Here is a 55,696-nt window from a genome sequence, read left to right on the forward strand (position 1 = left end):
TCAAGGCCTTCTCGAACCTCGTGGGCGATGTTCGTCCTGATGCTCGCGCAGGTCCAGTGAACAGATATTTAATATTCACTTATGATCTAAATAAATCGATATTTATTCTTTTTAATCCATAAGGAACACAGGCACAGTTGAGCTCAACAAGCACTCACCAGGAGCAGCACCATGAGCCTCAGACTGGGCGATATCGCCCCCGACTTCGAACAGGATTCCAGCGCCGGCACCCTCCGTTTCCACGAATGGCTGGGCGATAGTTGGGGCGTGCTGTTTTCCCATCCGGCGGATTTCACGCCGGTGTGCACCACCGAACTGGGCTTCACTGCAAAGCTCAAGGATGAGTTTTCCAATCGCGGTGTCAAAGCCATCGCCCTGTCCGTGGACCCGGTGGACTCGCACCACAGGTGGATCGAGGACATCAATGAAACCCAGAACGCGGTCGTCAATTTCCCGATCCTGGCCGACGCGGACCGCAAGGTCTCTGACCTTTACGACCTGATCCACCCGAACGCCAATGACACCCTGACCGTGCGCTCGCTGTTCGTGATCGACCCGAACAAAAAGGTCAGGCTGACCATCACCTACCCGGCGAGTACCGGGCGCAATTTCCACGAGATCCTGAGGGTGATTGACTCGCTGCAACTCACCGACAACTACAAGGTGGCCACCCCGGCCAACTGGCAGGACGGTGATGAAGTGGTGATCGTGCCGTCGCTCAAGGACGAAGACGAAATCAAGAAGCGCTTTCCCAAGGGTTATCGTGCGGTGAAACCGTACCTGCGCCTGACGCCACAGCCCAACAGGTAAGTCATCAGCATTTTTGGCGCGGCTGGTATCGCCATCGCAGAATCCATAAAGCAGGGGATTTCAGGCCGTTTCGACGGCCTTTTTTTTCGTCCGCAGGAAGCGTTTTTCTATATCTCCAAAGTGAATAACCAAATGAATAAATATGATTTATGGATATAACAATCACCTGTTAAGGTCACCTCCATCACAGCGAGATCGCAAACCGCGAATCGCCAACACCGTTCAAGGAATCGCCTGAATGTTGGTCGTCTCACTCGGTGGCAGTCCCAGCCAACGCTCCCGTTCCGGGGTGCTGCTGGAGCGCTCCCAACGCTGGTTGCAGCAGCAAGGTGTGGAAGTGGTGAGTTACCAGGTGCGGGACTTCCCGGCCGAAGACTTGCTGCATGCACGCTTCGACAGCCCGAAGGTGATCGACCTGCTGCAACAGATTGAAAATGCCGACGGCCTGCTGATCGCCACCCCGGTCTACAAGGCGTCGTTTTCCGGCGCGCTGAAAACCGTGCTGGACTTGCTGCCCGAGCGGGCGTTGGACCACAAAGTGGTTTTGCCTATGGCTACCGGCGGCAGTATCGCCCACATGCTGGCGGTGGATTACGCGCTCAAGCCTGTGCTGTCGGCGTTGAAAGCCCAGGAAATGCTCCATGGAATTTTCGCGGTAGACAGCCAGATCGCTTACGGCGAAGGCAGCGCCCAGGCGCAGTTGGCACCAGAGCTGGAACAACGACTGAATGAATCGCTGGAGCTGTTTTTCAGCGCCATGGCCCGACGGCCGAAGCCGCTCGATCCGAACCTGTTGAATGAACGTTTGTTGAGTGCTCGCTGGAGCATTTAAGTCAGCACTCAAGCCACCCCTGAATTTGCTTCACTCCACCTTACTCAGCCGCCAACGGCCAAGCAGGTGCAGCCAAAACCCAACCGCAAAAAAGGAGAGCGCCATGCGCACTGTCATTTTGCGTCGTGGTCTGGTCGCTCTGTTTGCAGCGGCTGTCACCTTCGGCGCCATTACTCAAGCTCAGGCCGAGACGCTTCGGATCGGTTATCAAAAGTACGGCACCCTGGTGCTGCTCAAAGCCAAAGGCACCCTCGAAAAACGCCTCGCCGCCCAAGGTGTGGACGTGCAATGGACTGAGTTTCCCGGCGGCCCGCAGCTGCTTGAAGGCTTGAACGTCGGCTCCATCGACTTCGGCGTTACCGGCGAAACCCCGCCAGTATTTGCTCAAGCCGCTGGTGCCGATTTGCTCTATGTCGCCTACGAACCGCCAGCGCCACACAGTGAAGCGATCCTGGTGCCGAAGGACTCGCCGATCAAATCGGTGCAGGACCTCAAGGGCAAGAAAGTCGTCCTGAACAAAGGCTCCAACGTCCACTACTTGTTGGTCCGCGCACTGGAAGACGCCGGCCTCAAATACACCGACATCCAGACCGTATTCCTGCCGCCGGCCGATGCCCGCGCTGCGTTCGAACGTGGCAGTGTCGATGCGTGGGTGATCTGGGACCCGTACCAGGCTGCCGCCGAACAGCAACTGCAAGCGCGCACCCTGCGCGATGGCCAGGGCATCGTCGACAACCATCAGTTCTACCTCGCGACCAAGCCGTATGCGCAGAAAAATCCTGAGGTGATCAAGACCCTCGTGGAAGAAGTGCGCGCCGTCGGCGAGTGGTCCAAAGCCAATCCCGAAGACGTGACCAAACAGGTTTCGCCACTGCTCGGCCTGCCAGCGGACATCACCCTGACGTCGGTGAAACGCCAGGGCTACGGCGCGCTGTTCCTCACGCCTGAAGTGGTCGCCGCTCAACAGAAAATCGCCGACAGCTTCTACCAGCTCAAGCTGATCCCGAAACAGCTGAGCATCAAAGCTGTGATCTGGACGCCACCGGCAGCCATTGCCAAAGCGCAGTAATTCGATTCCCCAAGGAGACCACTCCATGAGCCTCAATATCTTCTGGTTCCTGCCTACCCACGGCGACGGCCATTACCTTGGCACCGCCGAAGGCGCTCGCGCCGTCGACCACGGTTACCTGCAACAAATCGCCCAGGCGGCGGATCGCCTGGGCTTTGGCGGGGTGTTGATTCCCACCGGTCGTTCCTGCGAAGACTCGTGGCTGGTGGCGGCGTCGCTGATTCCGGTGACCCAGCGTTTGAAATTCCTCGTCGCGTTGCGCCCCGGGATCATTTCCCCGACGGTGGCCGCGCGTCAGGCGGCAACGCTGGATCGCCTGTCCGGTGGTCGTGCGCTATTCAACCTGGTGACTGGCGGTGATCCGGAAGAATTGGCCGGTGATGGTTTGTTCCTCAGCCACGAAGAACGCTATCAGGCTTCGGTGGAATTCACCCGCATCTGGCGTCGCGTACTGGAAGGCGAAACCGTTGATTACGACGGTCAGCACATCAGCGTGAAAGGCGCCAAGTTGCTCTATCCACCGATCCAGCAACCGCGTCCGCCGCTGTACTTCGGTGGCTCGTCGGAAGCGGCGCAAGACCTCGCGGCCGAACAGGTGGAAATGGTCCTGACCTGGGGCGAGCCACCGGCCGCCGTTGCCGAGAAGATTGAGCAAGTGCGCGCCAAAGCGGCGAAGTTGGGTCGCACCGTGCGCTTCGGCATTCGCTTGCACGTGATCGTCCGCGAAACCAACGCCGAAGCCTGGCAAGCGGCGGATCGGCTGATCTCCCATCTCGACGATGAAACCATCGCCCGTGCCCAGGCTTCTCTGGCGCGGTTCGATTCGGTCGGTCAGCAACGCATGGCCGCGCTGCATGGCGGCAGCCGCGACAACCTGGAAGTCAGCCCCAACCTGTGGGCCGGTGTTGGCCTGGTGCGTGGCGGTGCCGGCACAGCATTGGTCGGCGATGGTCCGACCGTGGCTGCCCGTGTGAAGGAATACGCGGACCTGGGCATCGATACCTTCATCTTCTCCGGTTATCCACACCTGGAAGAGTCGTACCGGGTTGCGGAGTTGTTGTTCCCGCACCTCGACATCGAACGTCCGGAGCTGCCCCAGGGCGCCAATTACGTCAGCCCGTTCGGTGAGATGGTCGCCAACGATATTCTTCCCAAAGCCGCGTCCCAGAGCTGAGGCGCGCCATGAAGAGAATTATCCACAACCTCGCGCCGTGGGCGTTGCCGGTGTTGCTGCTGGCGGTGTGGCAGTTGTCGGTGTCGGCGGGCTGGTTGTCGACACGGATTCTGCCGGCGCCGATCGCGGTCATCGAGGCCGGCGTGAGCCTGGTGCGCAGCGGTGAAATCTGGACGCACCTGGCGATCAGCGGCTGGCGTGCTGCGCTGGGCTTCACCATCGGCGGCAGCATCGGCCTGGCCTTGGGTTTCATCACCGGCCTGTCGAAGTGGGGCGAACGCCTGCTCGACAGTTCGGTGCAGATGATCCGCAACGTGCCGCACCTGGCGCTGATTCCGTTGGTGATCCTGTGGTTCGGCATCGATGAGTCGGCGAAGATTTTCCTGGTGGCGTTGGGCACGTTGTTCCCGATCTACCTCAACACCTATCACGGCATCCGCAACGTCGACCCGGCGTTGGTGGAAATGTCGCGCAGTTATGGCTTGTCAGGTTTCAGCCTGTTCCGCCAGGTGATTCTGCCGGGGGCGCTGCCTTCGATTCTGGTGGGTGTGCGTTTCGCGTTGGGCTTCATGTGGCTGACGCTGATCGTGGCGGAAACCATTTCCGCCAGCTCTGGCATCGGCTACCTGGCCATGAATGCGCGGGAGTTTTTGCAGACGGACGTGGTGGTGCTGGCGATCCTGATGTACGCCGTGCTGGGCAAGCTTGCCGATTTGGCGGCCCGCGGACTTGAACGTGTCTGGTTGCGCTGGCATCCCGCCTACCAGGTTGCCAAAGGAGGTGCCGCATGACCGCTCAACAACCTCCACGCCTGCTGCGCGGGATTCCGCTGGTGGTGCGCAAGCTGCAGAAGACGTTTGGTTCACGGCAAGTGTTACGTGAGATCGACCTGCACATTCCGGCTGGTCAATTCGTCGCCGTGGTCGGTCGCAGTGGTTGTGGCAAAAGTACCTTGCTGCGGTTGCTCGCCGGCCTCGATAAACCCACCGGTGGTGAATTGCTCGCCGGCTCCGCGCCGCTGAGCGATGCCCGGGAAGACACCCGGTTGATGTTCCAGGAAGCGCGTTTGCTGCCATGGAAGAAGGTCATCGACAACGTCGGCCTCGGGCTCAAGGGTAACTGGCGGGCGCAAGCGCTTGAAGCGCTGGAGTCGGTCGGTCTGGCGGATCGCGCCAATGAGTGGCCGGCGGCCTTGTCCGGTGGGCAGAAGCAACGTGTGGCCCTGGCGCGCGCGCTGATCCACCAGCCGCGCTTGCTGTTACTGGACGAACCCCTGGGCGCGCTGGACGCCCTGACCCGAATTGAAATGCAGCAGCTGATCGAACGGCTCTGGCAGAAACACGGCTTCACCGTGTTGCTGGTAACCCACGACGTCAGCGAAGCGGTGGCGATTGCCGATCGGGTGATCCTGATCGAAGAGGGTGAAGTCGGCCTCGATCTGCTCGTTGAGCTGCCCCGCCCTCGGGTCCGCGGCTCCCATCGGCTGGCGGCGCTCGAAACCGAAGTGCTCAATCGCGTGCTGGCGCTGCCCGGCCAGCCGCCGGAACCGGAACCTGTTTCACCCTTGCCTACGCAATTGCGTTGGGCGCAATAAACGCCTTATCCACTGACAGGAATCAACATCATGACTATCAAAGCCATCAACGTTCGTAACCAGTTCAAAGGCTCGATCAAGGAAATCGTATTGGGCGACGTGCTGTCGGAAATCGACGTACAGACCGCTTCCGGCATCGTGACTTCGGTGATCACCACGCGTTCAGTGAAAGAGCTGGAACTGGTGGTCGGCAGCGAAGTGATCGCGTTTGTGAAATCCACCGAGGTGTCGATCGCCAAGTTGTAAGGGCGTGCACTGTGAGCAACCCCGGAGGACGTGAGCCCTTCGGGGGTTTTTATGCATGTCTTGAACTCAGCGGTGTAGCCATCGCGGGCAAGCCCGCTCCCACAACGATCTCCAGCGAACGCAGATTTTGTGAGCGACAAATAAATCTGTGGGAGCGGGCTTGCCCGCGATGAGGCCCGCATGAACGCCGTCGGGGGTCAGATTTAGTGAGCGCGCTTCGGCAGGTAGGGCGGCAGATAAAGCCCCAGATACGCATCAAACACCCTCATCCCTTCCTCAGCCATGCGCGGCGTGATCTGCCCATGTTGCTGCACCGAGCGCGCATAAACGCGGTCGCCGAGCTCCATCGCCAGTGCAAACACATCGACATCGGTCGGCAACTTCGGCAACTCGAAGTGATGATCGAACAGCTTGTGCATCAGGTCACCGAGTTCGATGTCGTGCTGGCGGTCGGCCTGGGTGACTTCGGTCAGACCGTGCTGGGCGAGTATCAGTTGGCGGGCAGCGGCATCTTCGCCGTAGATGTCGAGCATGCGCTGCTCCACGATTCGCGACAGGTCGCGCCAGCCACTAAGGGCGTGGTGGTCGATGGGTGCTTGCAGGCAGGCGCGGAACGCGGCGTGGACGTCGGCCGTCAAGGCTTCGAGCAGCGCCGGGACGCTGGCGAAGAAATGGTAGACGGAGGAGGGCGGGATCTCCGCGCGTTCGGCGACGCTGTAGATCGACAGGCTGGCCACCCCTTCGGCCGCCAGCAGCGTGCGGGCGGCATCGAGTATCGAATCGATCCGGGCCTGGCTGCGGGCGCGGGGTTTGCGAACGGTGGCGGTGCGCGTCATTGGAGTCTCCTGCGGGGCAGGGGGCATTGTACGAGCAGGGTTGTGTGTTGTCTTCTCGGCCGCCTTCGCGAGCAAGCCCGCTCCCACATTTGATTGGTGTCGAACACAAATTTTATGTTCACAGAAAATCCAGTGTGGGGGCGGGCTTGCTCGCGAAGCAGTCGCCTCGGTCCAACTGAATGAACCCATAAAAAAACGCCGCAAGCTGTGAAGGCCGCGGCGTTTGTTTTTACTGCAACCACTTAAACGGTATGCAGGTACCAGTTGTACTCAAGGTCGGAGATGGAGTGTTCAAACTCCTCCAGCTCGCTTTCCTTACAAGCCACGAAGATATCGATGTACTTCGGATCGATGTACTTGGCCATGACTTCGCTGTCGTCCAGCTCACGCAATGCATCGCGCAGGTTGTTCGGCAGGCTTTGCTCGTTCTGCTCGTAGGAGTTGCCTTCCACGGGAGCGCCCGGCTCGATCTTGTTGGTCAGGCCGTGGTGCACGCCCGCCAGGACCGAAGCCATCAACAGATACGGGTTGGCATCGGCGCCGGCCACACGGTGTTCGATGCGCACGGCATCGGCGGCACCGGTTGGAACGCGGATCGCTACGGTACGGTTGTCCAGACCCCAGCACGGCGAGTTCGGCACGTAGAACTGCGCGCCGAAACGACGGTAGGAGTTGACGTTCGGGCAGAGGAAAGCCATCTGCGCCGGTAGGGTCTCGAGCACACCGCCGATCGCGTGACGCAGTGCGGCGTTCTGCTCGGGATCCTCGCTGGCAAAAATGTTTTTGCCTTCTTTATCAAGAATCGAAATGTGCACGTGCAGACCATTACCCGCCTGGCCTGGGTAAGGCTTGGCCATGAAGGTGGTGTCCATCTCATGGTCGTAGGCGATGTTCTTGATCAGGCGCTTGAGCAGGACCGCGTAGTCGCAGGCCTTGATCGGGTCGGCCACGTGGTGCAGGTTCACTTCGAACTGCGCCGGGGCACTTTCCTTGACGATTGCATCGGCAGGAATGCCTTGCTCCTTCGCACCTTCCAGAATGTCCTGGAGGCAGTCGACGTATTCGTCGAGGTCGTCGATCAGGTAAACCTGGGTCGAATGCGGGCGTTTGCCGGACACCGGCGAGCGTGGCGGTTGCGGACGACCGTTCACGTTCTCCTGGTCGATCAGGTAGAACTCCAGTTCGAACGCGGCACAGATGGTCAGGCCCATCTCGTCGAACTTGCGAACCACATTGGCCAGCACTTCTCGCGGGTCGGCAAAGAACGGCTGGCCTTCGAGTTCGTGCATGGTCATCAGCAGTTGCGCAGTAGGGCGCTTCTGCCAGGGTTCATTGCACAGGGTGTCTGGGATTGGATAGCAGATTCGGTCAGCATCGCCGATGTCCAGGCCCAGGCCGGTGCTTTCCACCGTCGAGCCATTGATATCCAGAGCAAATAGAGAGGCCGGCAGGTTGATGCCTTTCTCGTAAACCTTGTGGAGACTGGTGCGTTCAATGCGCTTGCCGCGCACCACACCATTCATATCCGCAATCAGAAGGTCAACGTACAGAACCTCAGGATGTTCCTTAAGGAACGCGTTCGCTTCGTTAAGCTGAACGGCACGCGGGGGTACCGACATGATGCAACACCTTTGTTGTTAAAAATATCAATCATTGATCTCTTCGGGTTTCAGTCAACCCGAACGGCCTGCCGAAGTCAAGCGAGGCCTTTTTTGCCCTAAAAAAGCGCTCGTAGGGCTTTTTTGAGGCAGTTTGGGGCGTTTTTATGCCTTTGAGCGCTTTGGCGCCCGCGAGCTTGAGCGGGCCGTGTTGTATTTTTTACGGGGGTGTTGTGTAAAAAAATGAACAAGGCTAAGCTCGATTCAAACCCATAACAGCAATAATACCGGGGTGCTTCATGTCTCGCCTGCCGTTAATCGGCGTCGCCATCTGCTCAAGGCAGATCGGTCTGCATGCTTATCACATCAGTGGCGATCGTTACGTCCACGCCAAGGCAAGCGTTGCCACAGGCGTGCCGTCGACTCTTCCTTCCCCGGCGACCCGGCTGTCCCCGTCCGATATTCTGGACGGTCTGCACGACATTCTCTTTACTGGCTCTCTTTCCAATATAGAACCGTTTCGCCCTGGCAGCCCGACCAACGCGACGGCTTCTGCTCATGATTCTGCACGTTCCACTACGCTCTCGCTGACCCACGCCATTACCCGTGTGGGTACTTGTGCGCGGCTATTGCAGTGGCAATCTGTATCACGCGACGCCCATGCGTCAAACAACGCCTGACTTATTAGAGTCAGGAAACTCAGCCTAAGAGGCATTTATGAGTAACAACCTCGACCAGCTCACCGATTGGTTGAAAGACCACAAGATCACAGAAGTCGAATGCATGATCGCCGACTTGACCGGGATCACCCGGGGCAAGATTTCGCCGACCAACAAGTTCATTGCCGAAAAAGGCATGCGCCTGCCCGAGAGCGTTCTGTTGCAGACCGTGACCGGCGACTATGTCGAAGACGACATCTATTACGAACTGCTCGACCCGGCCGACATCGACATGATCTGCCGGCCCGACCAGAACGCGGTTTATCTGGTGCCCTGGTCCATTGAACCGACCGCCCAGGTGATCCACGACACCTACGACAAGCAGGGCAACCCGATCGAGCTGTCGCCACGAAACGTGCTCAAGAAGGTTCTGAAACTCTATGCCGACAAGGGCTGGCAGCCGATCGTGGCGCCGGAAATGGAGTTTTACCTGACCAAGCGCAGTGACGACCCGGACTACCCGTTGCAACCGCCGATTGGCCGTTCCGGGCGCCCGGAGATCGGTCGTCAGTCGTTCTCCATTGAAGCGGCGAACGAATTCGATCCGCTGTTCGAGGACGTCTACGACTGGTGCGAATTGCAGGAACTGGACCTCGACACGTTGATCCACGAGGACGGCACGGCGCAGATGGAAATCAACTTCCGTCACGGCGATGCCCTGTCCTTGGCCGACCAGATCCTGATCTTCAAACGTACCATGCGCGAAGCGGCGCTCAAGCACGACGTGGCGGCCACCTTCATGGCCAAGCCCATGACAGGCGAGCCGGGCAGTGCGATGCACTTGCACCAGAGCATCATCGACATCGAAACCGGCAAGAACGTCTTCTCCAATGAAGACGGGACCATGAGCCAACTGTTCCTGCACCACATCGGTGGCTTGCAGAAACTGATCCCCGAGCTATTGCCGCTGTTCGCGCCCAACGTCAACTCGTTCCGCCGCTTCCTGCCCGACACCTCGGCGCCGGTGAACGTGGAGTGGGGCGAAGAGAACCGTACCGTGGGCTTGCGGGTTCCGGATGCCGGGCCGCAAAACCGTCGGGTGGAAAACCGCCTGCCGGGCGCTGACGCCAACCCGTACCTGGCGATTGCCGCGAGCCTGCTCTGCGGTTACATCGGCATGGTCGAAGGCTTGAACCCGAGTGCGCCGGTGGTGGGTCGTGGCTATGAACGCCGCAACCTGCGCCTGCCACTGACCATCGAAGACGCGCTGGAACGTATGGAAAACAGCGCGACCATCGAGAAATACCTGGGCAAGAAATTCATCACTGGCTACGTCGCGGTCAAGCGGGCCGAGCATGAAAACTTCAAGCGCGTGATCAGTTCGTGGGAGCGGGAATTCCTGCTCTTCGCCGTCTGATGCGCCGGGCGCCGCTGCACTTGGCGGCGCCCTTCACCGAAATCTTAGGAGAATTCGCATGACCAGCAACAACCCGCAAACCCGTGAATGGCAAACCCTGAGCAACGATCACCACCTGGCCCCGTTCAGCGACTTCAAGCAGCTGAAAGAGAAAGGCCCGCGGATCATCACCAGCGCCAAGGGCGTTTACCTCTGGGACAGCGAAGGCAACAAGATCCTCGACGGCATGGCCGGCCTGTGGTGTGTTGCGATTGGCTACGGTCGCGATGAACTGGCCGATGCCGCCAGCAAACAGATGCGCGAACTGCCTTACTACAACCTGTTCTTCCAGACCGCTCACCCGCCGGTGCTGGAACTGGCCAAGGCCATCGCCGACATCGCGCCGGAAGGCATGAACCACGTGTTCTTCACCGGTTCCGGGTCCGAAGGCAACGACACCATGCTGCGGATGGTCCGCCACTATTGGGCGATCAAGGGCCAGCCGAAGAAGAAAGTCATCATCAGTCGCAAGAACGGCTATCACGGTTCCACCGTGGCCGGCGCGAGCCTGGGTGGCATGACCTACATGCACGAACAAGGCGACTTGCCGATCCCGGGCATCGTCCACATCGCCCAGCCGTACTGGTTCAGTGAAGGCGGCGACATGACACCGGAAGAGTTCGGTGTGTGGGCGGCCAATCAGCTGGAAGAAAAGATTCTGGAAATCGGCGTAGACAACGTCGGTGCCTTTATTGCCGAGCCGATCCAGGGCGCCGGCGGCGTGATCATTCCGCCAGAGACCTACTGGCCGCGCATCAAGGAAATCCTCGCCAAGTACGACATCCTGTTCGTGGCGGACGAAGTGATCTGTGGTTTCGGCCGTACCGGTGAGTGGTTCGGTTCCGATTTCTACGACCTCAAGCCCGACATGATGACCATCGCCAAAGGCCTGACTTCCGGCTACATCCCGATGGGTGGCCTGATCGTGCGTGACGAAGTCGTCGCCGTACTCAACGAAGGTGGTGATTTCAACCACGGTTTCACCTATTCCGGTCACCCGGTGGCCGCAGCGGTGGCACTGGAAAACATCCGCATCCTGCGCGAAGAAAAAATTATCGAGCGCGTTCATGCCGAAACGGCACCCTATTTGCAAAAGCGTCTACGGGAACTGAACGATCACCCGTTGGTGGGGGAAGTACGTGGGGTCGGTCTGTTGGGGGCTATTGAACTGGTTCAGGACAAGGCCACTCGCAAGCGTTACGAAGGCAAGGGCGTCGGCATGATCTGCCGCACGTTCTGCTTCGACAACGGCCTGATCATGCGCGCCGTGGGGGACACCATGATCATTGCTCCACCGCTGGTGATTACCAAGGCTGAAATCGATGAGCTGGTATCCAAGGCCCGCAAGTGCCTGGACCTGACCCTGAGTGCGTTGCAGGGCTAAGTGCTAGGCTCTGGGCGGGAGTCATGAAACTTTCGCTCAGAGCAGTTCTAAAGGGAGGCCTTTCCTTGAAAGACCGCCTCGGATCTTGCCAGACTAGCCGCGGTTCCAGTTGTCCGGGTTCGGCCGCTGAACAAAGTGGTTCAAAAAAGAAAAAATTTGGAGCATTACGCATGAAGGCATTAGGAAAAAAGCTTGCTGGCAAGACACTCCTCGCCATGTCCCTGATGGGCATAATGGCGGGTGCGGTTCAGGCGGACGACAAGGTGTTGCACGTCTATAACTGGTCCGACTACATCGCACCGGACACCATCAAGAAGTTCGAAACCGAGTCCGGCATCAAGGTTGTCTACGACGTATTCGACAGTAACGAAACCCTGGAAGCCAAGTTGCTGGCAGGCAAGTCCGGCTACGACATCGTCGTGCCGTCGAACAACTTCCTGGCCAAGCAGATCAAGGCTGGCGTTTACCAGAAGCTGGACAAGTCCAAGCTGCCTAACTGGAAAAACCTGAACACCGACCTGCTCAAAGCGGTATCGGTGAGCGACCCGGGCAACGAACATGCTTTCCCGTACATGTGGGGTTCGATTGGTATTGGCTTCAACGCCGAGAAGGTCAAGGCTGCACTGGGGGCCGATGCGCCAACCAATTCCTGGGACTTGCTGTTCAAACCTGAAAACGCCGCCAAGCTGAAGTCGTGCGGTATCAGTTTCCTCGATTCGCCAACCGAGATGATTCCGGTGGCGTTGCACTACCTGGGCTATCCAACCGACAGCCAGGACAAAAAACAACTGGCCGAAGCCGAAGCACTGTTCCTGAAGATTCGTCCTTCGGTGGGCTACTTCCACTCGTCCAAGTACATCTCCGACCTGGCCAACGGCAACATCTGCGTGGCCGTGGGTTACTCGGGTGACATCTACCAGGCCAAGTCTCGCGCGGCTGAAGCCGGTGACAAGGTGAAAGTCAGCTACAACATTCCGAAAGAAGGTGCCGGCAGCTTCTACGACATGGTCGCCATCCCTAAAGATGCCGAAAACGTCGAAGGCGCCTACAAGTTCATGACCTTCCTGCAGAAGCCGGAAATCATGGCTGAAATCACCAACGCCGTGCGCTTCCCGAACGGTAACGCAGCCGCCACCGCCTTGGTTGATAAAGAAATCACCAGCGATCCAGGCATCTACCCGCCGGCGGACGTGTTGGCCAAGCTGTACGCGATTGCCGACTTGCCGGCCGCGACCCAGCGGATCATGACGCGCAGCTGGACCAAGATTAAATCGGGTAAATAAGCCGATTTGAGGCAACAACCTGTTGCCATCGCCTGCGCGGTGACGGCAACAGGTGTAATTAAATGACAGAAAGTTTTGCTGGAACGGTTTTTCGAGGGTAAGTTGCGCGCCGGTTTTGTTGCTGGGCAGCCATGACTGTCATGTAACGCGGGGCAACTTGGGCCCAACTAATTTTAGAGGACCTCCACTTGCCTATTTTTTCTTTGTTGCGCAATGCCATGCTGGTCGGCGCCGGGCTGACACTCGCTGTCAGTGTCCAGGCCGCCGGCACTGTGCATATTTATAACTGGTCGGACTACATCGGTGCGACCACCCTGGCCGACTTCCAGAAAGAGACCGGCATCAAACCGGTTTACGACGTCTTTGACTCTAACGAGACCCTGGAAGGCAAGTTGCTGGCCGGGCGTACCGGTTATGACGTAGTCGTGCCGTCCAACCACTTCCTCGGCAAGCAGATCAAGGCCGGCGCTTTTCAGAAGCTCGACAAGAAGTTGCTGACCAACTACTCCACCCTCGATCCGGTTTTGCTCAAGCGTCTTGAGCAAAACGATCCGGGTAATCAATACGCCGTGCCGTACCTGTGGGGCACCAACGGCATCGGTTACAACGTCGACAAGATCAAGGAAGTGCTGGGTGTCGACAAGATCGATTCCTGGAGCGCGGTGTTCGAACCGGAGAACATCAAGAAGCTGCACGCTTGCGGTGTCGCATTCCTCGATTCCGCTGATGAAATGATGCCCACTGTCCTCAACTACATGGGCCTCAACGCCAACAGCACAGATCCCAAGGACTACGAAAAGGCCACCGCCAAGTTGCTCGCGGTGCGTCCGTACGTGACGTACTTCCATTCGTCCAAGTACATCGCGGACCTCGCCAATGGCGACATCTGCATCGCCATCGGTTTCTCCGGTGACATGTTCCAGGCCAAGGCCCGTGCGGAAGAAGCCGGCAAGGGCATGAACATCGCCTACTCGATTCCCAAAGAGGGCGGCGCGCTCTGGTTCGACATGCTGGCGATCCCCAAGGATGCGGCCAACGTCAAAGAGGCCCACGCTTTCATCAACTATTTGTTGAAACCCGAGGTGATCGCACAAGTCAGTGATTCTGTTGGCTATGCGAACCCCAACCCTGGCTCGGACAAATTGATGGAGCAGTCCATCCGCACCGACGAGTCGGTTTATCCACCGCAAGCCGTCCTCGACAAGACCTACGTGTCCGTCGAGTTACCACCAAACATTCAACGTTTGATGACCCGCAGCTGGACCAAGGTCAAGTCGGGTAAATAGCTTCAAGGCTCAAACTATCCAAGGTTGGCTCACCTTGAGCGAACTGCACTCTTTTTTTCTGGGAGTTTCGTAAATGGCAGTTGCCTCCGGCGCCTATAAGAAAGCCCTCGAGGGCGACCAGACACCTAAACAGGTGCTGGTCAAAATCGACCGGGTCACGAAGAAGTTCGACGAGACGATTGCCGTGGACGATGTGTCCCTGGAAATCAAGAAAGGCGAGATTTTCGCCTTGCTCGGCGGTTCGGGATCGGGCAAATCGACGTTGCTGCGCATGCTCGCAGGCTTCGAACGGCCCACGGAGGGGCGCATTTTCCTCGATGGCGTAGACATCACCGACATGCCGCCTTACGAGCGGCCGATCAACATGATGTTCCAGTCCTACGCCTTGTTCCCGCACATGACCGTGGCGCAGAACATCGCGTTCGGCCTCAAGCAGGACAAAATCCCCGCCGCTGAAGTCGATGCCCGTGTCGCGGACATGCTCAAGCTGGTTCAGATGACGCAGTACGCCAAGCGCAAGCCGCATCAGTTGTCCGGTGGCCAGCGTCAGCGTGTGGCCCTGGCGCGTTCGCTGGCGAAGCGGCCGAAGCTGTTGCTGCTCGACGAACCGATGGGTGCGCTGGACAAGAAGCTGCGTTCGCAGATGCAGCTGGAGCTGGTCGAGATCATCGAGCGCGTCGGCGTGACCTGCGTCATGGTGACCCACGATCAGGAAGAGGCCATGACCATGGCCGAGCGCATTGCGATCATGCACCTGGGCTGGATCGCCCAGATCGGCAGTCCGATCGACATCTACGAAACCCCGACCAGCCGCCTGGTCTGCGAGTTCATCGGCAACGTCAACATCTTTGACGGCGAAGTGATCGATGACGCCGAAGGCCACGCGATCATCACCTGCAAGGACCTCGACCGGAAGATCTACGTGGGCCACGGCATCAGCACCTCGGTGCAGGACAAATCCGTGACCTACGCGATCCGTCCGGAGAAACTGCTGGTGACTCCGACCATGCCGACCTGCGAATACAACTGGTCCAGCGGCAAGGTGCACGACATCGCCTACCTCGGCGGTCACTCGGTGTTCTACGTCGAACTGCCGAGCGGCAAGATCGTCCAGTCGTTCGTCGCCAACGCCGAGCGCCGTGGCCAGCGCCCAACCTGGGGTGACCAGGTTTACGTGTACTGGGAAGACGACAGCGGCGTGGTACTTCGCTCATGAACATGCGCAAATTCAAACGCCGCCTCAATCGAATAATTCCCGGTGGCCGCCAACTGGTCATCGGGGTTCCGTTCATCTGGCTGTTCCTGTTCTTCATGCTGCCGTTCTTCATCGTCCTGAAGATCAGCTTCGCCGAAGCCGACGTAGCCATTCCGCCGTACACCGAGATCTACAATTTCGTTGACCAGAAGCTGCAGGTGCTGCTCAACCTCGGCAACTACGCGATGCTGGCCGGCGACGAGTTGTACATCGCCGCTTACCTCGGTTCGTTGAAGATGGCGCTGATCAGCACCATCCTCTGTTTGCTGATCGGCTACCCGATGGCCTATGCCATCGCCAGTGCCCGTAAAGAGATGCAAACGGTGTTGGTGCTGCTGATCATGATGCCGACCTGGACCGCGATCCTGATCCGCGTGTATGCGTGGATGGGCATCCTCAGCAACAACGGCCTGCTCAACGGTTTCCTGATGACCATGGGCTGGATCGACGAACCGCTGCAGATCCTCAACACCAACCTCGCGGTGTACATAGGCGTGGTTTATTCGTACCTGCCGTTCATGATCCTGCCGCTCTACGCCAACCTGGTGAAGCACGACAGCAGCCTGCTGGAAGCCGCATCGGACCTGGGTTCGAGCACGTTCAACAGTTTCTGGAAGATCACCATTCCGCTGTCCAAGAACGGCATCGTCGCCGGTTGCATGCTGGTGTTCATTCCGGTCGTGGGTGAGTTCGTGATCCCGGAGCTGCTCGGCGGTCCGGAAACCCTGATGATCGGTAAAGTGCTCTGGCAAGAGTTCTTCAACAACCGTGACTGGCCGGTGGCCTCTGCGCTGGCGGTGGTCATGCTGCTGATCCTGATTGTGCCGATCATCCTGTTCAACCGCAGTCAGGCCAAGGAAATGGAGGGTAAAGAATGAAGCGCTTCCGTTTCTCAAGTTTCATGCTGGTTGCGGGCTTGCTGTTCATCTACGCGCCGATGCTGATCCTGGTGATCTACTCGTTCAACGCCTCCAAACTGGTGACGGTGTGGGGCGGCTGGTCGATCAAGTGGTACGTCGGGTTAATGGACAACACGCAACTGATGGGCTCGGTGGTGCGCTCGCTGGAAATCGCCTGCTACACGGCGGTGGCGGCGGTGGCGCTGGGTACGTTGGCGGCGTTCGTTTTGACGCGGATCACCCACTTCAAGGGTCGCACGTTGTTTGGTGGCCTGGTCACCGCGCCGCTCGTGATGCCTGAAGTGATCACCGGTCTGTCGCTGTTGCTGCTGTTCGTGGCGATGGCGCAGATGATCGGCTGGCCACAGGAACGCGGCATCGTCACCATCTGGATCGCTCACACCACGTTCTGTGCGGCGTATGTGGCGGTGGTGGTGTCGGCGCGCTTGCGTGAGCTGGACTTGTCCATCGAAGAGGCGGCCATGGACCTCGGTGCGCGGCCATGGAAGGTGTTCTTCCTGATCACCATCCCGATGATCGCGCCATCCCTGGGGGCTGGCGGCATGATGTCGTTCGCCCTGTCCCTGGATGACCTGGTGTTGGCGAGCTTTGTGTCGGGCCCGGGTTCCACGACCCTGCCGATGGAAGTGTTCTCGGCGGTGCGCCTTGGGGTTAAACCCGAGATCAACGCCGTGGCCAGCCTGATTTTGCTGGCGGTTTCGCTGATGACCTTCCTGGTCTGGTTCTTCAGCCGCCGTGCCGAAGAAGCGCGCAAGCGTGCGATTCAGCAGGCCATCGAAGAAAGCGCGGCCGACTCCTGGAAACAACCGGACGTGCGTCGCGCCCCGGCGCCGGAAGCGGCTTAAAGCGTTGGCCACAAATGCGTGGCCAACCTGGCACCCTGTGGGAGCGAGCTTGCTCGCGATAGCGGACTTACATTCAACATCAATGTTGACTGTGATGACGCCATCGCGAGCAAGCCCGCTCCCACAGGTTTTTTGGTGGTCAGGAAACCCAAGGGGATTTGCGGATGATCTCGACGAAGTTCATCGGCTTGAACCCCGGCTCGCTGTCCACCAGCACATCCGCGTTCACCGTGCCGAACGTGGTGTCCGGTTTGTGTTTGAAGCCATTGGCGAACGCACACAGGATGCATTCCTTGAACCCTTCGCCCCGTGGATGCGCATGCACCACCGCTTCGCGCTGCACCGTGGGAAACGCGGCGTAATCGATACCCAGCACGTCCATTTCCACACCGGCCGTGACCAATGCCACGTTAGGCCGCAGGTGTTGCGGTACACCCGGCGTGGTGTGCAAGGCAATCGACAGCCACACTTGCTCGATATCGCCATCCGACAACCCATACGGCTTGAGGAACGCTTTGGCGGCGTTGGCGCTATCGACTTCGAAGCGCTCGTTGTCCGTGCGATGACCTTCCACCAGGCCCAGGTCATGGAACATGGCGCCGACGTAGAGCATTTCCGGATCGTAGGCCAACTGCTTGCGCTCACCGCTCAAGGCGCCGAACAGAAACACCCGGCGCGAGTGGTGGTAAAGCAAATCGGACTCGGCGTCGCGAATGTATTCAGTGGTGGCCTTGGCCAACGCGCTGTCGGGGATTTTGATACCGGCAATGATGCTGCTCATGGTGCTTTCCTCGTGGGGAACGCCGTGGCGGCGCTGATGGAACAAGTCTGTTCCCGACTCCCGGAGCGGACAATCGATCCATGGCTGCGATCCCGGCCAATGAGCATGCAAATCGCGCCAACCTCGCTTGTTGCGCCCGGATTGGCTAGGGTTGCTCCCGGCGAATACGCTTTTGTGGCGAGGGAGCTTGCTCCCGCTGGGCTGCGAAGCGGCCCCAAAACCTCCAACTCAATTACACCAGGCAAACAGTGGTGACAGGAATGGGAGTGCTGCGCACTCCAGCGGGAGCAAGCTCCCTCGCCACAGGTCAGTGTGATCCGTAGAGGCAATCGAACCATGCAAAAAACCGTTGCCATCGTAGTGTTCGCCGGTGTCCAGTCGTTGGACGTCACCGGTCCCATGGATGTGTTTTCCGAAGCCAATCGTTTCCTCGAACCGCATGACCATTACCGCTTGGAGGTCATCGGCGTCGAGCGCGGGATGATGGCGTGCTCCAACGGTTTGTCGCTCAATGCCCATCGGCATTTCAGCGAAGCGCTGGAGGCTTATGACTTGCTGCTGGTGGCCGGCGGGCCGCAGTTGCCGTTCCTGGAGTTTGGCGCGGCCTTCGATGGCTGGTTGCGCGATGCCTGTGCTCGGGCGCAACGGTTTGGCTCGATTTGCAACGGCGCGTTCATGCTGGCCCGGGCCGGATTGCTCGAGGGACGGACCGTCACCACCCACTGGGACGATGCCGCGGCGTTGGCGAGGATGTGTCCCTCCACTCAGGTCGATGCTGATCGCCTGTACGTGCAGGACGGCGAACTCTTCACCTCGGCCGGCGTCACGGCGGGGATCGATTTGTCGTTGTACCTCTTGGCCCGGGACCACGGACCGGAAGTGGCGTTGAGCGTGGCCAAGCGGCTGGTGGTGTTCACCCAGCGTTCGGGCGGGCAATCGCAGTTCAGCCCGTTCCTCACACCCCACGCCGAACCGACGTCGGCGGTGGCGCTGGTGCAGCTTTACGTGCTGGCCAACCTGACCGGCGACCTGACCATTGCCGATCTGGCCAACGCCGCCAACATGAGCGCCCGCAACTTTTCCCGGGTGTTCGCCAAGGAAGCGAAAATCACCCCGGCGGAATTCGTCGAACGGGCGAGGGTGGACGCGGCGCGGGTGCTGCTTGAAAGCACCCATTCACCGCTCAAGACAGTGGCGTATCAATGCGGATTCCGCGATGCCCAGCACATGCGCACGGTGTTCAATCGCCGATTGGGAGTGACACCGCAGCAGTTCAGGCAGAACTTTGCGGCGATGGTTTGAGCCTGTATTTATGTTGTCCTTGAGGGCCTCTTCGCGGGCAAGCCCGCTCCCACAGTGATTGGTGTGGGGCCACAACTTTGTGATCAACACAAAATCTGTGGGAGCGGGCTTGCCCGCGATGGCGTCAGCCCTGACAACAAAAATCTACTGAGCAGCCCGCGCCGGCAAAAACTTCAACGTACTGCGCGTATTGGCCGTGACTTCTTCGTCATTGAAATGCGCCTCGTAGTAAATCCCTTCGACATACGCCTCAGCCTGGTCGTCGTAATGGCTGTCGAACGGCACGCCGCTCTGGCCGACCGGGTTGATGGTCAGGCTGTGCGCCGGGTCGGCAAAGTCCACCAGACGTCGGGTCGACGGGCCATAAGTTACCGGCCACGGTGCCGGGCCGATCTTGGACGAGAGGTTGTTTGGCACTTCATGGGTGCCGGGCGCCGCGAACGGGCCGACATTGAAGATCCGGTCCAGCGGCTTCTGCACGCCCAACGGATGACCATGGGTCAGGGTGTGCGCCTTGCCCCACTGCCAGTGCGCGAAGTCAGCGCCAAGGGCGGTCTTGAGATGGGCGATGCTTGCTTGCCAGGCCACCTTGACCGTGTCGGCGCGGGTTTCCTTGCCGAGGGTGTTGCGGTTGTCCCACCACGGCGAATCGGCCGTCTCGGCCAGGCGGGGTAGCGCAGCATCGATCACGCGAGTCGAGAGCAAGGTCTCGAAAAAATCATTGCCCAGCTCATCGTGCATCGTCGCGTCGGCCAGGTTGAACAGGAACTGGTTGAACAGCGTGGCGCTGGTGGAATCCAGCGGGTAATCGCCTTTCCATTGCGCCAGTTGCTCGACCAGTTTGAGTTCGGCGGGATCGCTCACCACTTCACGCAGTACCGGCAACAGCGGCGCCAACAGACGGGGTCCGTAGGCGGTGGTGGTGCCCAGTTGCAGCTTCTGGTTGGCCTCGTTGTCCCATTTCACGCTCTTGTCGCTGAGCTGACGATTGAGTTGCTGGCCGCGGTCGGCAAGGTTGTAGTACCCCGGAATCTCCATGCCGGTCGGCGACACGGGCTGAAAGTTCGCCGAGACGATGTAGCCGCGCGCCGGGTTCTCTTCCTGCGGGTTGGCGCTGAACGGGTAGAAGCCTTCCTTGTCCGCCTGATTGGTGCTGCCGTCGAGGATGAAACCGGGCTTTACCCCGGCCGCGCGTTTGGGCAGCAGCGCCGAGGCCCACCAGCCGATGTCACCCTTGGCGTTGGCGTAAACGATGTTCAGGCCTGGCGCCTGAACCTTGGCCGCTGCGGCGCGGGCCTTGGCCAGGGTGTCGGCGCGGTTGAGCTGGTAGAAACCTTCGAGGATCGGGTTCGGCGTTTCCAGGAAAGCCCACCACATGGCCACCGGCGTCTTGCCGGCGGCAGTGCCGAGTGCATCGTTGATGATCGGGCCGTGGGGCGACTGGCGCAGCGTCAGGGTGACCGGCGCCTGGCCCTTCACCGCGATCTGTTGCTCGGTGTTGACCATGTCGACCCATTTGCCGCGATACCAGACCTGGTTCGGATTGTCCGGATTGACCTTCTCGGCGATCAGGTCGAGGTCGTCGTTCTGGAACATCGTCAGGCTCCAGCCGAAATCCAGGTTGTGGCCGAGAAAGGCAAACGGCACCAACGCCTGATGATGGCCATAGAGCTCGAAGCCCGGCGCCGACAGTTGCGCCTCGTACCACACCGACGGCACCGAGAAGCGAATGTGCGGGTCACCGGCCAGCAGCGGCTTGGTACTTTTGCTGCGGCTACCGGAGATCACCCAGGCATTGCTGCCTTCGAATTGCGGCAGGCCGTTGTCGGCCAGGGCCTGTTCGCTCAGACGGGCGAGGGCGTTCAGGTCTTTCCAGTCTCCGGCGGCGAGGGCGGGGCCGGATACTGAGCGCGTCTTGGCCAATACACCTTTGGGCTGCCATTCGAGTTCGAAAACATTCAGGTACTCAGCACCCAATTGGTCGCGCACAAACGTCAGCAAAGGTTCGGTGCGAAACGCGGCGGCAAAGCTGTAAGCCATGTAACCGGCGACGCTGATGCTGTCTTCGGCGGTGAAAGGGCGCTTGTGGATGCCCAGCACGTCGAACTCCATGGGCGCCGCGTGGGTGTCCTGATATTGATTGATCCCATCCAGATAGGCTTCAAGCGCCTTCCACGCAGGTGACTGACGATCCAGCGCGGCCACGTAACTCTCGGCGCGTTCACGGATGCGCAGGCTGCGGAACAGTTTGTCGGTGTCGACCAGTTTCGGTCCGAGGATTTCAGCCAGCTCACCCCGGGCGAGGCGGCGCATGGCTTCCATCTGGAACAACCGGTCCTGGGCCTGCACATAGCCAAGGGTGCGGTAGAGGTCGGTCTCGTTTTCGGCGCGGATGTGCGGCACGCCGCGCTCGTCGTAGCGCACGGTCACCGAGCCCTGAAGATGCTGCAACTCCACCTGGCCCTGGCGCGTCGGCTGCTTGATGTACACGTACCCGCCGACCCCGATGACGAGCGTGACGATCAGCAATACCAGTACGGTCAGGACGCGTTTCATGGTGACTCCTTGTTCTTCGGGATTGCCGCCCGTGCGGGCTGCAAACATGTAGCACAGACCTCCTGTGCCGGGCATCGCGGTCCTGGAAAAGTCAGGATTGCCTTACTTCACTTCCTCCGGCCAAGGGCAGTAGCAACCGACCGCTAGCGTATGGGTGGCGCCCACCGTTCGACCTTCGCTGAGTGCTTGCAGGATGGGCTCGATGAAGCTGTTGTTCGAATTGCAGGTCAGGCCTTCGCTGTACGGGCCGAAATACGCCAGTTTGCCGCTGCGGTCCCAGATCGCCACCGCCGGGCTGGCGGGGATCTGTTCGGAACCCGGGAGAACGGTGATGGTTTTCAGGCGGCTCAAGGTGTTGGGCAACTGACCGTGGCTGCCGGGTTTTTGGACCGCGTAAAACTCCACGCCCTGCGGTACGTACTGCTCGACCAGTTCAGTCAGGTGTTGCTGGTTGCCGACATTGCACGGGCAGGCCGGGTCCCAGAAATGCACCAGGCGGATGGCGCCGGGGCCGGCGAGTTCGTCGGGCAGGCGCAGCGGATCGCCGGAAAATACCGCAGTGTGCGAACTGAAGGCGCGCAGGTAGCGCCCCTGAAACCAGTCATAGGCCGCCCACAAGACGCCGGCACACACGAGGGCGAGCAGGCTGGCAAGCAGTGTGGTGCGGTAGGCCGGACGCATGGGTTTCAATCCTCGAAGGACGGCTAGCTTGCCATGCTTGTCACGACAGATGAATATCGCAGGCCCATAAAGTCTGTTTAGCGCTCTGGAATAGCTCATGTCTGCCACTTTCGACCCCGATCATTTGCGCGCCAGCCTGCGGCCACTGGCCGAGTGGCAGCCGCTTTCGGTGGAGGCGCTGGCCTATCAGCGGTTCTACGGTCTGGATTTTCCAGGCCGAACGCAGCGCAGCGGGTTAGGGCGTTTTGAGGTCGATGGCTATGAAGTGGTCAGCCAGGTCTGGTGGCCTGAACGAGCGAAGGCGACGCTGTTTCTGTTCCACGGCTTCTACGACCACACCGGGCTCTACCGACATGTGATCGAGTGGGCGCTGGATCAGGGCTTCGCGGTGATTGCCTGCGACTTGCCGGGGCATGGTCTGTCCAGCGGCGAACGGGCGAGCATCAAGGATTTCGCCGAGTATCAGTACACGCTGCAAGGGTTGTTTGCCGAGGCGCAATCGCTGGATCTTCCACAGCCATGGCACTTGTGCGGGCAGAGTACCGGCGGGGCGATCGTGATCGATCATGTGCTCAACCAGGGCGCGAACAGTCCGGCCCAAGGTCAGGTGATTTTGCTGTCACCGCTGGTTCGGCCGCGCGCCTGGGGCTGGTCGCAGCTCAGTTATTACCTGCTCAAGCCTTTTGTGAAAGCCATCGCCCGGCGTTTCAGCGAGAACTCCAACGACCCTGATTTCTTGCCGTTCCTGCAAGCCGATCCGTTGCAACCGCTGCGACTGCCAACGGCCTGGGTCGGTGCGTTGGCGCGGTGGATCAAGCGAATCGAGGCGGCACCGAACAGTCCACGGCGACCGCTGATTGTGCAGGGGCAGGCGGACATGACGGTGGATTGGGAGCATAACCTTGAGGTGTTGAAGGCCAAGTTTGATCGGCCCCAGGTGCTGATGCTGCCGGAGGCTCGGCATCATCTGGCGAATGAAACTCTGGCGATGCGGGAGGAGTATTTCGGGTTTTTGACGAAGCGAATTAAAGGCAGGAATCTTTAGCGATCATTAAGGCCTCATCGCGAGCTTGCTCGCGAAGGCGGTGTATCGGGCGCTGAAGATTACTGGCTGAGGCTCGCCGGATCCTGCCCCACCGCCAGTCCCGCCCGAATCGCCGCCAACGCCGCCTGGTAATACGCCTTGCCCTCGGTGGACTCGGCAAACGTGGCGAACTCTTCCAGTTCTTCATCCGACAGATCGCGATACACATACAACAGTGTGTTGTTCAGATCGGTACCAATCTGATCCATCAAACGCTGGCGCTGTCCGTTCAGCATCCCTTGCGCCTGACCACCCCCGAGCAAACCGGGGATCATCGAACTCAGGCTGTCGGCGGCGACGCCGGCAATCGCCAGGCTGACCTCGGCGCCAGCTTCGCGAGCGGGCAGGGCCTGGGCCAGGTGGCCGATGATTAGCATGCGGCTGTCGCTGGCCTGAATCTTCGGCAGGCCCTTGGCATTTTTCGCCAACTGATCGCGACGGGTCGCCAGCAGTTCGGCAGCGACGATTTTTTTGCCCAGGGGCGATTGAAAGAATGTCAGTGCGGGTTTCGGATCGGCGAGGCTTTTGCGCAGTTGCGCTTCGGCGCGCTGGTCGACGGCCTGGGGGGCGAAACGTTGATTGCTGTTGTTGACCAAGGCTTGAAACACCGCCGGTGGCAGGCTGTTTTGGTAACGCTGCTGAGCGGCTGAGAGGGCGTCGTTAAAATGCGCGCGCTGATCTGGCCAACCGGCGACCTTGTACAACTGGTCGTGGCCGTCTGCCCAAGCGGGCAACACACAGAGCATCAGCAATGAAAAAAGCAAACGGCGCATAGGGACTCCTGTCAGCAGGCGACTATTCTCCGTGCGGCTTTCGTACTTGTCGAGAATTCGTATCAGTAATCCGACAAATCCTCCGCCGCGCGGCTCTGTCGGATTTGCAGGCACAGGAATACTATGCGCGCCATGCAAATATCCTCTGATCATCCGCTGCTGTTACGTATCGTCGACGACCTGGCCGAGCGCGGCTGGTCGCAGCAGAATATTTTCCTGCCTCTGGGTCTGACCCGGGAACTGGCGGCTGAGTGCCGTAAACGTGCAGCCGAGGGCGAACTGGCCCCGGCGGCCGTGGGGCGCGGGCCGACGTCGGAGATTCGCGAGGGGATCCGTGGCGACCACATCCAGTGGATCGAGCCCGGCCAGGCACTGGCGTGCGACAGTTACCTGAGCTTGATGGACAGCCTGCGCGAGGCGATGAATCGCGGGTTGTACCTGGGCCTGGAAGATTTCGAAAGCCATTTCGCCCTGTACCCGCCCGGTGCGTTTTACCTCAAGCATGTCGATCGTTTTCGGGATGACGACCGGCGCATGGTCTCGGCGGTGATCTACCTCAATGACGCCTGGCTGCCCGAGCACGGAGGCCAGTTGCGTATGTACCTGGAGGAAGGTGTCGAACACGATGTGGTGCCCACTGGCGGATGCCTGGTGGTGTTTCTGTCGGGAGAGGTGCCTCACGAAGTCCTGCCTGCGACCCGGGATCGCCTGTCATTGACGGGCTGGTTCCGGCGTCGTGGTAACGAGCCGTTCTGATCATGCAAAAGATTCTGGTAAGCCGCTGCCTGCTGGGCCACCGCGTGCGTTACGACGGCGGGGCGAGCGGGCCGTTCGATCAGCTGCAGCAGTGGCTAGATGAAGGTCGCGTGGTGCCGTTGTGCCCGGAGGTTGCCGGTGGTTTACCAACACCCAGGGCCGCAGCGGAAATTCCGGGCGGGCAGGGTGGCGAAGTGCTGGATGGCCACGCCTCTGTCATTACCACCGAGGGTGAGGACGTCAGCGCCGAGTTTCTTTCGGGGGCTTATCAGGCGTTGGAACTGGTGCAAAAGCATGGCATCAGGATTGCGGTGCTCAAGGCCAACAGCCCTTCGTGCGGGAATCTGTTGACGTATGACGGCAGCTTCAGCGGTGTGAAGGTCCGTGGTGAAGGAGTGACGGCGGCGTTGCTCAAGCGTAATGGCGTGCAGGTCTTCAGTGAGTTGGAACTGGCCGAAGCGGCGGCAGCCTTGGCCGCACAAGACTGAAGAGCAACTCAAAACACTGTGGGAGCGGGCTTGCCCGCGATGGCGGTGTGTCAGCCGACACCTTTGTCGAAGGTAACTCAGTCATCGCGGGCAAGCCCGCTCCCCCAGGTTTTTCTTTCACTTCAGGTCATCAGTGTCTTGCGGTTTGGGCGCCACACTCGTGTCTGCCTTGAGCCACTTCTGCTCCAGAGCCTCCAGTCGTCCATCCGCCTTGATCCGCTGCAACGCGTTCTCCAGGCTGGCGTGAAACGCCGGGTTACCTTTCTGAAACGGAATCGCCAGGTCCACAACCGGGGCGGTTTTCGGCTTTTCTTCCGTCAGCGACTGCACCAACAGGATCGAACGCGGCTCTTCTGTCTGCGCGATCAATTGCGCATTGGTGTGAAGGTACGGCTCGGTGAAGTCGAAACGATCCTTCAGTTCCGGGGTCATTGCTATGTGGTTGATGGCGACGTCGTACTTGCCGGTTTCAACACCGGGCAACAGATCGCTGGAGTCGGTCACGACAAAGTCGGCGCGCACGTCCAGTTCGTTGGCCAGCAGTTGACCCAATTCAACTTCGAAGCCGGTGAGTTTGCCGTCATCCTTGAAGTTGAACGGCGGCGTATTAGCCTCAAGAGCAATGCGCAATTCGCCACGGTCGTTTACATCGTCAATCAGTTCGGCATGAGCCAAAGGGCTCAGAAGGGGTAACAGACAGATCAGGCCAGGCAAAAAACGCATGGTCACTCCTTTGAATTCATTATCGCGATGCGCTGGTTCAGGCTCGCTTTGCTATGGTTGTCGAGGTCCTTCGACAACGAATGGCCGTGAAGTTGTCTCGGCCACGCGGAATTTACGGAAAAACTGGAGAAGAGAATGAAAACGTTTATGTCACGAGCAGCATTGGCTGGCCTATTGATGGGCGTTTCGGTGCTGGCCAGTGCTGCAACACCGGCCCCCAAGGGTGCCGAAGTGTCCATCGTTTCTCCTGAAGATGGTGGGACTGTCCCGCAAACGTTCAAGGTTAAATTCGCTGTCGAGAATGTTTCGCTGGCGCCAGCGGGCGATACCACCAAGAACACCGGCCACCACCATTTGCTGATTGATGCCAAGAATGTCGTGGCTGCAGGGGCGGTCATCCCGGCAGATGCCAATCACGTTCATTTCGGCAAGGCGCAGACAGAAACCGAGCTGACGCTTACACCTGGCAAGCACACCTTGCAGTTGGAGCTGGGCGACATGAACCATATGGCCTTCGACCCGCCAATCGTGTCGAAGGAGATCACCGTCAACGTGAAGTAACTGCTCGGAATAAAGAACCGCGAACATGAAAAAGGAGCCCCGAAGGGCTCCTTTTTTGTCACTCAAGTCACTCTCAGAACAACACGCGGCAACGAATGGTGCCGTTGATGTGCTGCAGCTTCTCTTGGGCCATTTCCGAGTACTCGGCGTCGACGTCGATCACCACGTAGCCGACTTTCTCGTTGGTCTGCAGGAACTGACCGGAGATGTTGATGCCGTTCTCGGCGAAGACCTTGTTGATCTCGCTCATCACGCCCGGAATGTTCTCGTGGATGTGCAGCAGGCGGTGCTTGCCAGGGTGAGCCGGCAGGGCCACTTCCGGGAAGTTTACGGACGATACCGAGGTACCGTTGTCGCTGTACTTGACCAGTTTCTCTGCCACTTCCAGACCGATGTTGGCTTGCGCTTCAGCGGTGGAACCGCCGATGTGCGGGGTCAGGATCACGTTGTCCAGGCCACGCAGCGGGCTTTCGAACTCTTCGTCGTTGGAACGTGGCTCCACCGGGAATACGTCGATGGCCGCGCCGATCAGGTGCTTGTCCTTGATCGCGTCCGCCAGGGCGTCCAGTTCGACCACGGTGCCGCGAGCGGCGTTGATCAGGATGCCGCCCTTCTTGATGGCGCGGATTTCCTTCTCGCCGATCATCCACTGGGTGGCTGCGGTTTCCGGCACGTGCAGGGTGACGATGTCGGACATGCCCAGCAGCTCGGTCAGGTTACCGACCTGAGTCGCGTTGCCCAATGGCAGCTTGGTCACGGTGTCGTAGAAGTACACCTGCATGCCCAGGCCTTCAGCCAGGACCGACAATTGAGTACCGATCGAGCCGTAACCGACGATGCCCAGCTTCTTGCCGCGGATCTCGAAGGAGTTGGCCGCGCTCTTGATCCAGCCGCCACGGTGGCAGGAAGCGTTTTTCTCAGGAATGCCGCGCAGCAACAGGATCGCTTCGGCCAGCACCAGCTCGGCAACGGAGCGAGTGTTGGAGTACGGGGCGTTGAACACCGCGATGCCGCGTTCGCGCGCCGCGTTCAGGTCGACCTGGTTGGTGCCGATGCAGAAACACCCTACAGCCACGAGCTTCTTCGCGTGATCGAAGATCTCTTCGGTCAGTTGAGTGCGGGAGCGAATGCCGATGAAGTGCGCATCAGCGATCTTTTCCTTCAGCTGGGCTTCCGGCAGAGAACCGGTGAGGTACTCGATGCTGGTGTAGCCCGCCGACTTGAGAACGTCGACAGCCGATTGGTGGACGCCTTCGAGAAGAAGGAACTTGATCTTGCTCTTATCGAGAGAAGTCTTGCTCATCTGCGTAAACCTGTATCCCGGAGAAAAATGGCAGGAAATAGCCAGCAGACGCTGACCCGGACGGCAAGAATGCCGTCACCGCAGAATAGCCGTTGGGCACTACCCTGCGGGGTCGGTATGCTAGCATACGCACCCCGCTAAACACTCATTCCTGCGACGTGAAGCGTTCTCAGGATGACCATGAATTGTTCGAGAGTTCTGTCGATGACCAATCCTGCCCTGATTGATGAGCTGAAGACCCTGGTTGAGCCTGGCAAGGTGCTGACCGACGCCGACTCCCTGAATGCTTACGGCAAGGATTGGACCAAGCATTTCGCCCCGGCCCCCACGGCCATCGTGTTCCCCAAGACCACCGAGCAGGTCCAGGCCATTGTCCGTTGGGCCAATGAGCACAAGGTGGCGTTGGTGCCATCCGGCGGTCGCACCGGTCTTTCCGCCGCTGCTGTGGCCGCCAATGGCGAAGTGGTTGTGTCGTTCGACTACATGAACCAGATTCTCGACGTGAACCTCACCGACCGCACAGCCGTGTGCCAGCCAGGCGTGGTCACCGAGCATTTGCAGAACGTTGCCGAAGAAAAAGGCCTGTATTACCCGGTCGACTTCGCCTCTGCAGGTTCGAGCCAGATTGGCGGCAACATCGGCACCAATGCCGGCGGGATCAAGGTGATTCGCTACGGCATGACCCGCAACTGGGTGGCCGGCATGAAAGTCGTCACCGGCAAGGGCGATCTGCTGGAGCTGAACCGCGACCTGATCAAGAACGCCACCGGCTACGACCTGCGTCAGCTGTTCATCGGCGCCGAAGGCACCCTCGGTTTTGTCGTCGAAGCGACCATGCGTCTGGATCGGGCGCCGAAAAACCTCACCGCGATGGTCCTCGGTACCGCCGATTTCGACTCGATCATGCCGGTGCTGCACGCGTTCCAGAGCAAACTCGACCTGACCGCTTTCGAATTCTTCTCCGACAAAGCTCTGGCCAAGGTCATGGCCCGCGGCGACGTGCCGGCGGCGTTTGAAACCGACTGCCCGTTCTACGCGCTGCTGGAATTCGAAGCGACCACCGAAGAAGTGGCCAACCACGCCCTGGAAACTTTCGAGCACTGCGTCGAGCAGGGCTGGGTGCTGGACGGCGTGATGAGCCAGAGCGAAACCCAGCTGCAGAACCTGTGGAAGCTGCGCGAATACATCTCCGAAACCATTTCCCACTGGACACCATACAAGAACGACATTTCGGTCACCGTATCGAAAGTCCCGGCCTTCCTGAAGGAAATCGACGCGATCGTCGGCGAACACTACCCGGATTTCGAAATCGTCTGGTTCGGTCACATCGGCGACGGCAACCTGCACTTGAACATCCTCAAGCCGGAAAACCTGAGCAAGGACGAGTTCTTCGCCAAGTGCGCGACCGTCAACAAGTGGGTGTTCGAAACCGTCGAGAAGTACAACGGCTCGATTTCCGCCGAACACGGCGTGGGCATGACCAAGCGTGATTACTTGACCTACAGCCGTTCCCCGGTTGAGATCGAGTACATGAAAGCGGTTAAAGCGGTGTTCGACCCGAACGGCATCATGAACCCGGGCAAAATTTTCGCTGTTTGACTTTTGAATTTAAGCGCTACGAAACAGGAGTCGGTAATGAGCTATCAGCACCAGTATGTCGACGGTACGCGTATTCACTTCCCGCTCGGGAAGGTGGTGTGCATCGGCCGCAACTATGCCGAACACGCCAAGGAACTGGACAACCCGGTGCCTACAGAACCGCTGTTGTTTATCAAACCGGGCAGTTGCGTGGTGCCGCTGGAAGGCAGTTTCAGCATTCCGACCGAGCGCGGTTCGGTGCACTACGAAGCAGAAATCGCCGTGTTGATCGGCAAACCGCTGTCGACCAAGCCGAGCCGTGAAGAAGTGCTGGATGCGATCTCCGGCTTCGCTCCGGCCCTGGACCTGACCCTGCGCGACAAGCAGGCCGAGCTGAAATCGAAGGGCTTGCCGTGGGAAATCGCCAAGTCCTTCGACGGTGCGGCAGTGATTGCTCCGTTCGTAGCCGGCAGCACGTTTGAAGACCTGACCGACATCGGCATCCGCCTGACCATCAATGGCGAAGTGCGCCAGGATGGCAACAGCAGCGCCATGCTCAACCCGATCGTGCCGATGATCCAGCACATAGCCGGCTGCTTCTCGCTGCAGGCCGGTGACGTGATCCTGACCGGCACGCCAGTGGGCGTTGGCCCGCTGAATGTCGGTGATGAACTGGTGATCGAACTGCCAGGCGCGAGCAGCTTCACCAGCAGCGTCCGCTAACACAACGCCAACCTTTGTAGGAGCCGGCTTGCTGGCGATGGCGGTGCAGCATTCAATACAGATGTTGAATGTGACACCGCAATCGCCAGCAAGCCGGCTCCTACAGGGAATTGTGTTTCTGCCTCATGCAAGGCTGCACTCACGCAGGGCAATCCCGCCATTTCCCGTTTTTTTCACATCCATTCTGGATAATTCCGCGGATTCCGGCGTCTGAGCCGGTCCCAACTGTGCTATTACCCGTAGCCTGAATTTCTGGAACGCATCCTGAATGGCCACCCGACCGCTGCCCACTGTCAAAACTGCCCGCCGCTCGCGCTTTGTCATGCGTTGGTATTCCTGGCTTTTGCTGGTGGCCGTCGTCGCTTATGGCCTCGCCTTTGCGATGCATTGGGACGATCGCGGTGTGCTCTGGCTGCATGAGCGTTTTGAAAGCCCGGCCGAGCGTCAGGAAAGTATCTGGCTGCCGGATTACCGCGCGGTGATCGACGCCAAGCTGCTGCCAGGCATGGAGAAGGACGAAGCGTCGGACCTGGCCTACGACCCACAGACCAAAACCCTGTTTTCGGTCATGGGCAAAAACCCGTTTCTCGTTGAGCTGACCTTGCAGGGCGACGTCTTGCGCAAGATGCCGCTGGTGGGCTGGAGCAACCCTGAAGGCGTGACCGTGCTGGGCAACGGGCTGCTGGCCATCGTCGATGAGCGTGAGCACATGCTTTCCATCGTCAAAGTCGATGCCGACACTCGCGAACTGAACATCGCCAACTTCCCGAAATACGACCTCGGCCCTTCGAAAGACCAGAACAAGGCCTTCGAAGCCATCGTCTATGACCCGCGCAATCAGCAAATCCTGCTGGGTGAGGAACGCCCACCGGCGCTGTTCAGCTGGAAAAGCGACGGCAGCCAGACCCTCAAGGGCGACAAGCAAAAGCTTGCCAATGACGAACTGGACGTCCGCAACCTGTCGGCGCTGGCCATCGATCCGCGCACGGGCCACACACTGGCGCTGTCCGCCGACTCCCACTTGTTGCTGGAGCTGGACGAGAAGGGCGAGCAGGTCAGCTTCATGACCTTGCTGGGCGGCTTCAACGGCTTGAAGAAGACCATTCCCCGTGCCGAAGGCGTAACCATGGACGATGCGGGCAACCTGTACATGGTGAGTGAGCCGAACCTGTTCTACCGTTTCGAAAAGCAGAAGTAGGCGCTCCGAATCCAGCAGTTGTGGTCAAAGGCAACTGGCCATTAAGCTTGAATTCATACAGGCGTGATATTTCATCCGCCTGTTTCTGTTTCCGAGCTCGCCTGAATGCGCCGACTTGCCCGTCCCAAACCCCTTATTTTGATCCTGACAGTGATTGCCCTGGTCGTGCTGGTTGCGATCGGTCAATACATGCGTCTGTTCGAGCGCGCCTGGTTCAACCTGCACACCCTCTGGCAACCGCTCAGCAGCGAATCCATCGGCCTGGATCAATACCGGGTGGAGATCGAAGCCCGGGTCATTGACGGGCTGGACGACGACGTGTCGGCGCTGACCTTCGATCCGGTGCGCAAAAGCCTGTTTACCGTCACCAACAAAAACGCCGAGTTGATCGAGCTGTCGCTGGACGGGCGGATCATTCGACGCATTTCGCTGGTCGGCTTCGGTGACCCGGAGGCGGTGGAGTTCATCAGCACCGACACTTACGTGATCACCGACGAACACCAGCAACGGTTGATCAAGATTCATCTGGAGAAGGACACGACGTTCCTCGACGCGGCGGATGCCGAGCAGATGACCCTCGGCGTGCACATGAGCGGCAACAAGGGTTTCGAAGGCCTGGCTTACGATTCGGTGGGCAAGCGCCTGTTTGTCGCCAAGGAGCGTGACCCGATGCTGATCTACGAAGTGCAGGGCTTCCCGCATTACAACCCGGAGAAATCCTACGCAGTGCACGTGGTCAACAACCCCAAGCGCGATGCCGGGATGTTCGTGCGAGACCTGTCGAGCCTGCAATATGACGAGCGCAGCGGCCATTTGCTGGCGCTGTCCGACGAGTCGCGGCTGATTCTGGAGCTGGATGTGGACGGGCGACCGCTGAGCACCATGTCGCTGAGCAAGGGGCGACAGGGGTTGCAGAAGACCGTGCCGCAGGCGGAAGGAATCGCCATGGATGACGACGGCACGATGTACCTCGTCAGCGAACCTAATCTGTTCTACGTCTTCAAAAAACCAGCGCAACCCTAAGCAACAGCCCAGCCTCCTGTAGGAGCCGGCATGCTGGCGATAGCGGTTTAACAGCCAACGTGGATGTTGAATGTTATGTCCTCATCGCCAGCAAGCCGGCTCCTACAAGGGGTGGCGTATTTCTTACTGGGCGCGCAGGGTTTTCACGCCTTCGCTGGTGCCCAGCAGCAGCAAGTCCGCCGGACGCGCCGCGAACAAGCCATTGGTGACCACGCCCACAATCGCGTTGATCTGCGTTTCCAGCTCCACCGGGTTGGTGATCTGCATGTTGAACACGTCGAGGATGATGTTGCCGTTGTCGGTCAACACGCCTTCACGGTAGACCGGGTCGCCGCCGAGCTTCACCAGCTCGCGGGCCACGTGGCTGCGAGCCATCGGGATCACTTCGACTGGCAGCGGGAACGCGCCGAGCACCGGCACCAGTTTGCTGGCGTCGGCGATGCAGATGAAGGTCTTGGCCACGGCCGCGACAATTTTCTCGCGGGTCAGGGCCGCGCCGCCGCCCTTGATCAGGTTCAGGTGCTCGTCGCTTTCATCGGCGCCGTCGACATAGAACTCCAGGTCGCTGACGGTGTTCAGCTCATACACCGGAATGCCGTGACCCTTGAGGCGGGCGGCGGTGGCTTCGGAGCTGGCGACCGCACCATCGAACGCGCCTTTGTGCTTGGCCAGTGCGTCGATGAAGCAGTTGGCGGTGGAGCCGGTGCCGACCCCGACGATGCTCTTGTCGTCGAGTTTCGGGAGGATGAAGTCGACGGCGGCCTGAGCCACTGCCTGTTTGAGTTGATCCTGGGTCATGCGGGCTCCGAGGTGCCGAAGGAGGGAACGAAAGGCCGGCATTATAGGCTTCGGGGCAGGGAAGGTCATTGCCCGATTGGCGGCCACGACCGTTACCTGTAGGAGCGAGGCTTGCCCGCGAAAGCGATCTTACCGCCAACATTTATGTTGGATGTGACGGCCTCTTCGCGGGCAAGCCTCGCTCCTACAGGTTCATGATCCCTTCCGGGGACGGTAAAACCACCTGTTTAGTGTGGTCGTCCGGCCGATAGCCGGGTTAGACTCCTTGGCCCTGCCCAACCCGCTCAGTGATGCTTTCCGATGCTCGAACAGTACGTCAAGAAGATCCTCACCTCGCGCGTTTATGACGTTGCCGTAGAAACCCCATTGCAGACGGCCCGCCAGCTCTCAGAGCGGCTGGGCAACTCCATTTGGCTCAAGCGCGAAGACTTGCAGCCGGTGTTCTCGTTCAAGATTCGCGGCGCCTACAACAAGTTGACCCAGCTCAGCGACGAGGAGCGCGCTCGCGGCGTGGTCACCGCCTCGGCGGGCAACCACGCGCAGGGCCTGGCCCTGGCGGCGAAAGTGCTGGGCGTGAAGGCGACCATCGTCATGCCCAAGACCACCCCGGAAATCAAGGTCGAAGGCGTGCGTTCGCGCGGCGGCAAAGTGGTGCTGCACGGTGATTCGTTCCCGGAAGCCCTGGCCTACTCGCTCAAACTGGTCGACGAAAAAGGCTACGTCTACATTCACCCCTACGACGATCCCCACACCATCGCCGGGCAGGGCACCGTGGCGATGGAGATTCTGCGCCAGCACCCCGGGCGTCTGGATGCGATCTTCGTTCCGGTGGGCGGCGGCGGGTTGATCGCCGGGATCGCGGCGTATGTGAAATACCTGCGCCCTGAAATCAAAATCATCGGCGTCGAGCCTGACGATTCCAACTGCCTGCAAGCGGCCATGGCGGCCGGCGAACGCGTGGTACTGCCGACGGTGGGCCTGTTCGCCGATGGCGTCGCGGTGGCGCAGATCGGTCAGCACACCTTCGACATCTGCAAAGACTACGTCGATGAAGTCATCACCGTCAGCACTGACGAAATCTGTGCGGCGATCAAGGATATCTACGACGATACCCGCTCGATCACCGAACCTGCCGGCGCCCTGGGCGTGGCCGGGATCAAGAAGTACGTCGAGCAGCGCGGTGTCACCGGGCACACCTTTGTCGCCATCGATTCCGGTGCCAACGTCAACTTCGACCGCCTGCGCCACGTTGCCGAGCGCGCCGAGCTGGGCGAAGGTCGTGAAGCCATCATCGCTGTGACCATCCCCGAGAAACCGGGCAGCTTCAAGGCGTTCTGCGAGGCCATCGGCAAACGCCAGATCACTGAATTCAACTACCGCTACAACACCGGCAGCGAAGCGCACATCTTCGTGGGCGTGCAAACGCACCCGGAAACCGACCCGCGCAGTGCGCTGATCGCCAGCCTCGGCGAGCAGGGTTTTCCGGTGCTGGACCTGACTGATAACGAACTGGCCAAGCTGCACATTCGCCACATGGTGGGTGGTCGCGCGGCCCACGTGGTCGATGAAGTGATTCTGCGCTTCGAATTCCCGGAGCGTCCGGGCGCGCTCTTCAACTTCCTCAACAAGCTGGGCGGGCGCTGGAATATCTCGATGTTCCACTACCGCAACCACGGCGCGGCGGATGGCCGCGTGGTCGCGGGACTGCAAGTGCCGCACGACGAACGTCATCTGGTGCCGGCGGCACTGGAAGAAATCGGTTACCCATACTGGGACGAAAGCGACAACCCGGCCTATAAGCTGTTTCTTGGCTGAGTGGCTACGCTGATGGGCAGGTCATAAGGAAATCGAACAATGGAAACGTTAACCGCCCTGAAAATGGCGCACACCGCGGCGACGGCAATATTATTGGGCTGTGCGCTGGGCTTGGGGATATGGGTTTGGCAAACGCGGCGTAGTGGCGATGCGACTGCTGCGGCACGCACGTTGCAACGGCCTCGGGTGTTCGTTTGGCTGCTGATGGGCCTGGCGTTGCTGAGCATGCCATTCACCGGCTGGTGGATGGTGCATCTGGTGGGCTGGCCGTTGGGGCAGACGTGGTTGCTGGCGTCGAGTGTGCTTTACACCCTGGCGGCGTTGGGGTGGTTCTGGTTGTTGGTGCGGCTGAACAAGCAGCGTACTGCGCCGGGCGGCAGCGGCAAGTTCACCTTTGCTCTCGCGCTGTTCAGCTTTGTCTGCTTTATCGCTATTGCCGGGTTGATGGGCGCCAAGCCTGTTTAAGGCTTGAAACCGAGGCGATCCCAATCGCGGGCAAGCCTGCTCCCACAAGGTTTTGCTGAGTGGCATAGATATCAGTCACACCAGAGATCCCTGTGGGAGCGGGCTTGCCCGAGATGGCGTCGTCAGTCGCGCAACGACATCACCGGCCAGCCACGCTTCTTGGCCTCGGCGCGTAAATTCGGATCAGGATCGACCGCTACCGGATTCGCCACTTGCTCCAGCAACGGCAAATCATTCATCGAATCGCTGTAGAAATAGCTGTCTTCCAGCGAATGCCCGGTCTCTTCCAGCCAGCGATTCAAGCGCGTGACCTTGCCTTCCCGAAAGCAAGGCACATCGGTGCTGCGCCCGGTATAACGGCCATCAACCATCTCGCATTCCGTGGCGATCAGGGTTTCAACCCCCAGGCGCTGGGCAATCGGCCCGGTGACGAAGCGGTTGGTGGCGGTGATGATTACTAGTTTGTCGCCAGCCTCGCGGTGCTTGGCCAGCAGTTCGAGACCCTTGGGCAGCACGATCGGCTCAATGCAATCGCGCATGTAATCCAGGTGCCATTGATCCAGCGTGGCCATCTCGGTGCGGCCGAGGACTTCCAGGCAGAAGTTCAGATAGGCATCGTTATCCAGCTTGCCGGCCAGGTAGTCCTGATAGAACTCGTCGTTGCGTGCCTTGTACGCGACGGCGTCGAGGAACCCGCGTTCGCACAGGTAATCGCCCCAGGCGTGGTCACTGTCGCCGCCCAAAAGCGTGTTGTCCAAGTCGAATAAAGCCAGCCGCATTGCAGTTACTCGCTGAAAAGTCTGTAGAAAGGCGTCCAGAATACGGACTTTTCACAAGAGTGCACATAAGGTAGGTCGGCTCGTTGCTGCCTTCACAACCTTTGTGGAACAATGCGGCGACATGCGTTTGCGAGGTTGTTGCCGTGATCGACCCCGATGGTTTCCGCCCCAATGTCGGGATCATTCTCACGAATGATGCCGGACAGGTGCTATGGGCTCGCCGTATCAATCAAGATGCCTGGCAGTTTCCACAGGGCGGGATCAACCCCCAGGAGACGCCGGAAGACGCCTTGTATCGCGAGTTGAACGAAGAAGTGGGGCTTGAGCGCGAAGATGTTGAAATTCTCGCCTGCACCCGGGGCTGGTTGCGCTATCGTTTGCCGCAACGTCTGGTCAGGACGCACAGCCAGCCGCTGTGCATCGGCCAGAAACAGAAATGGTTTCTCCTGCGCCTGATCTCCAACGAGCAGCGGGTGCGGATGGATTTGACCGGTAAACCGGAGTTCGATGGCTGGCGCTGGGTCAGTTATTGGTATCCGTTGGGCCAGGTGGTGACATTCAAGCGCGAGGTGTATCGACGCGCTCTCAAAGAGCTTGCCCCGCGCCTTTTAACGCGCGACTGACGACGGAGTTCGACCCCGAGCCATGCTCAATACGCTGCGCAAGATCGTCCAGGAAGTTAACTCCGCCAAGGATCTCAAGGCGGCGTTGGGGATTATTGTGTTGCGCGTCAAAGAGGCCATGGGCAGCCAGGTCTGCTCGGTCTACCTGCTTGACCCTGAGACCAACCGCTTCGTGCTGATGGCCACCGAGGGCTTGAACAAGCGCTCGATCGGCAAAGTCAGCATGGCACCCAACGAAGGTCTGGTCGGCCTGGTCGGCACGCGTGAAGAACCCCTGAACCTCGAAAACGCCGCGGATCACCCGCGCTACCGCTACTTCGCCGAGACGGGCGAGGAACGCTACGCCTCCTTCCTCGGGGCGCCGATCATTCACCACCGCCGCGTCGTCGGCGTGTTGGTCATTCAGCAAAAAGAACGCCGCCAGTTCGATGAAGGTGAAGAAGCCTTCCTCGTGACCATGAGCGCGCAACTCGCCGGCGTTATCGCCCACGCCGAGGCCACCGGTTCGATCCGTGGCCTGGGCCGTCAGGGCAAAGGCATCCAGGAAGCCAAGTTCGTCGGTGTACCGGGTTCGCCGGGTGCGGCGGTCGGGACCGCGGTGGTCATGCTGCCGCCGGCCGATCTCGACGTGGTGCCCGACAAGACCATCACCGACATCGAAGCCGAACTCGGCCTGTTCAAGACCGCCATCGAGGGCGTGCGCGCCGACATGCGTGCCTTGTCCGCCAAATTGGCCTCGCAGCTGCGTCCCGAAGAGCGGGCCTTGTTCGACGTCTACCTGATGATGCTCGCCGACGAGGCGCTGGGCAACGAAGTGACCACGGTGATCAAGACCGGTCAGTGGGCCCAGGGCGCGTTGCGCCAGGTGGTCACTGAACACGTCAACCGTTTCGAATTGATGGACGACGCTTATCTGCGAGAGCGCGCCTCGGACGTCAAGGACCTTGGCCGCCGTTTGCTCGCCTATTTGCAGGAAGAGCGTCAGCAGAATCTGATCTACCCGGAAAAAACCATTCTGGTCAGCGAAGAGCTGACGCCGGCAATGCTCGGCGAGGTGCCGGAAGGCACGCTGGTCGGCCTGGTCTCGGTCCTCGGTTCAGGCAACTCCCACGTCGCGATCCTCGCCCGGGCGATGGGCATCCCGACGGTGATGGGCCTGGTCGACCTGCCCTATGCCAAGGTCGACGGCATCGAATTGATCGTCGATGGTAATCGCGGCGAGGTCTACACCAACCCCAGCGACGTGCTGCGCAAGCAGTTCGCCGAAGTGGTGGAAGAAGAGAAACAACTGGCGCTCGGTCTCGACTCCCTGCGCGATTTGCCGTGCGTGACCCTCGATGGCCACCGCATGCCGCTGTGGGTCAACACCGGCCTGCTGGCGGATGTGGCGCGAGCGCAGAAGCGTGGTGCCGAAGGGGTCGGTCTGTACCGCACCGAAGTGCCGTTCATGATCAACCAGAGGTTCCCGAGCGAAAAGGAGCAGCTGGCGATTTATCGCGAGCAACTCGCCGCGTTTCACCCGCAACCGGTGACCATGCGCAGCCTGGACATCGGCGGTGACAAGTCGCTGTCGTACTTCCCGATCAAGGAAGACAACCCGTTCCTCGGCTGGCGCGGCATTCGCGTCACCCTCGACCACCCGGAAATCTTCCTGGTGCAGACCCGCGCGATGCTCAAGGCCAGTGAAGGCTTGAACAACCTGCGGATTCTGTTGCCGATGATCTCCGGCACCCACGAACTCGAAGAAGCCCTGCACCTGATTCACCGGGCCTGGGGCGAAGTCCGCGACGAAGGCACCGACGTGCCAATGCCGCCGATTGGTGTGATGATCGAGATTCCGGCAGCGGTGTATCAGACCAAGGAACTGGCGCGCCAGGTGGACTTCCTGTCGGTCGGTTCCAACGACCTGACTCAATACCTGCTGGCGGTGGACCGCAACAACCCGCGTGTAGCCGACCTTTACGACTATCTGCATCCGGCGGTGCTGCAAGCGTTGCAGAACGTGGTGCGTGATGCCCACGCCGAAGGCAAGCCGGTGAGCATCTGCGGCGAGATGGCCGGTGACCCGGCGGCGGCGGTGCTGTTGATGGCGATGGGCTTCGACAGCCTGTCGATGAACGCCACCAACCTGCCGAAAGTGAAGTGGATGCTGCGTCAGATCAACCTGAGCAAGGCCAAGGAATTGCTGGCTGAACTGATGACCATCGACAACCCGCAGGTGATCCACAGCTCGCTGCAATTGGCGCTGAAGAACCTTGGGTTGGCGAAGATGGTCAATCCGGCTGTGGTCAAGGCTCTCTAAAAGGCTGATGGCCTCATCGCGAGCAAGCTCGCTCCCATAGGGTTCTGTGTCGATCACAAATCCAATATGGGAGCGAGCTTGCTCGCGATGGGGCCAGTCCAGACAACAACGATCTAAACCCTGATCTCCACTTCCCCAAGATGCCCGCCATACGGCCCGAAACTCCTTTCGACCATATGCCGCGTCCCGTCCGCCTGAACAATCAACGCCGTACTCGCCCGCGTCCCATAAGTCGGACTGGCAATAAACACGCTCGACAGCAACGTCTCGGTCGCCAGCCCCACGCCGGTATCCGGCAGCTCGGCAAATGGTGCGGTCTGCGGATCATTCAGCAACGCCAGTAACGCCTCTGGCTGCGGATCCTCCAACACTTCCTCCAGCGCCGCCCGTGCCTTGAGCAGTTTCGGCCACGGCGTATCCAGCCCTGCATTCGACAGCCCATACACCCCAGGCGCCAGCATCACCGCCTCAGACTCCCGCGCATTGAAGTGCCACAGCTCGTTGGCATTGCCGATCAGCAGATTAAATCCGGCATATTCCAGCGAACGTCCGACAACGTCGCTTAAGTAATCATCAATTGGCATGTTGCCCAAGAGAAAACCCGCCACCAGCTCACCTCGGGATTTTCGCGAGGGCGGCTGCTGCGGATCACGAATATTGGTCAGCGCAGCAAAGCGCCCATTGGCACCGATACCAAGCCAGGTGCCGCCGGCTTCGAGGTCGCGACCGGCGTAGACGTGCGGTGCGTGCGGCCATTGCGCCAAGGGCTGGCTGGGCCGGGCATAGAACTCGTCGCGGTTGGCCGCCACGATCAGCGGCTGGGCGTGACCCGGTCGCCAGGCAAAAACAATCAGGCACATAAGGTGGTCCTTGTGTGTTTTTTGCCCACTCTACGCAGTCGTCGCCTGTCGTTCCATTGCCATCCGCAGTGGAGCCCGAGGGCACGCATCCGTTACCATGCCGCTCCGGTTTTGGCTAAGCATTGGGATCGACCATGGAATTTCTGCTCTATCTGGCGCTGGGCGCCTGCGCAGGCGTGCTGGCCGGGCTGTTCGGGGTTGGCGGCGGGATCATCATCGTCCCGGTTCTGGTGTTCAGTTTCACCTTGCAAGGCTTCGACGCGTCGATCCTGACCCACCTGGCGGTCGGCACGTCCCTGGCAACGATCATCTTTACGTCGATCAACGCGGTTCGCGAACATCATCGCCGCGGCGCCGTGCGTTGGCCGATTTTCGTGTGGATGACCGTCGGTATTCTGATGGGCGCCGGTTTCGGGGCGCTGACGGCCGAAGCGATCTCCGGCCCGAACCTGCAGAAAATCATCGGCGTGTTTGCGCTGATCATCGCGGCGCAACTGGCGCTTGACGTCAAACCCAAAGCCAGCCGAACGGTGCCCGGCAAACTCGGTCTCACCGTGGCCGGCAGCGTGATTGGTTGGGCCTCGGCGATTTTCGGCATTGGCGGCGGCTCGTTGACCGTGCCGTTCCTGACCTGGCGCAGCGTGCCGATGCAGCAAGCGGTGGCAACTTCGTCGGCCTGCGGTCTGCCCATCGCCTTGGCCAGTGCATTAAGTTTCATGATTCTGGGCTGGCACGATCCCTTGCTGCCGGCCCATAGTCTCGGTTTTATCTATTTGCCGGCGCTGCTCGGGATTGCCCTGACCAGCATGGTGTTTGCCCGTCTCGGTGCGCGACTGGCCCACAGGCTGTCGCCGAAGTTGCTGAAAAGGCTGTTCGCGGCTTTGCTGTTCTGCGTAGGCCTGAGCTTCCTGCTCTAGCTCGCAATACTGGCTTAATCCTGAGGTGGCAGCGTCGCCCGGGAATTCTGCTTTCAACTTTCAACAAGGAGTCGCAATGCTGCCTTACCCGCAGATCGACCCGGTGGCCCTGGCCATTGGTCCGCTGAAAATCCACTGGTACGGTCTGATGTACCTGATCGGCATCGGCGGCGCGTGGCTGCTGGCATCGCGCCGGCTCAACCGTTTCGACCCGACCTGGACCAAGGAGAAACTCTCCGACATGGTCTTCTGGATGTCGATGGGCGTTATCGTCGGCGGCCGCCTGGGCTATGTGCTGTTCTACGATCTGAACGCTTACCTGGCCAACCCGACGCTGATTTTCGAAGTGTGGAAGGGCGGCATGTCGTTCCATGGTGGCTTCATCGGCGTGATGCTGGCGGCGTTGTGGTTCGGCAAGAAGAACAACAAGTCGTTCTTCCAACTGATGGATTTTGTTGCACCGATGGTGCCGATCGGCCTGGGTGCCGGGCGCATCGGTAACTTCATCAATGCCGAGTTGTGGGGCAAGGCCACCGACGTGCCGTGGGCAATGGTCTTTCCGACCGATCCGGCGCAGCTGGCGCGTCACCCGTCGCAGCTGTACCAGTTCGCGCTCGAAGGCGTGGCGCTGTTCGCCATCCTCTGGTTGTTCTCGCGCAAGCCGCGGCCGACCATGGCGGTGTCCGGGATGTTTGCCCTGTTCTACGGCATCTTCCGTTTCATTGTGGAGTTCGTCCGCGTACCGGACGCGCAACTGGGCTATCTGGCCTGGAACTGGCTGACCATGGGCCAGGTGCTCTGCGTACCGATGATCGTTGGCGGGCTGTTCCTGATCTGGCTGGCGTATCACCGCGCCCCGGCGACGCCAGCGGCAGCCGTATAAATTCGAATCCCGGGGTGACGACCCCGGGTTCAAGGACACAGGTAACTCATGAAGCAATACCTCGAACTGGTCGCCCACGTCATCAAGAACGGCACCAAGCAAGCCAACCGCACCGGCGTGAACACCATCAGCTTTCCGGGCGCGATGCTGCGTTATGACCTGAAAGAAGGTTTCCCGGCGATCACCACGCGCAAGATGGCCTTCAAATCGGCCATCGGCGAGATGTGTGGTTTCCTGCGGGGCGTGAACAACGCCGCCGAATTCCGCGCGCTGGGCTGCAAGGTCTGGGATCAGAACGCCAACGAAAACGCGCAATGGCTGGCCAATCCGTTCCGTCAGGGTGAAGACGACCTTGGCGAAATCTACGGCGTGCAATGGCGCAAATGGCCGGCGTACAAGCAGATTCCGGTCAGCAATCAGGCCGCTATCGAACAGACCCTGAGCCAGGGCTATCGTCAGATCGCCGAAGGCGAAGAAGACGGTCAGGCCTATGTCGTTCTGTACAAGGCGATCGACCAGATCCGCCAGTGCGTCGACACCATCATCAAAGACCCGGGCAGCCGTCGCATCCTGTTCCACGGCTGGAACGTGGCGCAGCTCGATGAAATGGCCTTGCCGCCGTGCCATCTGCTGTACCAGTTCCACCCGAATGTCGAGACCAAGGAAATCTCCCTGACGCTCTACATCCGCTCCAACGATCTGGGCCTCGGCACGCCGTTCAACCTCACCGAAGGCGCCGCACTGCTGAGCCTGATTGGTCGCCTGACCGGTTACACACCGCGCTGGTTCACCTATTTCATCGGTGATGCCCACGTCTACGAAAACCATTTGGACATGCTCAACGAACAGCTCAAGCGCGAGCCGTTCCCGATGCCGAAACTGGTGATCAGTGAGCGTGTGCCGGAGTTTGCCAAGACCGGCGTGTATCAACCGGAGTGGCTGGAGTTGATCGAGCCGAGCGATTTCTCGCTTGAGGGGTATCAGCACCACGCGCCGATGACGGCACCGATGGCCGTCTGATTGGTTGAAGGGCGGGGCTATTTTATTAGAAAAGGTTCTATCTGACTGTCATTTCTGACAGTAGGCGAATAAACGAGAGGGTGTTTGACTGATCACGAGGCCAATCAGGCCGCGGTCAGCAACACCCTCTTTTTTTCAGGAGCCTTGTCATGAATAACATTGCGGCCGTTGGAGCGGGCGGCTTTTCGGAGCGACATTTCGGCACGAACCCTCTAATGACCGGAGTGACAGGATTGCCGTTCATTGGCTGTGAAAGCCAGTCGGGGCTCTTTCATTTCATTCCGAGCCTCGAACCATGGGGGTGCGTGGTGCCCATGGAGATTTTCACCGGTGCCCCCATCTTCGTTGATTCACTGCGTGTAGTCGTGTCAGTAAACGATAGGGAATTTCAGATCGGCGATCAGGTTCGTGTGCAATGGGTGGCGTTAGGCGGTTCCGGGGGAAGTTACCAGTCGCAGCCCCAGCCAGCGCTGAGTTTCACCTCATTACATTTTGTTATCCCCGACGACATCGCAAGGCAATTTGAGGGAGACCGGCTCGAGGTCATTTTTGTCATCGAAAGAGGCGAGAACGCTATACCCTCTGCATCGTTGTTCATGACCTTCGCCCCGGCACTGATTCAAACCGGCCCGGTTTCTATTGAAGGCGTCTCGGGGGGGGCTCTTGAGATTAATCAACATCCCGATGGCGTCGTTCTGACCATTCCTCGGATTGAAAACCTGCGAACAAACAACGCCATTGAAATGTCCTGGCTAAGTAGCGTTCGTGGTGGGCAGGGCGGAGCTTGGAGAGATTATCAGCGCAAATTGACGGTCAAGCCCGATTTACCCCTAAAGTTTCGGATTGAGCCCTCCGTCTATGAAGGGCATCGGGGTGAGACCGTTCACCTGCGCTGCAGTCTTTTTCTGGGCTCGGGTATGGTCCCGGGCATCACTTACGGCATGGGGCATCGAGGCGTACTGGAGTTCAAATTGATCTAGTCGCTGATGTGGCGATGGGACTAATGCCCATGACTCCTGCCGACATGGGAATGCTCGACTTCCGTCGCCACAACCCCGCCACTCACTTCCAGCCGCTGCAAAATCCCGCACTGATCAATGTCCGGCCCCTCGCCACAGCGTTGGCGCAGGTCGAGCAGCTGCGTCTGCAACGCCATCAGCCCATCAATTCGCGCTTTCACGTGATGAATGTGCTCGTCGATCAACGCATTCACGCTTTCGCACTGATCCTGCGGACTGTCGCGCAGGGCCAGCAGGCTGCGGATCTCTTCCAGGGTCATGTCGAGCGTGCGGCAGTTGCGGATGAAGGTCAGGCGTTCGGCGTGGGCTTGGGTGTAGACGCGGTAGTTGCCGTCGCTGCGGGCCGGTTCCGGCAGCAGGTTTTCGCGCTCGTAATAGCGGATGGTTTCGACGGCGCAGTCGGTGAGTTTCGCCAATTCTCCGATCTTCATGACAACAATCTCCAAAAGGGTGCTTGACCCTATAGTGGCTACAGGGTCTTTACTTGGCAACAGGCACCTTCATGGACGCAACCAATGAGCGATTCCCTTCACACCCATAAACCCGAGGCTGATCACGATCACGATCACGATCACGATCACGATCACAGCCAAATGCTGCAGCCTGTGCAGAAGCATGACCATGGCGGGCATGGCGATTCCTGCTGTTCCTCCAAGGCGGCAGCGCCGTCGCTGATCAAGTTGAGCGACACGCCGACCGACGGCGCCCGGCTGAGCAGCTTTCGCATCGACGCCATGGACTGCCCGACCGAGCAGACGCTGATCCAGAACAAACTGGGCAAGCTTGCGGGTGTGCAGCAACTGGAATTCAACCTGATCAATCGGGTCCTGGGCGTGACCCATGACCTGCCGAGCACTGCACCGATCATCGAGGCGATCAAGTCGCTGGGCATGGTGGCCGAACCGATGGAGCAGGGCACCGAAGCGCCAGCGCCGATCCCCGAGAAAAAGCACTGGTGGCCCCTGGCGCTGTCCGGCGTGGGTGCGCTGGCTGCAGAAGTGATCCACTTCACCAACGCCGCGCCGGACTGGGTGGTGGCGATCATCGCGCTGATTTCGATCCTCAGTGGTGGCCTTACCACTTACAAGAAAGGCTGGATCGCGCTCAAGAACCTCAACCTCAACATCAACGCGTTGATGAGCATCGCGGTCACCGGCGCGATCCTGATCGGTCAATGGCCGGAAGCGGCGATGGTGATGTTCCTGTTTACCGTGGCCGAGTTGATCGAAGCCAAGTCGCTGGACCGGGCGCGCAACGCCATTGGCGGCCTGATGCAGATGACCCCGGAACAGGCCACGGTGCAGCAAGCCGACGGCCGTTGGGTCGAGCAAGACGTCAAAACCATCGAACTTGGTGCGCGAGTGCGGGTGCGTCCCGGCGAGCGGATTGGCCTGGACGGCGAAGTCGTGTCGGGCAGTTCGACCATCGATCAGGCGCCGATCACCGGCGAAAGCCTGCCGATCGAGAAGACGGTGGGCGATAAGGTCTTCGCCGGCACCATCAACCAGGCAGGCTCGCTGGAATATTCCGTCACGGCTGCGGCCAATAACTCGACACTGGCACGGATCATCCACGCCGTGGAGCAGGCCCAGGGTGCACGGGCGCCGACCCAGCGCTTCGTCGATCAGTTCTCGAAAATCTACACCCCGGCTGTATTCATCTTTGCCTTGGCCGTAGCGGTCATTCCTCCGCTGTTCATGGGCGCATTGTGGTTCGACTGGATCTACCGGGCGCTGGTGTTGCTGGTCGTTGCCTGTCCGTGCGCACTGGTTATCTCTACCCCGGTGACCATCGTCAGCGGCCTCGCGGCGGCGGCGCGCAAAGGCATTCTGGTGAAGGGCGGTGTTTATCTGGAGGGCGGTTACAAGCTGGACTACCTGGCCTTGGACAAGACTGGCACGATCACTCACGGCAAACCGGTGCAGACCGATTATTTGTCGCTTGATCCAACCGCTGACGAAACCGCCCCGGCGATTGCGGCAGCGCTGGCCGGTCGCTCGGACCATCCGGTGTCGTTGGCCATCGCCAATGCGGCTGTGGATAAACAGTACGCGCCGCTCGTTGTGGATAACTTCGAAGCCCTGGGAGGTCGCGGTGTACGCGGGGAAATCAACGGCCAGCTCTACCACTTGGGCAACCATCGCCTGGTGGAAGATTTGGGTTTGTGTTCGCCTGCACTGGAAGAGAAGCTGTTTGCGCTGGAAAAACAGGGCAAGTCCGTGGTGCTGTTGCTCGACAAGTCCGGCCCGTTGGCGCTGTTCGCCGTGGCCGACACGGTGAAGGAATCCAGCCGTGAAGCGATCCAGCAACTGCACGAACTGGGCATCAAAACCCTGATGCTGACCGGCGACAACGTCCACACCGCTCAGGCGATTGCTGCGCAAGTCGGCATCGACGAGGCCAAGGGCGATCTGCTACCGACCGACAAGCTGCATGCCATCGAGGCGCTTTATGCGCAGGGGCATCGCGTCGGCATGGTCGGCGATGGCATCAACGATGCGCCGGCACTGGCCCGGGCCGAGATCGGTTTCGCGATGGCCGCCGCCGGTACCGATACCGCCATCGAGACCGCCGATGTCGCCCTGATGGACGATGATCTGCGCAAGATTCCTGCGTTCATCCGCCTGTCGCGGCAAACCTCTATCATCCTCAAACAGAACATCGCCCTCGCTTTGGTCATCAAGGCGATCTTTCTTGGGGTAACCTTCGCCGGGATCGCCACCATGTGGATGGCGGTGTTCGCCGACATGGGCGTCAGCCTGTTGGTGGTGTTCAACGGTTTGCGCCTGTTGCGCAAGTAAGCGATGAGGAGCGGGTGTGCTGAGTGCCGAGCTGAAGGCGTTTTACATGGTTGCCCGCCTGGGCAGCATTACCCTGGCGGCGAAAAAGCTCGGCCTGAGCCAACCCACCGTGACCACGCAGATTCGCCATCTGGAAAGCCAGTACTCGGTTGAATTGTTCTACCGTGGCGGCCGCCGCCTCAGCGTCAGCGACGAAGGCGCGCGGTTGCTGCCGATGGTCAAGGCGCTGTTGCAGCAGGAAGCCGACATTGAGTTTTTCCTGCGCAACAGCGGCCAGGTCGAGGGCACATTGCGCATTGCCGCGACGGCACCGTATTACATCCTCGACCTGGTGAAGACCTTTCGCGAGCGCTTGCCCCAGGTGGAAGTGTCGGTGGAAATCGGCAACTCCCAGCAGGTGCTGGAGGCGCTGGAGGATTACCGGGTGGATGTCGCGGCGTCGTCGCAGTTGCTCGACGATGCGCGGCTGATTCGCCGGGTGCTCGGCAGCGATCCGCTGGTGCTGGCGGTGCATCGCAATCATCCGTTGGCGGTGCATGAACATGTGCCGCTGAGTGCGTTGGCCGGGCATACGTTGTTGATGCGCGAGTCGGGCTCGACCACACGCCGATTGACTGAGGAATTGCTGGCCAGCGCCGGCGTGAGTTTCGGGCCGTTGCTGGAAATTGGCAGCCGAGAATCGATTCGCGAGGCGGTGCTGCGCAACATTGGGATCAGCATCATTGCCAGGCAGGAAGTGCCGCATGATCCGCAACTGCGCGTGCTGACGATTGAGAATGCGCCGCAGATTCCGGAGTATTTGTACTGCCTCAAGGAACGCAAAGGCGCGCGGTTGCCGGCGGCGTTTCTGGGGTTGGCGCAGGAAATGGCGCCGGCCTGAAAATCTCTATTGCCTGTTCTGGCCTCATCGCGAGCAAGCTCGCTCCCACAGGGTTTTGTGGTGAACACCAGATTTGTGAACACCACCGCCCACTGTGGGAGCGAGCTTGCTCGCGATGACGTCAGTGCAGGTAACCCAAATCCTTGAATACCACTATCAGCCGTTTTTGCCTCACTGCCACATGACCGACGCATTACAAACCTAGGATGGGCTTCATCTGCTTGATGAGGCCTGTCCATGAACCACTCGATCGCAACTGCCCTGACCAACCCCGGCGCCCCGATGAAGGTGCGCGGCGTGCAGAAACGCTTTGGCGCGTTCACCGCGCTGGATAACGTTTCTCTCGACGTGGCGGCCGGTGAACTGGTGTGCCTGCTCGGCCCGTCCGGCTGTGGCAAAACCACCTTGCTGCGCTGCATCGCCGGTCTTGAGAAGCAGGACAGCGGCGAGTTGTATCTCGGCGATCGCGATGTTTCCCACCTGGCACCCCAGGCCCGGGACTACGGCATCCTCTTTCAGTCCTACGCGCTGTTCCCCAACCTCACCGTCGAAGCGAACATTGCCTACGGACTCGCCGGCAGTGGTCGCGATGAAGTGCGCAAGCGCGTCGGTCAGATGCTGGAACTGGTCGGCCTGACTGGCAGTGAGAAAAAGTACCCCGGCCAGTTGTCCGGCGGCCAACAGCAACGTGTCGCGCTGGCTCGGGCGTTGGCGCCAGCGCCCTCGTTGTTGCTGCTGGACGAACCCATGTCGGCCCTCGACGCCCGGGTCCGCGAGCATCTGTGCACCGAGCTGCGTCAATTGCAGCGCAACCTCGGCGTCACCACCCTGATGGTCACGCACAATCAGGACGAGGCTATGTTGATGGCCGACCGCATTGCCGTGATGAACAACGGCAAGGTCGAGCAGTACGCCACGCCGCAAGACATCTACGACCGCCCGGCCACGCCGTTTGTGGCGGAGTTTGTCGGCCAGGGCAACTGGCTGCCATTCAGCCGCAGCAGCGACAGCCACGCCCAGGTCGGCGGGATGAGCATGCGCCTGGCCGATGGCAGCGCTAAAACCACGACGGGCCGCCTCTTCTGCCGCCCGGAAGCGATCAACGTCAACCCGCCGGTGCATGAAGAAAACCTGTTCCCGGCGAAGGTCCGCGAGATCACCTTCCTCGGCAACCGCTGCCGCATGAGCTTCGAACTCGACCAACTGCCGGGCCACGCATTGCTGGCGGAACTGGCACCGGAAGCCATGCCGCGCCTTGGCGCGCAGCAGATCATGGTCGCCTTGCCTCCGCGTAGCTTGCAGGTGTTTGCCTGATGAGCGCGAACATCGCGCTGCCGATACCGCACAAGCAGGTTCGGCAGACCTCCCGTGCCGAGATCGGCGACCGGGTGTTCGTGGTCGGCGGCAAAGTCCTTTTATTGGTGTTGCTCGGCCTCGCGGTGTTGATGCCGTTGCTGGCGATCTTCTGGCGCGGTTTCAGTTCGGAGGCGGGGCAGGGCGGTGGTCTGGTCGCGGCTCGCGAATTGGTGACCAGTGCGAACTTCCACTGGTTGCTCGGCAACAGCCTAAAGGTTTCCCTCAGTGTCGCGGCGATTGTCGTACCGCTGGCCTACCTGTTTGCCTACGCATTACAACGCACGTTGATTCCCGGCAAAGGCATCTGGCGCGGGATTTCTTTGTTGCCTCTGATGGCTCCGTCAATGTTGCCGGGCATTGCGCTGGTTTATTTGTTCGGCAACCAGGGCATGTTGCGCGGTTTGCTTTCGGACAATATCTACGGCTTCTGGGGCATTGTTCTGGGTGAGGTCATCTACACCTTCCCACACGCGTTGATGATTCTGCTGTCGGCCCTTTCCCTGGCCGATGCGCGACTGTTCGATGCCGCCTCCAGCATGGGCGCCAGTCCGGCCAAAGCCTTTCGCAGCATCACATGGCCGGCGACCCGTCAGGCCGTGTTCGCGGCGTTCTGTCTGGTGTTCACCCTGACCATCACCGACTTCGGCGTGCCCGTGGTGGTCGGTGGCGACTATCAAGTGCTGGCGCTGGAAGCCTACAAGGCGGTGGTTGGTCAGCAGCAATTCGGTCGCGGCGCGTTGATCGGCATGGTCCTGCTGTTGCCGGCGCTGTTCAGCTTCGGGGTCGACGCCTGGTTGCGTCGACGTCACGGTGACTCCATGAGCGGCCGTGCCCAAGTCTTCAAACCCGCGCCGTCAACGCTGCGCGACGGCTGTTACCTGGCCATTGTGTTGCTGATCTGCGCGGCGTTGTTGCTGGTGTTCGGCATGGCGGTGTTCTCCTCGCTGGTGAAATTCTGGCCGTACAACCTGTCGCTGTCGCTCAACCACTATCAGTTCAACGACACCGCAGGCGGCGGCTGGCTGGCCTACAGCAATAGCGTGAAGATGGCCTTGTGCACGGCGTTGATCGGCAGCGTGCTGATCTTCACCGGCGCGTACCTGATGGAAAAAACCAAGGGCCAGCGCGGACTGAACCTGACCCTGCGCATCCTCAGTTTTGTGCCGATGGCGGTGCCGGGGCTGGTGCTGGGCCTGGGTTATGTCTTCTTCTTCAACCTCACCGGCAATCCGCTGCATGTGCTGTACGGGACTATGACTTTGCTGGTGGTCTGCACCATTGCTCACTATTTGACCACTGCGCAAATGACCGCCACCACCGCGTTGCGCCAACTTGATGCCGAGTTCGAAGCCGCCGCGTTGTCGCTCAAGGCGCCGCTGTATCGGCATTACCTGCGGGTCACCGTGCCGATCTGCCTGCCGGCGCTGCTGGACATCGTGCGCTACCTGTTCGTCTCGGCCATGACCACTGTCTCGGCGGCGATCTTCCTCTACAGCCCCGACACCATCCTCGCGGCGGTGGCGGTGCTGAACATGGACGACGCCGGCAACGTCGGCGGCGCGGCGGCGATGTCGACCCTGATTCTGTTCACCTCGGCGGGCGTGTCCCTGCTGCTGGCCTGGGCTTCGCGCGGGTTGTTGCGCCGCTCCCAAGCCTGGCGGCAGACCGCGCCCGGCAACTGATTCTGTACAACCCCCTCAACTCAAAGACAGGAAAAGATCATGTTCAAGCCCCTGGCCCTGGCCGCTGCTGTCCTCACCGCTTTCAGCCTGAACGCCTTCGCGGCGCCAACCGAGTTGACGGTGTACACCGCCCTCGAAGCCGAGCAACTGAAGACCTACAAAGAAGCCTTCGAAAAAGCCAACCCGGACATCGAGATCAAGTGGGTGCGCGATTCCACCGGGATCATCACCGCCAAACTGCTCGCCGAAAAAGCCCGCCCGCAGGCTGACGCCGTGTGGGGCCTGGCCGCGTCGAGCCTGGCGATTCTCGATCAGCAAGGCATGCTGCAAAGCTACGCACCGAAGGACCTGGGCAAGATCGGCGGCAACTACCGCGATGCCGCCAACCCGCCAGCCTGGGTCGGCATGGACGTCTGGGCCGCGACCATTTGCTTCAACACCGTCGAAGCCGAAAAGCAGGGTCTGACCAAACCCGTGAGCTGGCAGGACCTGACCAAGCCTGAGTACAAAGGCAAGATCGTGATGCCCAACCCGGCCTCGTCCGGCACCGGTTTCCTCGACGTCAGCGCCTGGCTGCAAACCTTCGGCGAGAAGCAGGGCTGGCAGTACATGGACGACCTGCACCAGAACATCGGCCAGTACGTTCACTCCGGTTCCAAGCCTTGCAAACTGGCGGCCGCCGGTGAATTCCCGATCGGCATTTCCTTTGAGTACCCGGCGGTTCAGTTGAAGCGTCAGGGCGCGCCGCTGGACATCATCCTGCCGAAGGAAGGCTTGGGCTGGGAGATCGAAGCGACCGCTGTGATCAAGGGGACACTACACGAAGACGCGGCGAAGAAACTGGCCGACTTCTCGGCCAGCCCGGCGGCGATGGAGCTTTATAAAGAGAACTTCGCGGTGCTCGCGCAACCGGGGATTGCCAAGCCGCAGACCGAATTGCCAGCGGATTATGAGCAGCGTCTGATCAAGAACGACTTCGCCTGGGCGTCGAAGAATCGCGATGAAATCCTGACCGAGTGGCGCAAGCGCTATGACGGCAAGTCCGAGAAAGTGGTTGCCAAGTAAATCTCTGTAGGCTGACAGGGCCTCATCGCGAGCAAGCTCGCTCCCACAGGTTTTGTGGCGATCACTGAACCTGTGGGAGCGAGCTTGCTCGCGATAGCGGTCTCGAATTCAGGACAAATCTCCATGACACAACACAACGACATGCTGATCGTAGGTGCCGGCATCCTCGGCCTGTCCCACGCCTACGCCGCCGCCAGACGCGGCCTCAACGTCACGGTTTTCGAACGCAGCGAAACCCCCTTGGGCGCCTCGGTCCGCAACTTCGGCCAGGCCCTCGTCACCGGCCAACCTCCGGGCGCGATGCTCGATCTGGCCAGGGCCAGCCGTGAGATCTGGAGCCAATGGGCACAACTGACCGGGCTGCAACTCAAGCGCAACGGCTCGTACCTGTTCGCCCGCACCGAAGCCGAAGAACACCTGCTCGAAGCCTTCTGCACCGGTCGCGCCTTGGAACACGGTTACCGCGTCGACATGCTGCGCGGCGCTGCATTGCGCGATCTCTACGGCGGCCAGTTCAGCCATCACCGTGCGGCGTTGCACGGCATGGATGATCAGCAGCTGTATTCGCGCGAAGCGATTCCAGCGTTGATCGACTACCTGCACCGCGAACTCGGCGTCGATTTTCACTTCTCCACCCTGGTGCGCGACATCGAGCCGGGGCGCCTGCACAGCACCGCTGGCACCTTCAGCGCCGATCAGATCATCGTCTGTTCCGGCCACGATTATCAGACCTTGCTGGCCGAGCCTATTGCTGCGCTCAACCCGCAAATCTGCCGCCTGCAAATGCTCCGCGCCCGACCGCAGATCAACCTCAACCTGCAACACGCGTTGCTCACTGGGTTGAGTTGCGTGCACTACGGCGCCTTCGCCGATCTGCCGGAAGCGGCGGCGGTGCAGGCGCAGATTCTGCGCGAGGCACCGCACCTGCATGAAAACGGCATCCACCTGCTGATCAGCCCGACGCCCTATGGCGAGTTGATCATCGGTGACTCCCACCATTACGGCCGCGATCCATCGCCGTTCAATGCCGAGCAGGTCGATGACTGGATGATCGAACTCGCTGAACAAACCCTGGGTTGCAAGGTGCAGGTGGTCGAGCGCTGGCAGGGCGTCTATGGTTCACGGGGCCCCGGGCCATTCTCGTTCTTGCGGCCGATGCCGGGTGTGAGCGTGGCACTGATGCACACCGGTGTCGGCATGAGCGTCGGGCCGGCGATGGCCGAACGTAACGTTGCGCAGTTGTTGGGGGAAAGTTGATGGAACGTCATGAACAAGTGATCGCCGAGGTGTTCGGTTTGTACGAGCGCTTTGGCGACAGCGATTACATCGGCGAGCCGGTGTCGCAGATCGAACACATGTCCCAGGCGGCCGAACTGGCCATGGCTGAAGGCTTCGATGATGAAGTGGTGCTGGCCGCGTTCTTCCATGACATCGGCCATATCTGTGGCGAGAGCACGGAGAACATGGGTGGCTTCGGCGTGGTCAGCCACGAGCGACTGGGCGCCGACTACTTGCGTCGGGCCGGTTTCAGCGAACGCCTGGCGCGGCTGGTGGAATACCACGTCCAGGCCAAGCGCTATCTGACGCTCAAAGAGCCCGGGTACTACGAGCGATTGAGCGAAGCCAGTCGCCGGACCCTGGAGTATCAGGGTGGGGTGATGACGCCTGCCGAGGCTGAAGCCTTCGAGCGGGACCCGTTGTGCGCGGTCAGTTTGCGCATGCGGCAGTGGGATGAGTTGGCGAAGGAGATGTGGGTGCCGGTGATTGATCTGGGTGTTTTGAAGGACAAGGCGTTGCGGCTGTTGGCTGCATAAAGCCTTGAAACCGAGGCGCTGCCTTCGCGAGCAAGCCCGTACTCCACAATGACCAAGGTTCACAACTGCTGGGCCAACACCTCAACCTGCTCTTGCCGCTCCGCCTGACTCAACTTGGGATGAGGATTCAGCGACGACCACTGCGGATGTGCCCGGGCCTTGTTCAGGGCCTCGGGCAGTTTGCCTTCGCGCCAGGTCTTATCCTGTGGCGTGGCCACCTGGATGCTGTCCAGAGCCGCATGCCCACGAGCATTCAACGCTTGCAGCAATTGCCGCTGACGCAACGCCAGCAACCGCAACACGCTGTCGTCGACCGTCAATTCTCGCTGACCTCTGATCTTGCCCATCAACCGGCTGCCATAACTGCGGGCGGTTTGCAGGGCGCCGCCGGCAATCGCGCCGGCCAGTGCCGCCGCGCCGAGGGTCAGGCCGCCCACCAGCAAATCGACCCCGGCACCGGCAGCCGCGCCAGCCGCGATACCGCCACCAACCCGAACACCGAGTTGCTTGAGGGTTTCCGGGTTGAACAAATCATCGCCCCAGCGGCCATCGAGCAGCGGCAGATCACTGGCCGCCGCGTCCTGTGGGCGAAAGGCATAGAGCTTGAGCAAGCCTTCAACGCAGCGCTGCTCCCGCTGCCGAACGGCTTTGCGCAGTTCGCTGATCGCCTGCTGTTCCTGCTCGGCTTCGCTGACCACGCTGCGCCGGCACGCGGCGCAATCGATCAGCAACTCGGCAATCAATCGCGCCGCACTCTGTTGGCGAGCCAAGCGTTGGGCCTGTTGATCGGCGATCAAACGCTCAAATTGTTCGCGGGAGTTTTCCAGCAGCAAGGCGAGGCTTTCATAGAGTCGCCGTTCGCCATCTTCGGGCGGTGCAACGCTGTCGAAACGCACCAGGGCATGCAAGCCCAGGCGTGCCAGGGCTTCACGCCAATCCGGCTCGCGATGGTTGGCGCTGCTGACGAAATTCAGCACCGGCAGCAGCGGTTTGCCGCAACTGGCCAACACTTCCAGTTCGTCGCGGTACTTGGCCAGGACCGGTTCCCGAGCATCGATCACATAGAGTCCGGCGTCCGAGGCGAGCAGTTGCCGCAGCACTTTGGCTTCCTGTTCGAAGCGCTGCCGGGCTTCGCTGCCCTCGAGGAATCGGGCCAGCCGTGCCGGGCCGTCGAGGCGTTCGCCGGGGCGTTCCAGGCGTTCGAGGTAGTCGAGCAGGGCGATGGCGTCTTCAAGCCCCGGCGTGTCGTAGAGATCGAGCAACGGCTCGCCGTCCACCGACAGCCGCGCGCCTTCGACATGGCGGGTGGTGCTGGGGCGATGGGACACTTCACCGAAACCGACATCCCGGGTGAGCGTGCGCAGCAACGAGGTTTTGCCGACGTTGGTGTGGCCGACCACGGCCAGCTTCAAGGGTGCTTTCCAGGCGTTAGTCATGACCGGTCTCCAGCCAGTTCACAGGCACACAATCGGCGAACGGCAGGTCCAGCTGTTGCAGCGCTATGTGCCAGTCGCCGAGGCGTTCGGCATCCAGTGCTTCGCCGGGCGGCGCTTGCAGCAACCACACGCGGGTCGCGGCGGCATTGCGCGCCAGTTCGGCGATCAGGGCCAGGCTGCCACGGTCCGGTGAGCGCCGTGGATCGCAAGCAATCGCCAGGCGTGCCGGGGGGAAACGACTCAGCTGTTCGAGCAGTTTGTTGCGCGATTCGCGGCTGTCGAGGATGCCGGCGTTGTTCACGGTTTTCGGCAGTTGCGGCGGCCACGGGCGTTGATCGTCCAGCTCGATGGCCACCAGCAACGCGCCGTCGCTTTGCTGCTCACTGACGCCCCTTTCGACACGA

The 55,696-nt window shown here is 60.2% G+C and carries 53 protein-coding genes and 1 pseudogene (1 of these 54 running past the window's edge); 39 read left to right on the forward strand and 15 right to left on the reverse strand.

Annotated elements, in window-relative coordinates; all coding sequences use genetic code 11:
- The first annotated feature begins 171 nt into the window (after positions 1-171).
- The 7 genes from K0F88_RS10340 to K0F88_RS10370 all read left to right on the forward strand — a co-directional run bounded on the left by K0F88_RS10340 (position 172) and on the right by K0F88_RS10370 (position 5,725).
- On the forward strand, positions 172-810 hold the full coding sequence (locus K0F88_RS10340; protein WP_219095001.1) for a peroxiredoxin: 639 nt from the start codon (positions 172-174) through the stop codon (positions 808-810).
- Positions 811-1,048: 238 nt separating this feature from the next.
- Positions 1,049-1,642: an NADPH-dependent FMN reductase gene (ssuE, locus tag K0F88_RS10345; protein ID WP_219095002.1), complete on the forward strand. Its 594-nt coding sequence runs from the start codon at positions 1,049-1,051 to the stop codon at positions 1,640-1,642.
- Positions 1,643-1,745: 103 nt separating this feature from the next.
- Complete coding sequence (locus K0F88_RS10350) at positions 1,746-2,711, forward strand: sulfonate ABC transporter substrate-binding protein (RefSeq protein ID WP_219095003.1); 966 nt, start codon at positions 1,746-1,748, stop codon at positions 2,709-2,711.
- 25 nt (positions 2,712-2,736) lie between these two features.
- The gene (ssuD, locus tag K0F88_RS10355; RefSeq protein WP_219095004.1) at positions 2,737-3,885 is read left to right on the forward strand and encodes an FMNH2-dependent alkanesulfonate monooxygenase; all 1,149 of its coding nucleotides are present in this window, start codon (positions 2,737-2,739) and stop codon (positions 3,883-3,885) included.
- Positions 3,886-3,893: 8 nt separating this feature from the next.
- Complete coding sequence (gene ssuC, locus K0F88_RS10360) at positions 3,894-4,676, forward strand: aliphatic sulfonate ABC transporter permease SsuC (RefSeq protein WP_219095005.1); 783 nt, start codon at positions 3,894-3,896, stop codon at positions 4,674-4,676.
- Entirely contained in the window at positions 4,673-5,479 is an 807-nt protein-coding gene (gene ssuB / locus K0F88_RS10365; RefSeq protein WP_219095006.1) for an aliphatic sulfonates ABC transporter ATP-binding protein, read from the forward strand. The genes ssuC and ssuB overlap by 4 nt, the downstream gene beginning before the upstream one ends.
- Positions 5,480-5,509: 30 nt before the next feature.
- On the forward strand, positions 5,510-5,725 hold the full coding sequence (locus tag K0F88_RS10370) for a molybdopterin-binding protein (protein WP_003229256.1): 216 nt from the start codon (positions 5,510-5,512) through the stop codon (positions 5,723-5,725).
- Between the two features lie 203 nt (positions 5,726-5,928).
- Here K0F88_RS10370 and K0F88_RS10375 read toward each other — a convergent pair whose 3' ends face one another.
- Together K0F88_RS10375 and K0F88_RS10380 are read right to left on the reverse strand one after the other, a co-directional pair.
- Positions 5,929-6,561 carry a TetR/AcrR family transcriptional regulator gene (locus K0F88_RS10375; RefSeq protein WP_219095007.1) on the reverse strand — a complete coding sequence of 211 codons (633 nt, stop codon included), beginning with the start codon at positions 6,559-6,561 and terminating at the stop codon, positions 5,929-5,931.
- Positions 6,562-6,803: 242 nt separating this feature from the next.
- The gene (locus tag K0F88_RS10380) at positions 6,804-8,180 is read right to left on the reverse strand and encodes a glutamine synthetase family protein (protein ID WP_109635714.1); all 1,377 of its coding nucleotides are present in this window, start codon (positions 8,178-8,180) and stop codon (positions 6,804-6,806) included.
- 278 nt (positions 8,181-8,458) lie between these two features.
- Here K0F88_RS10380 and K0F88_RS10385 point away from each other — a divergent pair.
- From K0F88_RS10385 to K0F88_RS10420, 8 genes and pseudogenes are all read left to right on the forward strand, one after another.
- Positions 8,459-8,773, forward strand: a pseudogene (locus K0F88_RS10385) (gamma-glutamyl-gamma-aminobutyrate hydrolase family protein); the annotation flags it as partial.
- Between the two features lie 103 nt (positions 8,774-8,876).
- A complete protein-coding gene (locus K0F88_RS10390) occupies positions 8,877-10,235 on the forward strand; it encodes a glutamine synthetase family protein (protein WP_017341357.1) in 1,359 nt (452 codons plus the stop codon).
- Between the two features lie 58 nt (positions 10,236-10,293).
- Positions 10,294-11,658: an aspartate aminotransferase family protein gene (locus K0F88_RS10395; RefSeq protein ID WP_219095009.1), complete on the forward strand. Its 1,365-nt coding sequence runs from the start codon at positions 10,294-10,296 to the stop codon at positions 11,656-11,658.
- A 170-nt stretch (positions 11,659-11,828) separates the two neighbouring features.
- Complete coding sequence (locus K0F88_RS10400; RefSeq protein ID WP_219095010.1) at positions 11,829-12,941, forward strand: polyamine ABC transporter substrate-binding protein; 1,113 nt, start codon at positions 11,829-11,831, stop codon at positions 12,939-12,941.
- Between the two features lie 188 nt (positions 12,942-13,129).
- Positions 13,130-14,227, forward strand: a complete 1,098-nt coding sequence (locus tag K0F88_RS10405; RefSeq protein ID WP_306823115.1) for a polyamine ABC transporter substrate-binding protein — start codon at positions 13,130-13,132, stop codon at positions 14,225-14,227.
- Between the two features lie 73 nt (positions 14,228-14,300).
- Positions 14,301-15,443: an ABC transporter ATP-binding protein gene (locus tag K0F88_RS10410; RefSeq protein WP_219095011.1), complete on the forward strand. Its 1,143-nt coding sequence runs from the start codon at positions 14,301-14,303 to the stop codon at positions 15,441-15,443.
- Positions 15,440-16,360: an ABC transporter permease subunit gene (locus K0F88_RS10415; RefSeq protein ID WP_017341352.1), complete on the forward strand. Its 921-nt coding sequence runs from the start codon at positions 15,440-15,442 to the stop codon at positions 16,358-16,360. Before K0F88_RS10410 ends, K0F88_RS10415 begins: the two co-directional genes overlap by 4 nt.
- Positions 16,357-17,247 (forward strand): ABC transporter permease subunit, encoded by an 891-nt coding sequence (locus K0F88_RS10420; protein ID WP_219095012.1) that lies wholly within the window; start codon positions 16,357-16,359, stop codon positions 17,245-17,247. Before K0F88_RS10415 ends, K0F88_RS10420 begins: the two co-directional genes overlap by 4 nt.
- Before the next feature lie 139 nt (positions 17,248-17,386).
- Here the strand turns inward: K0F88_RS10420 and K0F88_RS10425 are convergent, their stop codons facing one another.
- On the reverse strand, positions 17,387-18,028 hold the full coding sequence (locus K0F88_RS10425; RefSeq protein WP_219095013.1) for an HD domain-containing protein: 642 nt from the start codon (positions 18,026-18,028) through the stop codon (positions 17,387-17,389).
- A 336-nt stretch (positions 18,029-18,364) separates the two neighbouring features.
- Here K0F88_RS10425 and K0F88_RS10430 point away from each other — a divergent pair, with 336 nt between their 5' ends.
- The gene (locus K0F88_RS10430) at positions 18,365-19,330 is read left to right on the forward strand and encodes a GlxA family transcriptional regulator (RefSeq protein ID WP_219095014.1); all 966 of its coding nucleotides are present in this window, start codon (positions 18,365-18,367) and stop codon (positions 19,328-19,330) included.
- Between the two features lie 144 nt (positions 19,331-19,474).
- On the opposite strand, the gene K0F88_RS10435 is transcribed toward K0F88_RS10430, so the two are convergent.
- Together K0F88_RS10435 and K0F88_RS10440 are read right to left on the reverse strand one after the other, a co-directional pair.
- Positions 19,475-21,886, reverse strand: coding sequence for a penicillin acylase family protein (locus K0F88_RS10435; protein WP_219095015.1), 2,412 nt, complete (start codon positions 21,884-21,886; stop codon positions 19,475-19,477).
- Between the two features lie 102 nt (positions 21,887-21,988).
- A complete protein-coding gene (locus K0F88_RS10440; RefSeq protein ID WP_219095016.1) occupies positions 21,989-22,567 on the reverse strand; it encodes a DUF6436 domain-containing protein in 579 nt (192 codons plus the stop codon).
- Positions 22,568-22,664: 97 nt separating this feature from the next.
- Here K0F88_RS10440 and K0F88_RS10445 point away from each other — a divergent pair, with 97 nt between their 5' ends.
- Positions 22,665-23,612: an alpha/beta hydrolase gene (locus tag K0F88_RS10445; protein ID WP_094470114.1), complete on the forward strand. Its 948-nt coding sequence runs from the start codon at positions 22,665-22,667 to the stop codon at positions 23,610-23,612.
- Positions 23,613-23,671: 59 nt separating this feature from the next.
- Here K0F88_RS10445 and K0F88_RS10450 read toward each other — a convergent pair whose 3' ends face one another.
- Positions 23,672-24,424 carry a DUF2059 domain-containing protein gene (locus tag K0F88_RS10450; protein WP_219095017.1) on the reverse strand — a complete coding sequence of 251 codons (753 nt, stop codon included), beginning with the start codon at positions 24,422-24,424 and terminating at the stop codon, positions 23,672-23,674.
- A gap of 123 nt (positions 24,425-24,547) precedes the next feature.
- Between K0F88_RS10450 and K0F88_RS10455 the strand changes: the two genes are divergently transcribed.
- Together K0F88_RS10455 and K0F88_RS10460 are read left to right on the forward strand one after the other, a co-directional pair.
- Positions 24,548-25,180: a 2OG-Fe(II) oxygenase gene (locus K0F88_RS10455; protein ID WP_219095018.1), complete on the forward strand. Its 633-nt coding sequence runs from the start codon at positions 24,548-24,550 to the stop codon at positions 25,178-25,180.
- Positions 25,181-25,182: 2 nt separating this feature from the next.
- Positions 25,183-25,668, forward strand: coding sequence for a DUF523 domain-containing protein (locus K0F88_RS10460; protein WP_094470117.1), 486 nt, complete (start codon positions 25,183-25,185; stop codon positions 25,666-25,668).
- Positions 25,669-25,785: 117 nt separating this feature from the next.
- Here K0F88_RS10460 and K0F88_RS10465 read toward each other — a convergent pair whose 3' ends face one another.
- Positions 25,786-26,391 carry a transporter substrate-binding domain-containing protein gene (locus K0F88_RS10465; RefSeq protein ID WP_219095019.1) on the reverse strand — a complete coding sequence of 202 codons (606 nt, stop codon included), beginning with the start codon at positions 26,389-26,391 and terminating at the stop codon, positions 25,786-25,788.
- A 135-nt stretch (positions 26,392-26,526) separates the two neighbouring features.
- Here K0F88_RS10465 and K0F88_RS10470 point away from each other — a divergent pair, with 135 nt between their 5' ends.
- Positions 26,527-26,952 (forward strand): DUF4399 domain-containing protein, encoded by a 426-nt coding sequence (locus K0F88_RS10470; protein ID WP_094470119.1) that lies wholly within the window; start codon positions 26,527-26,529, stop codon positions 26,950-26,952.
- Between the two features lie 73 nt (positions 26,953-27,025).
- Here K0F88_RS10470 and serA read toward each other — a convergent pair whose 3' ends face one another.
- Positions 27,026-28,255 (reverse strand): phosphoglycerate dehydrogenase, encoded by a 1,230-nt coding sequence (gene serA, locus K0F88_RS10475; RefSeq protein ID WP_219095020.1) that lies wholly within the window; start codon positions 28,253-28,255, stop codon positions 27,026-27,028.
- Positions 28,256-28,459: 204 nt separating this feature from the next.
- Between serA and K0F88_RS10480 the strand changes: the two genes are divergently transcribed.
- Complete coding sequence (locus tag K0F88_RS10480) at positions 28,460-29,854, forward strand: FAD-binding oxidoreductase (RefSeq protein ID WP_219095021.1); 1,395 nt, start codon at positions 28,460-28,462, stop codon at positions 29,852-29,854.
- Between the two features lie 36 nt (positions 29,855-29,890).
- Positions 29,891-30,556, forward strand: coding sequence for a fumarylacetoacetate hydrolase family protein (locus tag K0F88_RS10485; RefSeq protein WP_219095022.1), 666 nt, complete (start codon positions 29,891-29,893; stop codon positions 30,554-30,556).
- Between the two features lie 123 nt (positions 30,557-30,679).
- Here the strand turns inward: K0F88_RS10485 and K0F88_RS10490 are convergent, their stop codons facing one another.
- On the reverse strand, positions 30,680-30,880 hold the full coding sequence (locus K0F88_RS10490; protein WP_176457731.1) for a hypothetical protein: 201 nt from the start codon (positions 30,878-30,880) through the stop codon (positions 30,680-30,682).
- Between K0F88_RS10490 and K0F88_RS10495 the strand changes: the two genes are divergently transcribed.
- Together K0F88_RS10495 and K0F88_RS10500 are read left to right on the forward strand one after the other, a co-directional pair.
- Positions 30,825-31,754 (forward strand): SdiA-regulated domain-containing protein, encoded by a 930-nt coding sequence (locus K0F88_RS10495; RefSeq protein ID WP_219095023.1) that lies wholly within the window; start codon positions 30,825-30,827, stop codon positions 31,752-31,754. The genes K0F88_RS10490 and K0F88_RS10495 overlap by 56 nt on opposite strands.
- 105 nt (positions 31,755-31,859) lie before the next feature.
- Positions 31,860-32,777 carry an SdiA-regulated domain-containing protein gene (locus K0F88_RS10500; RefSeq protein ID WP_219095024.1) on the forward strand — a complete coding sequence of 306 codons (918 nt, stop codon included), beginning with the start codon at positions 31,860-31,862 and terminating at the stop codon, positions 32,775-32,777.
- 123 nt (positions 32,778-32,900) lie between these two features.
- On the opposite strand, the gene rpiA is transcribed toward K0F88_RS10500, so the two are convergent.
- Complete coding sequence (rpiA, locus tag K0F88_RS10505) at positions 32,901-33,575, reverse strand: ribose-5-phosphate isomerase RpiA (protein WP_111448403.1); 675 nt, start codon at positions 33,573-33,575, stop codon at positions 32,901-32,903.
- Between the two features lie 300 nt (positions 33,576-33,875).
- Between rpiA and ilvA the strand changes: the two genes are divergently transcribed.
- Together ilvA and K0F88_RS10515 are read left to right on the forward strand one after the other, a co-directional pair.
- Positions 33,876-35,390, forward strand: coding sequence for a threonine ammonia-lyase, biosynthetic (ilvA, locus tag K0F88_RS10510; RefSeq protein WP_219095025.1), 1,515 nt, complete (start codon positions 33,876-33,878; stop codon positions 35,388-35,390).
- A 39-nt stretch (positions 35,391-35,429) separates the two neighbouring features.
- Positions 35,430-35,855, forward strand: coding sequence for a DUF2269 domain-containing protein (locus K0F88_RS10515; protein WP_094470130.1), 426 nt, complete (start codon positions 35,430-35,432; stop codon positions 35,853-35,855).
- Between the two features lie 122 nt (positions 35,856-35,977).
- Here the strand turns inward: K0F88_RS10515 and K0F88_RS10520 are convergent, their stop codons facing one another.
- Positions 35,978-36,634, reverse strand: a complete 657-nt coding sequence (locus tag K0F88_RS10520; RefSeq protein ID WP_219095026.1) for an HAD family phosphatase — start codon at positions 36,632-36,634, stop codon at positions 35,978-35,980.
- Between the two features lie 143 nt (positions 36,635-36,777).
- Between K0F88_RS10520 and K0F88_RS10525 the strand changes: the two genes are divergently transcribed.
- Complete coding sequence (locus K0F88_RS10525; RefSeq protein ID WP_007945562.1) at positions 36,778-37,257, forward strand: RNA pyrophosphohydrolase; 480 nt, start codon at positions 36,778-36,780, stop codon at positions 37,255-37,257.
- 22 nt (positions 37,258-37,279) lie between these two features.
- Positions 37,280-39,559 (forward strand): phosphoenolpyruvate--protein phosphotransferase, encoded by a 2,280-nt coding sequence (ptsP, locus tag K0F88_RS10530; RefSeq protein WP_219095027.1) that lies wholly within the window; start codon positions 37,280-37,282, stop codon positions 39,557-39,559.
- Positions 39,560-39,672: 113 nt separating this feature from the next.
- Here ptsP and K0F88_RS10535 read toward each other — a convergent pair whose 3' ends face one another.
- Positions 39,673-40,419 carry an NRDE family protein gene (locus K0F88_RS10535; RefSeq protein ID WP_094470133.1) on the reverse strand — a complete coding sequence of 249 codons (747 nt, stop codon included), beginning with the start codon at positions 40,417-40,419 and terminating at the stop codon, positions 39,673-39,675.
- Positions 40,420-40,553: 134 nt separating this feature from the next.
- Between K0F88_RS10535 and K0F88_RS10540 the strand changes: the two genes are divergently transcribed.
- The 4 genes from K0F88_RS10540 (at position 40,554) to K0F88_RS10555 (ending at position 44,219) form a co-directional block, all read left to right on the forward strand.
- The gene (locus tag K0F88_RS10540; protein ID WP_094470134.1) at positions 40,554-41,336 is read left to right on the forward strand and encodes a sulfite exporter TauE/SafE family protein; all 783 of its coding nucleotides are present in this window, start codon (positions 40,554-40,556) and stop codon (positions 41,334-41,336) included.
- Between the two features lie 76 nt (positions 41,337-41,412).
- Positions 41,413-42,219: a prolipoprotein diacylglyceryl transferase gene (gene lgt / locus K0F88_RS10545; RefSeq protein WP_219095028.1), complete on the forward strand. Its 807-nt coding sequence runs from the start codon at positions 41,413-41,415 to the stop codon at positions 42,217-42,219.
- A gap of 48 nt (positions 42,220-42,267) precedes the next feature.
- A complete protein-coding gene (locus K0F88_RS10550) occupies positions 42,268-43,239 on the forward strand; it encodes a thymidylate synthase (protein WP_219095029.1) in 972 nt (323 codons plus the stop codon).
- Positions 43,240-43,388: 149 nt separating this feature from the next.
- Positions 43,389-44,219, forward strand: a complete 831-nt coding sequence (locus K0F88_RS10555; RefSeq protein WP_094470137.1) for a hypothetical protein — start codon at positions 43,389-43,391, stop codon at positions 44,217-44,219.
- 20 nt (positions 44,220-44,239) lie between these two features.
- Here the strand turns inward: K0F88_RS10555 and cadR are convergent, their stop codons facing one another.
- Positions 44,240-44,689 (reverse strand): Cd(II)/Pb(II)-responsive transcriptional regulator, encoded by a 450-nt coding sequence (cadR, locus tag K0F88_RS10560; protein ID WP_010466748.1) that lies wholly within the window; start codon positions 44,687-44,689, stop codon positions 44,240-44,242.
- Between the two features lie 84 nt (positions 44,690-44,773).
- On the opposite strand from cadR, the gene K0F88_RS10565 reads away from it, so the two are divergent.
- The 7 genes from K0F88_RS10565 (at position 44,774) to K0F88_RS10595 (ending at position 53,856) form a co-directional block, all read left to right on the forward strand.
- Positions 44,774-47,059: a heavy metal translocating P-type ATPase gene (locus K0F88_RS10565; protein WP_219095030.1), complete on the forward strand. Its 2,286-nt coding sequence runs from the start codon at positions 44,774-44,776 to the stop codon at positions 47,057-47,059.
- Between the two features lie 16 nt (positions 47,060-47,075).
- Positions 47,076-47,939 (forward strand): LysR family transcriptional regulator, encoded by an 864-nt coding sequence (locus tag K0F88_RS10570; protein ID WP_219095031.1) that lies wholly within the window; start codon positions 47,076-47,078, stop codon positions 47,937-47,939.
- 237 nt (positions 47,940-48,176) lie between these two features.
- Positions 48,177-49,253 carry a putative 2-aminoethylphosphonate ABC transporter ATP-binding protein gene (locus K0F88_RS10575; RefSeq protein ID WP_219095032.1) on the forward strand — a complete coding sequence of 359 codons (1,077 nt, stop codon included), beginning with the start codon at positions 48,177-48,179 and terminating at the stop codon, positions 49,251-49,253.
- A complete protein-coding gene (locus K0F88_RS10580) occupies positions 49,253-50,977 on the forward strand; it encodes a putative 2-aminoethylphosphonate ABC transporter permease subunit (protein WP_219095033.1) in 1,725 nt (574 codons plus the stop codon). The genes K0F88_RS10575 and K0F88_RS10580 overlap by 1 nt, the downstream gene beginning before the upstream one ends.
- Positions 50,978-51,016: 39 nt before the next feature.
- The gene (locus K0F88_RS10585; RefSeq protein ID WP_219095034.1) at positions 51,017-52,042 is read left to right on the forward strand and encodes a putative 2-aminoethylphosphonate ABC transporter substrate-binding protein; all 1,026 of its coding nucleotides are present in this window, start codon (positions 51,017-51,019) and stop codon (positions 52,040-52,042) included.
- A 123-nt stretch (positions 52,043-52,165) separates the two neighbouring features.
- Positions 52,166-53,299: a TIGR03364 family FAD-dependent oxidoreductase gene (locus K0F88_RS10590; protein ID WP_219095035.1), complete on the forward strand. Its 1,134-nt coding sequence runs from the start codon at positions 52,166-52,168 to the stop codon at positions 53,297-53,299.
- A complete protein-coding gene (locus tag K0F88_RS10595) occupies positions 53,299-53,856 on the forward strand; it encodes a phosphonate degradation HD-domain oxygenase (protein WP_094470144.1) in 558 nt (185 codons plus the stop codon). The genes K0F88_RS10590 and K0F88_RS10595 overlap by 1 nt, the downstream gene beginning before the upstream one ends.
- 59 nt (positions 53,857-53,915) lie before the next feature.
- On the opposite strand, the gene K0F88_RS10600 is transcribed toward K0F88_RS10595, so the two are convergent.
- Together K0F88_RS10600 and K0F88_RS10605 are read right to left on the reverse strand one after the other, a co-directional pair.
- Positions 53,916-55,292: a GTPase/DUF3482 domain-containing protein gene (locus K0F88_RS10600; RefSeq protein ID WP_219095036.1), complete on the reverse strand. Its 1,377-nt coding sequence runs from the start codon at positions 55,290-55,292 to the stop codon at positions 53,916-53,918.
- Positions 55,285-55,696: the end of a DUF2868 domain-containing protein gene (locus K0F88_RS10605; RefSeq protein ID WP_219095037.1), read on the reverse strand. The gene runs 968 nt beyond the window's last position; the window shows 412 of its 1,380 coding nt (coding positions 969-1,380); its start codon lies beyond the right edge, outside the window; its stop codon occupies positions 55,285-55,287. The genes K0F88_RS10600 and K0F88_RS10605 overlap by 8 nt, the downstream gene beginning before the upstream one ends.

This window comes from Pseudomonas sp. UMAB-40 (assembly GCF_900095275.1).
GTDB lineage: Bacteria > Pseudomonadota > Gammaproteobacteria > Pseudomonadales > Pseudomonadaceae > Aquipseudomonas > Aquipseudomonas mandelii_B.

Excerpts from the sequence above, each read along its gene's own strand:
- K0F88_RS10340 (WP_219095001.1), top strand. The coding sequence starts at position 172 with ATGAGCCTCAGACTGGGCGATATCGCCCCCGACTTCGAACAGGATTCC.
- ssuE (WP_219095002.1), top strand. The coding sequence starts at position 1,049 with ATGTTGGTCGTCTCACTCGGTGGCAGTCCCAGCCAACGCTCCCGTTCC.
- K0F88_RS10350 (WP_219095003.1), top strand. The coding sequence starts at position 1,746 with ATGCGCACTGTCATTTTGCGTCGTGGTCTGGTCGCTCTGTTTGCAGCG.
- ssuD (WP_219095004.1), top strand. The coding sequence starts at position 2,737 with ATGAGCCTCAATATCTTCTGGTTCCTGCCTACCCACGGCGACGGCCAT.
- ssuC (WP_219095005.1), top strand. The coding sequence starts at position 3,894 with ATGAAGAGAATTATCCACAACCTCGCGCCGTGGGCGTTGCCGGTGTTG.
- ssuB (WP_219095006.1), top strand. The coding sequence starts at position 4,673 with ATGACCGCTCAACAACCTCCACGCCTGCTGCGCGGGATTCCGCTGGTG.
- K0F88_RS10370 (WP_003229256.1), top strand. The coding sequence starts at position 5,510 with ATGACTATCAAAGCCATCAACGTTCGTAACCAGTTCAAAGGCTCGATC.
- K0F88_RS10375 (WP_219095007.1), bottom strand. The coding sequence starts at position 6,561 with ATGACGCGCACCGCCACCGTTCGCAAACCCCGCGCCCGCAGCCAGGCC.
- K0F88_RS10380 (WP_109635714.1), bottom strand. The coding sequence starts at position 8,180 with ATGTCGGTACCCCCGCGTGCCGTTCAGCTTAACGAAGCGAACGCGTTC.
- K0F88_RS10390 (WP_017341357.1), top strand. The coding sequence starts at position 8,877 with ATGAGTAACAACCTCGACCAGCTCACCGATTGGTTGAAAGACCACAAG.
- K0F88_RS10395 (WP_219095009.1), top strand. The coding sequence starts at position 10,294 with ATGACCAGCAACAACCCGCAAACCCGTGAATGGCAAACCCTGAGCAAC.
- K0F88_RS10400 (WP_219095010.1), top strand. The coding sequence starts at position 11,829 with ATGAAGGCATTAGGAAAAAAGCTTGCTGGCAAGACACTCCTCGCCATG.
- K0F88_RS10410 (WP_219095011.1), top strand. The coding sequence starts at position 14,301 with ATGGCAGTTGCCTCCGGCGCCTATAAGAAAGCCCTCGAGGGCGACCAG.
- K0F88_RS10415 (WP_017341352.1), top strand. The coding sequence starts at position 15,440 with ATGAACATGCGCAAATTCAAACGCCGCCTCAATCGAATAATTCCCGGT.
- K0F88_RS10420 (WP_219095012.1), top strand. The coding sequence starts at position 16,357 with ATGAAGCGCTTCCGTTTCTCAAGTTTCATGCTGGTTGCGGGCTTGCTG.
- K0F88_RS10425 (WP_219095013.1), bottom strand. The coding sequence starts at position 18,028 with ATGAGCAGCATCATTGCCGGTATCAAAATCCCCGACAGCGCGTTGGCC.
- K0F88_RS10430 (WP_219095014.1), top strand. The coding sequence starts at position 18,365 with ATGCAAAAAACCGTTGCCATCGTAGTGTTCGCCGGTGTCCAGTCGTTG.
- K0F88_RS10435 (WP_219095015.1), bottom strand. The coding sequence starts at position 21,886 with ATGAAACGCGTCCTGACCGTACTGGTATTGCTGATCGTCACGCTCGTC.
- K0F88_RS10440 (WP_219095016.1), bottom strand. The coding sequence starts at position 22,567 with ATGCGTCCGGCCTACCGCACCACACTGCTTGCCAGCCTGCTCGCCCTC.
- K0F88_RS10445 (WP_094470114.1), top strand. The coding sequence starts at position 22,665 with ATGTCTGCCACTTTCGACCCCGATCATTTGCGCGCCAGCCTGCGGCCA.
- K0F88_RS10450 (WP_219095017.1), bottom strand. The coding sequence starts at position 24,424 with ATGCGCCGTTTGCTTTTTTCATTGCTGATGCTCTGTGTGTTGCCCGCT.
- K0F88_RS10455 (WP_219095018.1), top strand. The coding sequence starts at position 24,548 with ATGCGCGCCATGCAAATATCCTCTGATCATCCGCTGCTGTTACGTATC.
- K0F88_RS10460 (WP_094470117.1), top strand. The coding sequence starts at position 25,183 with ATGCAAAAGATTCTGGTAAGCCGCTGCCTGCTGGGCCACCGCGTGCGT.
- K0F88_RS10465 (WP_219095019.1), bottom strand. The coding sequence starts at position 26,391 with ATGCGTTTTTTGCCTGGCCTGATCTGTCTGTTACCCCTTCTGAGCCCT.
- K0F88_RS10470 (WP_094470119.1), top strand. The coding sequence starts at position 26,527 with ATGAAAACGTTTATGTCACGAGCAGCATTGGCTGGCCTATTGATGGGC.
- serA (WP_219095020.1), bottom strand. The coding sequence starts at position 28,255 with ATGAGCAAGACTTCTCTCGATAAGAGCAAGATCAAGTTCCTTCTTCTC.
- K0F88_RS10480 (WP_219095021.1), top strand. The coding sequence starts at position 28,460 with ATGACCAATCCTGCCCTGATTGATGAGCTGAAGACCCTGGTTGAGCCT.
- K0F88_RS10485 (WP_219095022.1), top strand. The coding sequence starts at position 29,891 with ATGAGCTATCAGCACCAGTATGTCGACGGTACGCGTATTCACTTCCCG.
- K0F88_RS10495 (WP_219095023.1), top strand. The coding sequence starts at position 30,825 with ATGGCCACCCGACCGCTGCCCACTGTCAAAACTGCCCGCCGCTCGCGC.
- K0F88_RS10490 (WP_176457731.1), bottom strand. The coding sequence starts at position 30,880 with ATGACAAAGCGCGAGCGGCGGGCAGTTTTGACAGTGGGCAGCGGTCGG.
- K0F88_RS10500 (WP_219095024.1), top strand. The coding sequence starts at position 31,860 with ATGCGCCGACTTGCCCGTCCCAAACCCCTTATTTTGATCCTGACAGTG.
- rpiA (WP_111448403.1), bottom strand. The coding sequence starts at position 33,575 with ATGACCCAGGATCAACTCAAACAGGCAGTGGCTCAGGCCGCCGTCGAC.
- ilvA (WP_219095025.1), top strand. The coding sequence starts at position 33,876 with ATGCTCGAACAGTACGTCAAGAAGATCCTCACCTCGCGCGTTTATGAC.
- K0F88_RS10515 (WP_094470130.1), top strand. The coding sequence starts at position 35,430 with ATGGAAACGTTAACCGCCCTGAAAATGGCGCACACCGCGGCGACGGCA.
- K0F88_RS10520 (WP_219095026.1), bottom strand. The coding sequence starts at position 36,634 with ATGCGGCTGGCTTTATTCGACTTGGACAACACGCTTTTGGGCGGCGAC.
- ptsP (WP_219095027.1), top strand. The coding sequence starts at position 37,280 with ATGCTCAATACGCTGCGCAAGATCGTCCAGGAAGTTAACTCCGCCAAG.
- K0F88_RS10535 (WP_094470133.1), bottom strand. The coding sequence starts at position 40,419 with ATGTGCCTGATTGTTTTTGCCTGGCGACCGGGTCACGCCCAGCCGCTG.
- K0F88_RS10540 (WP_094470134.1), top strand. The coding sequence starts at position 40,554 with ATGGAATTTCTGCTCTATCTGGCGCTGGGCGCCTGCGCAGGCGTGCTG.
- lgt (WP_219095028.1), top strand. The coding sequence starts at position 41,413 with ATGCTGCCTTACCCGCAGATCGACCCGGTGGCCCTGGCCATTGGTCCG.
- K0F88_RS10550 (WP_219095029.1), top strand. The coding sequence starts at position 42,268 with ATGAAGCAATACCTCGAACTGGTCGCCCACGTCATCAAGAACGGCACC.
- K0F88_RS10555 (WP_094470137.1), top strand. The coding sequence starts at position 43,389 with ATGAATAACATTGCGGCCGTTGGAGCGGGCGGCTTTTCGGAGCGACAT.
- cadR (WP_010466748.1), bottom strand. The coding sequence starts at position 44,689 with ATGAAGATCGGAGAATTGGCGAAACTCACCGACTGCGCCGTCGAAACC.
- K0F88_RS10565 (WP_219095030.1), top strand. The coding sequence starts at position 44,774 with ATGAGCGATTCCCTTCACACCCATAAACCCGAGGCTGATCACGATCAC.
- K0F88_RS10575 (WP_219095032.1), top strand. The coding sequence starts at position 48,177 with ATGAACCACTCGATCGCAACTGCCCTGACCAACCCCGGCGCCCCGATG.
- K0F88_RS10580 (WP_219095033.1), top strand. The coding sequence starts at position 49,253 with ATGAGCGCGAACATCGCGCTGCCGATACCGCACAAGCAGGTTCGGCAG.
- K0F88_RS10585 (WP_219095034.1), top strand. The coding sequence starts at position 51,017 with ATGTTCAAGCCCCTGGCCCTGGCCGCTGCTGTCCTCACCGCTTTCAGC.
- K0F88_RS10590 (WP_219095035.1), top strand. The coding sequence starts at position 52,166 with ATGACACAACACAACGACATGCTGATCGTAGGTGCCGGCATCCTCGGC.
- K0F88_RS10595 (WP_094470144.1), top strand. The coding sequence starts at position 53,299 with ATGGAACGTCATGAACAAGTGATCGCCGAGGTGTTCGGTTTGTACGAG.
- K0F88_RS10600 (WP_219095036.1), bottom strand. The coding sequence starts at position 55,292 with ATGACTAACGCCTGGAAAGCACCCTTGAAGCTGGCCGTGGTCGGCCAC.